At 44.2% G+C, this 56,886-nt stretch carries 57 protein-coding genes (1 of these 57 cut by a window edge); 53 read left to right on the top strand and 4 right to left on the bottom strand.

Going from position 1 to position 56,886, the window contains the following annotated elements; translation table 11 throughout:
* Window positions 1-273: 273 nt before the first annotated feature.
* The 15 genes from cas1 (at window position 274) to T525_RS16310 (ending at window position 17,206) form a co-directional block, all read left to right on the top strand.
* A complete protein-coding gene (cas1, locus tag T525_RS15615) occupies window positions 274-1,236 on the top strand; it encodes a CRISPR-associated endonuclease Cas1 (protein ID WP_027406668.1) in 963 nt (320 codons plus the stop codon).
* A complete protein-coding gene (gene cas2, locus T525_RS14590; RefSeq protein WP_037325422.1) occupies window positions 1,224-1,511 on the top strand; it encodes a CRISPR-associated endonuclease Cas2 in 288 nt (95 codons plus the stop codon). Before cas1 ends, cas2 begins: the two co-directional genes overlap by 13 nt.
* 106 nt (window positions 1,512-1,617) lie before the next feature.
* On the top strand, window positions 1,618-2,229 hold the full coding sequence (locus tag T525_RS0107250; protein WP_027406667.1) for a TM1812 family CRISPR-associated protein: 612 nt from the start codon (window positions 1,618-1,620) through the stop codon (window positions 2,227-2,229).
* A 26-nt stretch (window positions 2,230-2,255) separates the two neighbouring features.
* Window positions 2,256-3,302 carry a hypothetical protein gene (locus T525_RS0107245; RefSeq protein ID WP_027406666.1) on the top strand — a complete coding sequence of 349 codons (1,047 nt, stop codon included), beginning with the start codon at window positions 2,256-2,258 and terminating at the stop codon, window positions 3,300-3,302.
* 14 nt (window positions 3,303-3,316) lie between these two features.
* Window positions 3,317-4,129: a CRISPR-associated endoribonuclease Cas6 gene (gene cas6 / locus T525_RS0107240; RefSeq protein WP_084276956.1), complete on the top strand. Its 813-nt coding sequence runs from the start codon at window positions 3,317-3,319 to the stop codon at window positions 4,127-4,129.
* 18 nt (window positions 4,130-4,147) lie between these two features.
* The gene (locus tag T525_RS0107235) at window positions 4,148-5,956 is read left to right on the top strand and encodes a TM1812 family CRISPR-associated protein (RefSeq protein ID WP_027406664.1); all 1,809 of its coding nucleotides are present in this window, start codon (window positions 4,148-4,150) and stop codon (window positions 5,954-5,956) included.
* 30 nt (window positions 5,957-5,986) lie between these two features.
* Window positions 5,987-7,618, top strand: a complete 1,632-nt coding sequence (locus T525_RS0107230; protein WP_027406663.1) for a hypothetical protein — start codon at window positions 5,987-5,989, stop codon at window positions 7,616-7,618.
* Window positions 7,618-8,274 (top strand): RAMP superfamily CRISPR-associated protein, encoded by a 657-nt coding sequence (locus tag T525_RS0107225; protein WP_027406662.1) that lies wholly within the window; start codon window positions 7,618-7,620, stop codon window positions 8,272-8,274. The genes T525_RS0107230 and T525_RS0107225 overlap by 1 nt, the downstream gene beginning before the upstream one ends.
* Window positions 8,271-9,836: a hypothetical protein gene (locus tag T525_RS0107220; RefSeq protein WP_156945648.1), complete on the top strand. Its 1,566-nt coding sequence runs from the start codon at window positions 8,271-8,273 to the stop codon at window positions 9,834-9,836. The genes T525_RS0107225 and T525_RS0107220 overlap by 4 nt, the downstream gene beginning before the upstream one ends.
* A gap of 1 nt (window position 9,837) precedes the next feature.
* Window positions 9,838-11,250, top strand: coding sequence for an RAMP superfamily CRISPR-associated protein (locus T525_RS0107215; RefSeq protein WP_027406660.1), 1,413 nt, complete (start codon window positions 9,838-9,840; stop codon window positions 11,248-11,250).
* 1 nt (window position 11,251) lies between these two features.
* A complete protein-coding gene (csx19, locus tag T525_RS0107210) occupies window positions 11,252-11,821 on the top strand; it encodes a CRISPR-associated protein Csx19 (protein WP_027406659.1) in 570 nt (189 codons plus the stop codon).
* Between the two features lie 3 nt (window positions 11,822-11,824).
* Window positions 11,825-13,921, top strand: a complete 2,097-nt coding sequence (locus T525_RS0107205) for a TIGR03986 family CRISPR-associated RAMP protein (protein WP_027406658.1) — start codon at window positions 11,825-11,827, stop codon at window positions 13,919-13,921.
* Between the two features lie 15 nt (window positions 13,922-13,936).
* Window positions 13,937-15,751 carry a TM1812 family CRISPR-associated protein gene (locus tag T525_RS0107200; protein ID WP_027406657.1) on the top strand — a complete coding sequence of 605 codons (1,815 nt, stop codon included), beginning with the start codon at window positions 13,937-13,939 and terminating at the stop codon, window positions 15,749-15,751.
* Entirely contained in the window at window positions 15,744-16,325 is a 582-nt protein-coding gene (locus tag T525_RS0107195; RefSeq protein WP_027406656.1) for a hypothetical protein, read from the top strand. The genes T525_RS0107200 and T525_RS0107195 overlap by 8 nt, the downstream gene beginning before the upstream one ends.
* Before the next feature lie 719 nt (window positions 16,326-17,044).
* On the top strand, window positions 17,045-17,206 hold the full coding sequence (locus T525_RS16310) for a hypothetical protein (RefSeq protein WP_156945646.1): 162 nt from the start codon (window positions 17,045-17,047) through the stop codon (window positions 17,204-17,206).
* Window positions 17,207-18,094: 888 nt separating this feature from the next.
* Here T525_RS16310 and T525_RS16305 read toward each other — a convergent pair.
* The 3 genes from T525_RS16305 to T525_RS0107170 form a co-directional block, all read right to left on the bottom strand.
* Window positions 18,095-18,271, bottom strand: coding sequence for a hypothetical protein (locus T525_RS16305; protein ID WP_156945643.1), 177 nt, complete (start codon window positions 18,269-18,271; stop codon window positions 18,095-18,097).
* A gap of 65 nt (window positions 18,272-18,336) precedes the next feature.
* Window positions 18,337-18,516, bottom strand: coding sequence for a hypothetical protein (locus T525_RS0107175; protein WP_037325420.1), 180 nt, complete (start codon window positions 18,514-18,516; stop codon window positions 18,337-18,339).
* A gap of 371 nt (window positions 18,517-18,887) precedes the next feature.
* The gene (locus tag T525_RS0107170; protein ID WP_027406654.1) at window positions 18,888-19,670 is read right to left on the bottom strand and encodes a hypothetical protein; all 783 of its coding nucleotides are present in this window, start codon (window positions 19,668-19,670) and stop codon (window positions 18,888-18,890) included.
* A 316-nt stretch (window positions 19,671-19,986) separates the two neighbouring features.
* Here T525_RS0107170 and T525_RS0107165 point away from each other — a divergent pair, with 316 nt between their 5' ends.
* The 38 genes from T525_RS0107165 (at window position 19,987) to T525_RS15610 (ending at window position 56,614) form a co-directional block, all read left to right on the top strand.
* Complete coding sequence (locus T525_RS0107165; protein ID WP_027406653.1) at window positions 19,987-20,451, top strand: Fur family transcriptional regulator; 465 nt, start codon at window positions 19,987-19,989, stop codon at window positions 20,449-20,451.
* Window positions 20,441-21,934, top strand: coding sequence for a coproporphyrinogen dehydrogenase HemZ (gene hemZ / locus T525_RS0107160; RefSeq protein WP_027406652.1), 1,494 nt, complete (start codon window positions 20,441-20,443; stop codon window positions 21,932-21,934). The genes T525_RS0107165 and hemZ overlap by 11 nt, the downstream gene beginning before the upstream one ends.
* A 52-nt stretch (window positions 21,935-21,986) precedes the next feature.
* Complete coding sequence (gene hisS / locus T525_RS0107155; protein ID WP_027406651.1) at window positions 21,987-23,237, top strand: histidine--tRNA ligase; 1,251 nt, start codon at window positions 21,987-21,989, stop codon at window positions 23,235-23,237.
* A gap of 38 nt (window positions 23,238-23,275) precedes the next feature.
* On the top strand, window positions 23,276-25,075 hold the full coding sequence (gene aspS, locus T525_RS0107150; protein WP_027406650.1) for an aspartate--tRNA ligase: 1,800 nt from the start codon (window positions 23,276-23,278) through the stop codon (window positions 25,073-25,075).
* Window positions 25,076-25,361: 286 nt separating this feature from the next.
* Window positions 25,362-26,090 carry a WecB/TagA/CpsF family glycosyltransferase gene (locus tag T525_RS0107145; RefSeq protein WP_027406649.1) on the top strand — a complete coding sequence of 243 codons (729 nt, stop codon included), beginning with the start codon at window positions 25,362-25,364 and terminating at the stop codon, window positions 26,088-26,090.
* Between the two features lie 89 nt (window positions 26,091-26,179).
* The gene (locus T525_RS0107140) at window positions 26,180-26,818 is read left to right on the top strand and encodes a phosphatidylserine decarboxylase (RefSeq protein WP_027406648.1); all 639 of its coding nucleotides are present in this window, start codon (window positions 26,180-26,182) and stop codon (window positions 26,816-26,818) included.
* Window positions 26,818-27,522: a CDP-diacylglycerol--serine O-phosphatidyltransferase gene (gene pssA / locus T525_RS0107135; protein WP_027406647.1), complete on the top strand. Its 705-nt coding sequence runs from the start codon at window positions 26,818-26,820 to the stop codon at window positions 27,520-27,522. The genes T525_RS0107140 and pssA overlap by 1 nt, the downstream gene beginning before the upstream one ends.
* 39 nt (window positions 27,523-27,561) lie before the next feature.
* Window positions 27,562-28,815: a glycosyltransferase family 2 protein gene (locus T525_RS0107130; protein WP_027406646.1), complete on the top strand. Its 1,254-nt coding sequence runs from the start codon at window positions 27,562-27,564 to the stop codon at window positions 28,813-28,815.
* A 66-nt stretch (window positions 28,816-28,881) separates the two neighbouring features.
* A complete protein-coding gene (gene queD / locus T525_RS0107125) occupies window positions 28,882-29,259 on the top strand; it encodes a 6-carboxytetrahydropterin synthase QueD (RefSeq protein WP_027406645.1) in 378 nt (125 codons plus the stop codon).
* Window positions 29,260-29,272: 13 nt separating this feature from the next.
* Window positions 29,273-30,004: a 7-carboxy-7-deazaguanine synthase QueE gene (locus T525_RS0107120; protein ID WP_027406644.1), complete on the top strand. Its 732-nt coding sequence runs from the start codon at window positions 29,273-29,275 to the stop codon at window positions 30,002-30,004.
* A gap of 13 nt (window positions 30,005-30,017) precedes the next feature.
* Entirely contained in the window at window positions 30,018-31,736 is a 1,719-nt protein-coding gene (locus tag T525_RS0107115; RefSeq protein WP_037325419.1) for a phosphoethanolamine transferase, read from the top strand.
* Between the two features lie 135 nt (window positions 31,737-31,871).
* Window positions 31,872-32,204, top strand: a complete 333-nt coding sequence (locus T525_RS0107110; RefSeq protein ID WP_027406642.1) for a nitrous oxide-stimulated promoter family protein — start codon at window positions 31,872-31,874, stop codon at window positions 32,202-32,204.
* Window positions 32,205-32,353: 149 nt separating this feature from the next.
* Entirely contained in the window at window positions 32,354-32,797 is a 444-nt protein-coding gene (gene rimP / locus T525_RS0107105; RefSeq protein ID WP_027406641.1) for a ribosome maturation factor RimP, read from the top strand.
* A 65-nt stretch (window positions 32,798-32,862) separates the two neighbouring features.
* Window positions 32,863-33,966 carry a transcription termination factor NusA gene (gene nusA / locus T525_RS0107100; protein ID WP_027406640.1) on the top strand — a complete coding sequence of 368 codons (1,104 nt, stop codon included), beginning with the start codon at window positions 32,863-32,865 and terminating at the stop codon, window positions 33,964-33,966.
* Window positions 33,967-33,986: 20 nt separating this feature from the next.
* Window positions 33,987-34,253, top strand: a complete 267-nt coding sequence (gene rnpM, locus T525_RS0107095; protein ID WP_027406639.1) for an RNase P modulator RnpM — start codon at window positions 33,987-33,989, stop codon at window positions 34,251-34,253.
* On the top strand, window positions 34,234-34,566 hold the full coding sequence (locus T525_RS0107090; RefSeq protein ID WP_232219197.1) for a ribosomal L7Ae/L30e/S12e/Gadd45 family protein: 333 nt from the start codon (window positions 34,234-34,236) through the stop codon (window positions 34,564-34,566). Before rnpM ends, T525_RS0107090 begins: the two co-directional genes overlap by 20 nt.
* Before the next feature lie 18 nt (window positions 34,567-34,584).
* Window positions 34,585-37,254 (top strand): translation initiation factor IF-2, encoded by a 2,670-nt coding sequence (infB, locus tag T525_RS14585; protein WP_037325415.1) that lies wholly within the window; start codon window positions 34,585-34,587, stop codon window positions 37,252-37,254.
* 20 nt (window positions 37,255-37,274) lie between these two features.
* A complete protein-coding gene (rbfA, locus tag T525_RS0107080) occupies window positions 37,275-37,631 on the top strand; it encodes a 30S ribosome-binding factor RbfA (protein ID WP_027406637.1) in 357 nt (118 codons plus the stop codon).
* Window positions 37,632-37,635: 4 nt separating this feature from the next.
* Window positions 37,636-38,577 carry a bifunctional oligoribonuclease/PAP phosphatase NrnA gene (locus T525_RS0107075; protein ID WP_027406636.1) on the top strand — a complete coding sequence of 314 codons (942 nt, stop codon included), beginning with the start codon at window positions 37,636-37,638 and terminating at the stop codon, window positions 38,575-38,577.
* 13 nt (window positions 38,578-38,590) lie between these two features.
* The gene (gene truB, locus T525_RS0107070; protein ID WP_027406635.1) at window positions 38,591-39,487 is read left to right on the top strand and encodes a tRNA pseudouridine(55) synthase TruB; all 897 of its coding nucleotides are present in this window, start codon (window positions 38,591-38,593) and stop codon (window positions 39,485-39,487) included.
* 112 nt (window positions 39,488-39,599) lie between these two features.
* Window positions 39,600-40,316, top strand: coding sequence for a hypothetical protein (locus T525_RS0107065; protein WP_027406634.1), 717 nt, complete (start codon window positions 39,600-39,602; stop codon window positions 40,314-40,316).
* A gap of 47 nt (window positions 40,317-40,363) precedes the next feature.
* Window positions 40,364-40,999 (top strand): CheB methylesterase domain-containing protein, encoded by a 636-nt coding sequence (locus T525_RS14580; protein ID WP_051533468.1) that lies wholly within the window; start codon window positions 40,364-40,366, stop codon window positions 40,997-40,999.
* 202 nt (window positions 41,000-41,201) lie between these two features.
* Window positions 41,202-42,326 (top strand): ABC transporter ATP-binding protein, encoded by a 1,125-nt coding sequence (locus tag T525_RS0107055; RefSeq protein WP_027406633.1) that lies wholly within the window; start codon window positions 41,202-41,204, stop codon window positions 42,324-42,326.
* Window positions 42,319-43,968, top strand: coding sequence for an iron ABC transporter permease (locus tag T525_RS0107050; RefSeq protein WP_027406632.1), 1,650 nt, complete (start codon window positions 42,319-42,321; stop codon window positions 43,966-43,968). Before T525_RS0107055 ends, T525_RS0107050 begins: the two co-directional genes overlap by 8 nt.
* Window positions 43,969-44,016: 48 nt before the next feature.
* Window positions 44,017-45,060, top strand: a complete 1,044-nt coding sequence (locus T525_RS0107045; RefSeq protein ID WP_027406631.1) for an ABC transporter substrate-binding protein — start codon at window positions 44,017-44,019, stop codon at window positions 45,058-45,060.
* A 162-nt stretch (window positions 45,061-45,222) separates the two neighbouring features.
* Window positions 45,223-46,773: a sensor histidine kinase gene (locus T525_RS0107040; RefSeq protein ID WP_027406630.1), complete on the top strand. Its 1,551-nt coding sequence runs from the start codon at window positions 45,223-45,225 to the stop codon at window positions 46,771-46,773.
* A complete protein-coding gene (locus T525_RS0107035; protein ID WP_027406629.1) occupies window positions 46,766-47,530 on the top strand; it encodes a response regulator in 765 nt (254 codons plus the stop codon). The genes T525_RS0107040 and T525_RS0107035 overlap by 8 nt, the downstream gene beginning before the upstream one ends.
* Before the next feature lie 252 nt (window positions 47,531-47,782).
* Window positions 47,783-48,604 (top strand): HAD-IIB family hydrolase, encoded by an 822-nt coding sequence (locus T525_RS0107030; RefSeq protein WP_027406628.1) that lies wholly within the window; start codon window positions 47,783-47,785, stop codon window positions 48,602-48,604.
* 226 nt (window positions 48,605-48,830) lie between these two features.
* Entirely contained in the window at window positions 48,831-49,952 is a 1,122-nt protein-coding gene (locus T525_RS0107025; protein WP_027406627.1) for an alpha/beta hydrolase, read from the top strand.
* 240 nt (window positions 49,953-50,192) lie between these two features.
* On the top strand, window positions 50,193-50,870 hold the full coding sequence (locus tag T525_RS0107020) for a hypothetical protein (RefSeq protein ID WP_027406626.1): 678 nt from the start codon (window positions 50,193-50,195) through the stop codon (window positions 50,868-50,870).
* A 35-nt stretch (window positions 50,871-50,905) separates the two neighbouring features.
* Entirely contained in the window at window positions 50,906-51,580 is a 675-nt protein-coding gene (locus tag T525_RS0107015; RefSeq protein ID WP_051533467.1) for a flavodoxin family protein, read from the top strand.
* 34 nt (window positions 51,581-51,614) lie between these two features.
* Window positions 51,615-52,406, top strand: coding sequence for a carboxymuconolactone decarboxylase family protein (locus T525_RS0107010; RefSeq protein ID WP_027406624.1), 792 nt, complete (start codon window positions 51,615-51,617; stop codon window positions 52,404-52,406).
* Between the two features lie 14 nt (window positions 52,407-52,420).
* Window positions 52,421-52,963 (top strand): flavodoxin family protein, encoded by a 543-nt coding sequence (locus tag T525_RS0107005; protein WP_027406623.1) that lies wholly within the window; start codon window positions 52,421-52,423, stop codon window positions 52,961-52,963.
* The gene (locus T525_RS0107000) at window positions 52,938-53,447 is read left to right on the top strand and encodes a cyclophilin-like fold protein (protein WP_198022646.1); all 510 of its coding nucleotides are present in this window, start codon (window positions 52,938-52,940) and stop codon (window positions 53,445-53,447) included. The genes T525_RS0107005 and T525_RS0107000 overlap by 26 nt, the downstream gene beginning before the upstream one ends.
* 288 nt (window positions 53,448-53,735) lie before the next feature.
* Window positions 53,736-54,353 carry a flavodoxin family protein gene (locus tag T525_RS0106990; protein ID WP_027406620.1) on the top strand — a complete coding sequence of 206 codons (618 nt, stop codon included), beginning with the start codon at window positions 53,736-53,738 and terminating at the stop codon, window positions 54,351-54,353.
* 108 nt (window positions 54,354-54,461) lie between these two features.
* Window positions 54,462-54,743, top strand: a complete 282-nt coding sequence (locus T525_RS0106985) for a helix-turn-helix domain-containing protein (RefSeq protein WP_027406619.1) — start codon at window positions 54,462-54,464, stop codon at window positions 54,741-54,743.
* Window positions 54,727-55,860, top strand: a complete 1,134-nt coding sequence (locus tag T525_RS0106980; protein WP_027406618.1) for a type II toxin-antitoxin system HipA family toxin — start codon at window positions 54,727-54,729, stop codon at window positions 55,858-55,860. Before T525_RS0106985 ends, T525_RS0106980 begins: the two co-directional genes overlap by 17 nt.
* 229 nt (window positions 55,861-56,089) lie before the next feature.
* The gene (locus tag T525_RS15610) at window positions 56,090-56,614 is read left to right on the top strand and encodes a hypothetical protein (protein ID WP_027406617.1); all 525 of its coding nucleotides are present in this window, start codon (window positions 56,090-56,092) and stop codon (window positions 56,612-56,614) included.
* A 71-nt stretch (window positions 56,615-56,685) separates the two neighbouring features.
* On the opposite strand, the gene T525_RS0106970 is transcribed toward T525_RS15610, so the two are convergent.
* Window positions 56,686-56,886, bottom strand: partial view of a sulfite exporter TauE/SafE family protein gene (locus T525_RS0106970; protein WP_027406616.1) — the 3' end only. It continues 558 nt past the right edge of the window; only the last 201 of its 759 coding nucleotides appear in the window; its start codon lies off the right edge, out of view; its stop codon occupies window positions 56,686-56,688.

The following is a 56,886-nucleotide window of genomic DNA, read 5'->3' as shown; positions in this document are numbered from 1 at the left end:
TAAGGTGTGTTTTTGGGAGGTTGCAACGACGGGCGAAGGTCAAAATCACGACCTTCGTCGAGTGAGCATCACTAAACTCAGCCCTATATTTTTGTGGGGCTTCGTTAAGTGTTGCTGGCAACTCATGCCGCTTGCGGCGTTTAAACAGTAAAAATCCTGGTATTTAGATCAATTTCTAAATATCAGGATTTTTTAGTGTGCCTGGAAACTTTTGAGATAATCCGGCTGATATATATAGTGTAAGGATAGATTAAAATACGAGGAGGTAGAAAAATGAGTGTTATTTATTTAACGAGAAGAACATGTAAGCTATCCAAGGATATTGGAAGACTTGTGGTGCGTGACAATAACGAAATAAAGGTAAGTGTTCCGGCAATTAATGTAAGTGGTGTGGTCGTTTCTTCAGATGCCCAAATAAGTACTCAGGTTATACGTATGTTGCTGGCACAGGGAAGTTATATAGTTTATACCGATTGGCAGGGACGTTTTGCGGGTGTGACAACAGCAAAAAGAGGGGATATTAATAACATTTTTCTCCAGTCCAACGTATATTGTGACGAAGCAAAGAGACTGCACATGGTAAGATATATAGTTTCGGTCAAGCTGACAAATCAGATTGAAGTACTTAAGATTTATGCTAAATACCGCAACAGCTTAATGCTGCAGCAAGCGGCTCAGAGACTGGCATATTATTATGCTCAGATAGAAAAGGCGTCAACAATAGATGAGCTTAGAGGTATTGAAGGAATATGTGCCAAGGAATATTTTGAGGTATTTGATGAAGTAATAAATCCCGTAGGGTTTATTTGGAAGGGCAGAACCAGGAGACCAGCAAAGGATGAGATCAATGCGTTATTGAATTATGGTTATGCTTTTTTGGAAAGGGAGGTGCGTGTATTGTCTATAGGAGCTGGCCTTGATGAAAGAATGGGGTTACTGCATGTTAACAATGGCCGTAAGGACAGCCTTATTTATGACCTTATGGAATTAGTTCGTCAGTCTGTTACGGATAAATTGGTCTTATATAGCTTGTGCCGCAAGAGAATAAAAAAAGAAGATTTTGAACAGCACGATGAGGCATACATGTTGACGGGTGAAGGCCGTGAAAAATGGCTAAGTATCTATGAAATGTGGATGCAGAAGGATAGACAGGGGCGCTCGTTGATAAAAAGGGCCATAAAGGCATTTATTCAGGAGATGAAAGATTGCAATGGAGGTGAAATATGCGCTATTTAATATGTTATGATATCGCAGATGATAGGAAACGCCGCAGGATTGCCAAATATCTGGAAGCAAACAGTATTCGGATTCAGGGTAGTGTCTTTTTGGGGGTGTTTACCAAGCAGCGTTATATGGAAGTAAGAAATCAGTTAATTGATTTTGCAGACATTGATGAGGAGGACAGCAGTGATTCTGTTTACATGTGCCCATTGTGTGACCAGTGCTGGAATAAGCGGTGGCATATTGGCAACGGGAGAGAATTGGAATTTGGGGAGGTGATAGTAGTATAAATATGTTTAACCGATGTTTTTGGCAGGAAAAATAATAATTATAACGAATTAATTAAATGTGATTTTGCGTAAATGAAAATGAACAATAAAGAATGGAGGATTAATTATGAGAAAAGTGTTTATTTCAACTGTTTCATTACAAAATGTAAAAGAATACAAATATAAGAGTGATGTTTATCCGGAGAGTTCACCTACTGCATATCCGATAACTATTCCTTTTGAGAATAATTGCAGCAAGGGTGACAAGGTGCTGGTTCTGTCTATTGTTACTCATACGGAAGAAAAGAATATATCGTTAGATAATTATAATCAGTTTACCAACCAGGTGAAGAGAATGGCTGATGGGATAGGCGTTGATGTGGAGTTTATGGAGATTCCTATGACACCTGTCATAAAGAATGATTCTGCCCAGAAGCTATACAAGGGTTTAATATCTGCACTTGAGGATGATGACGAAATCTATGCGGACATAACCTATGGTTTCAAATACAATCCGATTGTAATTTTTGCAGCACTGAATTATGCATATCAGACGAAATCCGGTGTGGATATTCAGGAGATTTGCTATGGCAATTTATATGATGGAACTCCTGTTAAGCAGGAGCCTAATCCGGAATTGTTTGATGTAACCTCATTGTTTTATATGAATTCCCTCAGTAATCTGGCAGGAGCTGCACAGCTGGGGGGAGATATTGATTTGATTCCGTTAAATGATTAATTTTTGTTGACAAGGCGGGATGATATATGAGTCAGAATGAGTCAGCACAGAATGATAAAAATATAAAGAATTTTGCCATTATAAATAAGGTGGCGGCAGAATATGTTCAGGAAAGTAATGAGATAAGGAAGGATATTTTATATAGAAAATTATGGGAAAAGTGTTTGGCATATTTACTTAGGCTGGATGCAACTCAGGATGATACCGAATTGGAAGGTAATATTTATTCTGGTCTTTATAGTAATGAAGAAAAAAGGGACAATAAAGGGTATGACCTTAATAAGGCTGTGGATATGGATGTATTCATTGAAACTATAACTTATGCCATAGGAAAATATACCGAATCCCCGGGAGAAGAATTTACCAGGTTGTTTTCAAGTACCTACAAAATACGTAAAATTGCTGCAATTGGCAATGAGGGCATCAACAGGAAGCTGCATGGTTTAAGTTCATCGAATAGTGATAAACAAATGTTTCACGCATTTAATAAGCTGATAAAGGATTATTTAAAAAATGATGAACGCTTTATTGGTAAAAAACTTCATGATTTGTCACGGCAGGATATTCATGATATATGTGTTGATGCAGGTGTGGAGTTTAAGGCTGAGGAAAGATATATAGAAATCGCACAACAATTTGTTGGAGCAGAACGGGCCATCTCTTTGGATAAACCAATAAAAGGAGAAGAAAGCGAAGATGCTACCATTGGAAGCACTGTCCCGAATAACTCTTCTTCTTATGAAGAAGTGATTGGGCAAATGTATATTATTAATTTGTTCCGTCATGTTATTAATATGGCCAGTAAAATCCAAAAACCATATTTTGTCTGCTTTATTACATTGGAGCTGTTCAATAATTATCAAAAAGCATTGCCTAAGGAGATGAAGGCATTGATAAATAATGATTTTTGGGATTATGTTAACGATTATGCCAACAGTGAGATGGGGAGCACTGGGGAAGTGCCTGATGCGTTAATTGCCAAGTTTTTGAAAGTTAAAGCGCCTGCTATAAGCAAGAAAAGAGATAATTTTAAGGTCGCCTTGGATAAGGCACGTTCAATGTTGGAGAAATAGCGGAGGAGAATTGGATGCTAGGAGCAGCGTCATTGTACCTTAGAGCGGAGAAAAGCGGCACCCTGCCGGAGTTTACCGGCAGGGTAATGCATGGGGTCTTTTTTAAAACGGTGGGAGATATATATCCGGAATTGGCAGAGTTTATCCACGACGAGCTAAGTATAAAGCCCTTTTCTGCATCTGAGCTTATAAAATTAAAAAAATATAAGTGCAATATGGGCAGATTTCAGGTACAGCCCGGAGATTTGTTTAAGTGGCGGATTGCTGCAGTAAATAAGGATATTTTCGAAGTAATAGCCCACATACCGTTGGAATATGAATTTCAGGTTAATAAAATTCCAATGGTACTGAAAAAGATTGTCATAGATGGCACACAGGAGCCAGGAACAGGTGCAATGAGTGATGAGGAATTGTTGGCAGCTTGTTTTTCTGTGGAAAGGATTTCATCTATTACAGTTAAGTTTATTTCACCAACCACATTTAGGGTGAATAAAAACGATTATCCGATACCTATACCAAAGTTGTTTTTTGCATCGCTGGCCGATAAATGGGAGAAGGCCGGGATGCCAGTAAATATTGACAAGGAATATGTAAGGGATCTGTCAGAAAAGGTCTATTTATCTGATTGGAAAGGCAAAACATCCAGAACTTATTTGGCCGGTGACAGGGGAGCCAGGACATTTAAAGGGGAATTTGTGTATGAGCTTTCGGAGTTATCTATGGAGGAACGCCAGATAATGCTGCTGTTGGCACAGTTTGGGTGTTTTGTAGGCTGTGGCAGGATGACAGGGCAAGGCTTGGGGCAGATGGAAGTTAAAGTAAGATAGGCAGGAGGAAATAGCATAATGGGTAAAACATTAATGCTGGCTTTTTTAAGTGATGTAAAAATAGGAAATGATGGTAAGGTATCTGAGACAGAGTATAAGGATGTTGGGACTGTCCATACTACTAATGAGTCAGCTGTAAGGTATCTGGTCAAGGAGAAGGAACAAATAGACCATTTATTTATGTTTGTGTCCAACAAGGTTAAGGGGAATATAACTTATAAAGGTACAAACGGGGAAATAAAGGAATATGTTGATGACAGTGGTACGTCTATTTCTCATGTTGACTATTTTAAGAAACGTATTTCAGACATTATTACAGGTGACAGTTCCAAATACACGGAAATAGAATTCAATGAAAACAACACACCAGAGGAGTCCATGGAATGTATTTTGGAAATGGCAGATAGTATACAGAAATATATTGAGCCATTTTCAGAGGATACCCAGATTATATTGCATGCTGACTGCACTGGTGGACTTCGTCATGCCAATATGCTGATGATGGCTGTTTTGCGTATCATGCAATATAACGGTGTAAAAATAGGTAAGCTGCTTTATTCGAATTATCAGAGAAAAGTCGTGGAAGAGGCTGATCCAATATATGAGCTGTTTGACTTTGTCTCAGGAGCTGAGGAATTTGCCAATTTTGGCAGTGCCAATGCAATAAGTCATTATTTTGACAAGAAAGAACAGCCAAAGGTTTTGGGCGATTTGCTTAAAGCAATGAATGTTTTTTCAGAAGAAATTAGGCTATGCCATAGAAGAGGCTTGATGAAAGCATCGGAGAATCTGAAGGAATGTATAGAAAACTTTGAAAAAGCAGATGAAGAGAATATAAATATTCGTTTAGTGCGCCAGTTAAAGGCCAGAATAAAGAAGGATTACAGTTTTTTGCTGGAAGAAGATTTTTCCATTTTAAATTTGATTAAATGGTGCTTGGAGCATGATTATCTGCAGCAGGCCCTGACTCTTTATGTGGAAGGTGTGCCGGATTATTTGTATGAGAAGATTTTTTTCAGGCAGTCTGATGATATGGAAAAACGGCAGATTATAGATGATCGCAGAAAAGAGAACAAAGAATACACAGATGGTTTCTTCCAACTGATTGTGTTTGATGGCAAATATAAGATAAAAGATGAAAGTAATAAAACTAAAGAAATACCATATTCGCCAGTGGTTGAGATGGACAAACTGGTAAAGGGGACACAACGAGTTTTGTATAATAAGATAAAAGTACTTATCCCACCAAAACACGAGAAAAGTGCCGCCGTTGATTTAAATGGAGCCGAGAAAATAATCAGTGATATAAAGAAGCAGGTAAGTGGAGAAAACAAGCAGTATTCATGGTTGGTTTTTACTCCCCACCATAAAATAGAGGATTTCTTCACTACATTGGAAGAATGGCGACAAAATCCACTAAAGCTCAAAAATCCAGATGTAAATGATGTTTTTTATAGGTATTTTGCGGATAAATTGGATTTAGGAGATGGTTATGGTATAGAAAAGTACAATAAAATTGTTGACTATGCAAGGAAGATGGATATAGAGGATCAGACAGATTTTCTTGTTGAGTGTAAGATGGAATATTCATTTAGGTTTATGTCTTTTTGCAACCCGGAGCAGAATTATTTTAAACTTAATGTGCCGGATGACATTATGCGACATATACTAAATGAGTATGGCTATTTTAAGAGTGAACGCAATGCAAGCAATCACGCTAGATTGGATGAAGATGTGATCACAGCTGATGAACTGAAAGAGAAGATGGCCAAGGCTGTAGATTATATCATAGAAACAGAAGCACTATGTGAATTAACAAAAGATTAGGGGTTAATTATACGAAAAGGGGGATAAGTCGTGGAGAAAAAAGTGATTTTGCTGGATGTACGCTCAATACAGCGGTATATCTATGCGGCTAATAAGTTGAGGACAAATATAGGTGCATCCTATATTGTTGAAAACTTGTTCAGCGAAAAACTGGTAAAGGTATTGGAGGAAAATTTTAAGGGGACTACAGATCTTACAAGCTGGAAAAACCCGGATGAGAAGTCAGGGGATGACGCACAGTGTCAGATAGCCTACATTGGCGGCGGCAATGCCATGGTTCTGTTTGATCATTCAGTTGAGGATGATGAACTGAAACGGTTGGTGGCATTGTTCTCACAGAAGGTTATGGAGGAAGCACCAGGACTTCATATTGGTGCTGCCATAGGTGCTTTGGATTTAAGCGATGATGAATCCTATAAAAATTCACGGAACAAGCTTTTTGCTGCTTTGAAGCAAAATCAAAACAATATTATTCCGAATGTTTCCCTGCCATATACTGGCTTTACCCAGATATGCGATATTGACGGTGAAGCGGCCAGTTATTATGACAATGATAGTCTGTTCCCAAATGAAAAGCATAACTATTATTCCCATGAGGCGGCAGCCAAGGCCAAGGCAGTGGAACAGTCCAATAAAAATTTGGAGGGCATGTTTGAAGCTGAACTAATGTCGGAATACGTTTTCCCTACAGAGATTGACCGCTTGGGGCAGAAAGAGCAGAAGAGCTATATTGCAGTGGTACACATCGATGGCAATAATATGGGAGTTAAATTCAGTGGCTGCAATAATTTAGCCAAGCATCGGACACTGTCTGCGGCTATCAAGGAAAAGACGAAAAACTCCTTTGCAAAGTTATTGACCTCTATTGTGAAAGAGTATGCTGAATATAAGGAAAAAGGTATTTTGGATACCAAGAAGGATCACGGTAAAAATGTATTGCCTATTCGTCCTCTTATATTGGGCGGCGATGATGTGACTTTTGTCTGCCCGGCCCAGGTAGCCGTTGCGTATGCAAAGAGGTTTATAAAGTATATGAAAGAAGAATCCAAGGAGCTGGATGAAGAGGCAAGGAGTATAGATTGCTGCGGCGGTATCAGTATTTTGCCTGAAAAATACCCGTTCTTTAGAGGTTATGTATTGTCGGAGCAGCTTTGTGATGCAGCCAAAAAGCAAATGCGCAAATTGTGGAATAAGGATGTACCAGGTTCTGGTTCAAGCTGGCTGGATTTTGTGTTCCTGCACGGTGAACAGGCACCGACTCTGGAACAGATTTTAAAAAATGAATATAGTGCTGAGTTAGGCAAAAATGGTGGTATGCATTTTGGTCCATATTGTGTTATACCACCGGAAAAAGTCGGGACTGAAGAAAAATTTGACGAGGATCATCTGTTGGACAAGCTGATAGAATGTGCAACAAAATTTAATGATCATAAGCATTATATGGCAAAAAACAAGGTTAAGGAGCTTCGAGCTGTTCTTCAGAAGGATAAAGGCTCTATAGATAACTTCATGGTTCAGTTGTCCAGGATTAATCAGAAATTGCCTGATGTTGACTACAAACATTTAGGTGAAAATTGCTGGGGCACAGGTGTAAATAAAGGCTATACGCCGTTTGTTGATGCCATTGAAATGATGGAATATATTGAGGAGGCGAATAAATAATGACAGTTTTGGAATTAAAAATAAAGACATTGTCACCTATTCACCTCAGTTCTGGTGCAGCTGATGTAATTGTTGACTCCGATGTGGCCAGCGATAAATATGGTATGCCGGTTTTTTCAGGGCGGAGACTAAAGGGGCTGTTGCATGAAAGTGCCTTGGAAGTTGTCGGTATGAAGGGAATGGCTAAATACGGGAAATGGGTTGAGAAGCTTTTCCAACATGATTGCAGCAAGTCTTGCCCAGAGGCACTAACCGTTACAGATCTTCATCTTGCATCAAGGAATGAATATATGGATCTTTGCAGAGCCTTTGAATACCTTCAGAGTGAGTACGGTGCCATAGTAAGCGCCAATGATGTGCTGGGTGAGTTTACTTCTATTCGTTATCAGACAAAAATGAAGGATGGCCTTGTGGAAAAAGGTTCCTTCAGAAATATGCGTGTGGTGGATGAGGGGGTAGAATTCTTTGGTTCCCTGGAGGCGGAGTCTCTGGAACCAGAGGCAGTTGAATTATTGGCACTTTCAGCCAGAAATTTGCGCAGTGCAGGAATGAAACGCAATCGGGGATTCGGCCGCATCAGTTGTTCTATAAAGCTTGATGATAATAGGACCGAACAGGATATTATTGATGAAATATTTGGAAAGGAGGCTAAATGATGAAGCACATTAAGGTTACAATTACCGCGGTTGATTCGTTAGTTATTACAGCTTCCAGCGGCAATAGTGTTCTTACACCATCAGGAGATTATATTTCGGGAACAATGCTCCGGGGAATTTTTGCCGGTGAGTATATAAGGGAGAAAAAGCTTGGGACAGAGGCCCATAAAGATAAGGATTTTAAACGGTTGTTCTTTGAAAATGTTAATTTTGTAGATGCTATGCCGTCACATAATGGCGTGGCATCATTTCCTGTGCCTTTTTCCGTTATGAAGGACAAAGCCAGCAATAAACTGATGGATATGCTTAAAGAAGATAAGCCTCGGCCAGGTTATAAAAACGTGCGTGGCTTGGCAGTTGTGGAAGATAACAAGCTTTGCAGCATTTCAGTCAATAAGAATATTTTGTTCCACATGAGCCGTTCCTCTGAGCAGGAACGCATTAGCGGTCGCAGCTCTGATGGACAGATTTTTAATTATGAGTCCATTGATCCGGGGCAGCAGTTTGTTGGCGAAATAATTGGTGGAGAAGATGATTTAGCACAGCTTTTAAGTGGGATGCCAAGTGACGGATTTACGGCTCATGTGGGAAGATCCCGCTTTGCCCAGTATGGTACGGTGCAAGTTCAGTTGGGAAAAATAGAGGATATACATCATCTGAACACCCCAACAGGCAAAGAATTGTTTATAAGGGCCCTGACTCCGCTTATACCGTCTACGGGAATTATAACTTCTGCCGACCAGGCAATTATGGAAATGTGTGGAAATATACTTGATGGTATTAAAGTTTCCAAGGTCTTTGCTTCTGTGGTTGCCATAGATAATTTTGTTAATATATGGGGAATGAAGAGGCCACGGGTTAATGCGTTGGGGGCCGGTACGGTGTTTGTACTGGAAAAAGATGAATGGACTGCTGAAGATTTGCGCAAAGTGGAAAGCGCAATGTTTGGCGGTATTGGTCAGCGAACCCAGGAAGGCTTTGGCCAATTGAGAGGTTGGCAGGCTGATGTATATGAAAAGGGCAGTGATGTACTTTGTATTGCCGGAAATCAAGGAGACGATATATTGATCTCTGGTATGGCCAAGGATATTACAGCAAGGGTAGTGGAAAAATTTGTCCTTGAGCAGCTGAAACAGTATGCCTATGATGACGCCGTAAATCTGAAGAGCAGCATAAAAGGAAAAACACACTTGTTTGCCCGTCTGTTGCAGGAGTTGGGCAATGAACCTCATGATAATATTAGGCAGATGTTTGGGGAAACTGTGGAAAAGACACTGAACGAGAGAAAACATAGTCCGTATGCCAAGGCATTAAAGCTCATTAGTGTCAACGGCAATCATTTTGAGGATTTGTTTACCGATTTTTCCTGCAAAATGCCATATATTGATAAATGGAATGAAACCATGTCAAGAAGTGATTTAAAAATGAAAGATTTGCTGAACAAAATTGATATGCAAATTTCTGATGAGGAAATTTCCAATGGAAAGTATTTCCACGATTATTGGTACTGGCTGTTCCACTATTGCCGTAAGTTGTCCGCAAGGAAGAAGGAGGCACGCTGAAATGGAGAATAACGTAATTAGTGAAGCTGCTGTGTATTCCCACATAATTCTGGAGGGAAAACTGGTGGTTATGTCTCCTCTTTGTATTGGTGATGGTTCAGGGGAGGAGAGCCAGAATAACAGCAAGGATATAAGAGTTCAGAAAAATAAGCAGGGGCATCCATTTATTCCCGGCACATCCATGTGTGGTGTCTTGAGATGCTTTGTTAATGACACAATGGGAAGTGATATGGATAGATTGTTATTTGGTGGCTCCGCTGAAAGGGACAGCCAAAGCACAGTTCATGTTTTTGATACAGTCTTGGAAGGTGCCAAGCCAGTATTTCGCGATGGTGTTGCCATAGATTATCATACGGGAGTTGCCAAAAGTGGTGCCAAGTATGATTACGAAGTAATTGATGCAGGGGAGGGAACATTCCGTCTGGAGGCTTTAATTCGCCAGTGCCAGAGGGATAATAAAGAAAAGATCCGCAAGGCTATAATTCAAATAAAAAATAAAATGGAGAATGGTATTCAGCTTGGTGCCATGACGGCCAAAGGCCTGGGACTTGTTAAACTTCAAGACTTAAGTTTGGGCTGTTATGATTTGCTGGACAATGAAGCCGACGTGAAGGCGTGGTTTTTATCTCCGGAAATTGATGGCAGCAGTGCATCTGATCAAATGCAGGATGAGCTTGATAAGGATGTATCTGATGAAGTGGCACTTTTTGAAGGAGAATTTGAACTGCGCAGTACCATGATAATCCGTACGGACAATATGGATATTTCAGAGATGAATAATAAACATATTGACAAGGTGTTCCTGAAAAATTCCAGAGGAAAATATGTGGTCCCAGGCTCCAGCATAAAGGGTGTTCTCCGTCATCAGGCCCAGTATATACTTGGCAAGTTGTGCAAGGGAAATGAAGCCACTGCCGAGAAATTTTTGGACAAGCTTATGGGGTACAGTGTTGATGTTGAAAATCGTCAAAAAAGCCGTTTTTACGTGGCAGAGAGCATTTTAAACGATGTTGTGGAAGAAAAAGTCAATACCAGAAATCGCATAGACCGTATTACTGGCGGCGTTATGGATAATGCACTTTTCACCACAGTGCCGGTATTTCAGAAGGAAAAAGGCTGCTCGGCCATGAAAATAAAATTCTGTATTAAGCCGGAAAAAAACAAGGATGAGGTCAGGATCAATCCTGCAGAAATAGGCCTGGCATTGCTGCTCTTCAGAGATCTGTGGCAGGGACGAATTGCCATAGGCGGTGAAACAGGCGTAGGTCGTGGTACGCTGAAGGGAATTTCTGGTAATTTTACAATTGATGGCTGTAAATACACCATGAATGTCAATGGGGAAATCGCCTGTGAAAATGGCAATGTGAGCAAATTGGATGAATATGTCCAGACCTTGGCTCAGGAGGTGGGCTGATATGACAGTTAATACACATTACAACAAGTTGGAAATAAAACGTGATTTGGTTTCGGAAGTTACTGCTGTGAAATCCATCCATACTTTGGGTGAGATAGAAGAAGCTTTTTCTTCTGTGCTTGAAAAGGAGGGGACAGTTGTTATCTGGCTGATGAACCGCATAATTTGGACCAGGTTTGAAAATGGACATATTAAGCTTGATGAAGATGCATCAGAAGTTGATTTTTGGCAGGAAGTACGCGGCTTTAATGGTACCGGGGAAGTTCATCTGGTGCGTATGGGGGATGCTTTATCCGGGCGAAGCGTAATAGATAAAGATGCATCTGGTAGCTGGAAAGAGGGATATGTTGATACTATTGCACCATTATGGGGAGATAATGCTGGCTTTGTTGATGGTGTTGTACATTTGATTGATGAAGACAGAAAATTGAAACTGGATATTCCTTGTACAGATGGCAGTGCAGCTAATTATGGCCTGGTAACCCGAAGTTATATAAAGGCCGATGATACAACAGGACTTTCCGGATATGTAGATTACAGGTATTTGGCTGTAGAAGGGATGGAGGCGTAACTTATGGGAGAATCCATGGAAGAAATGTTAGCCCGCTTAAAAAGAGATGGAATAGGTTCCAAGGTAGAGCATAAATCTACAGATTATAGCCGCCATACTGGAAAAGATAAACCGGGGTACAATAAAAGCCATGGCGGCAATAATTCAGGATTTAGGCCTAATGAAGCAAAGCCTAGAGTAAATGACTTTAGTAAAGAAGCGGCAACTGCACCGTATAATTTTATCACTTTGCCTGCAAAGGCATTGGCTTCAGGACTGGATGAATGTATTCGTGAGGCAAATAACGCCGCCAGTGGTTATGAGGAGTATATCGCCAAGAATAAAGTTATCAGTGGCTATATTGATTTGGAGCTTGAAACGCTGACTCCTTTGTTTATTCAGGGGGAAGGCTCTTTGCCATATATGTTGGGCAATAAGCCTGTTTTGCCTGGCAGCAGCCTGCGGGGAATGATAAAAAATATCTTTAAGATTATAACCATGGGCAATATGCGTGCTGGTGAAGATTTCTTTGACAGGCATGTATTCTATAGACGCATTATGGCTTCAAAAGATAAAGATTATCAGTGGGCACACGAATTAAAGGATATGTATCTTGATCGTCTCAAGTCCGAGGAAAAATCAACAGTAAAGCCTGGTTTCATAATAAAGGTTGGAGCCAAATATTATGTTGTACCTGTATCAAGGGATTATAAGGATACAATAAAGCATTATGAAAGTGCAGTAGGAAAATATGGAGCAATCACCAAAACAAAAGATAGTGATGTAAAGTGGCATGGAACAAGTGCATATATCCTGACAGGCAAATTGGGTATTAATAATAAATTCGAACACGGGTTGTTTGAAACAATTGAGCAGTATGAAGCTTTTAAGGCTGACTGCAGAAAACGGGGGGATAAAAAAAGCTTACTGAAAATGGGTAAACAAATGGTTAGGTATATTAAGCTTGAGGATGCTCACTGGAATGATCGTACTGAAATTAACTTTAAAGAATATCAGCTGGATAACAATCGTGGCGGTGTTGATTTGCTCAGCAAAGCTAAGATGATGGAAACATCTAAATTTGCCGGGAAGGTGAATATACCTAAGGACATAAAATCTATTGCACCATGCTATTATGTTCCTGCACAGGGAACCGTGGATTTATTTGGACATGGTCAGTGCTTCCGTATACCATATAAACATTCCATAGGTGAAATCGTTGAGAAATCCTATAAAGAGTACAGTGAGGATATGCTTGATTATACTGATGCTGTATTTGGACGTAGCCCGGATTTTGCTTCCAGGGTATATTTTGAGGATGCTATGCCGGTTGATGATGTGAAGCCAATGCAGGAATTTCCGGCCCATCCATTGCTTCAGCCTAATCCAACCTCCTTCCAGCTATATCTGAAACAGGATATTGGAAAACAGTTGAAGAACTGGGATAGCGATGGTGCTGAAATAAGAGGCTACAAGATGTATTGGCATCAGGCAAATGGCAAAGCTGATATGGAGGCCAGTCCTGAGGAGCTGGCAGGTGATAAAACCCCTGAGGGAAATAAAAAGCCAGAGGATAAAATACAGTGCAGGCCAATGCGCCCAATTCCAGCCAACACTAAATTCTCTTCCAGATTACGTTTCAAGAACTTGTTGCCGGAAGAATTAGGGGCATTGTTGCTGACCCTGGATCTTGACCAAAGGGATAATAAGATTGCTTTTAAGCTGGGCAAGGGAAAGAGTATCGGTTTGGGCAGTGTACGATTATCGGATTTTAATCTGAAAATCGAGAATGATGATGCATACAGTGGCTTTTTGCAGGGAGATGCAATGGCAGAGGTTTGTAAAACCGTTGATGATTTGTCAGTATACAAGCAGAAGTTCAGAGATGCTATACCAACTTCCCAGCAAAGTGATTGGCAACATATAATGGATGAATTGGTTGCAATGATGAATTATGATGATAATACTGCTCTGACTGGCTGGCAGCGGGAGACATCACCTATGCGTGGTGTTTACACGACCAATAAATTCGGGAAGCAGCAGTTTGAAATCAATTATGGTTTTATTGATCGTCGTGCCTTGCCAACTGCGCTGAATGTTGTTGAAAGAGCAAGAAAATAATTTGGGGGAATAAATTTGAAGAATGCATTACTGCTATTTTTGAGTGAAATACATTTGGTGGATAATAAGCTGGTTTATACGGAGTATAATGCCGGGAAGTATGGTAAGGTTAGCTGCTATCAGACAAACGAGGCATCAGTGAAATATCTCATGCGTAAATTGGCGGATTCTTCTGAGCAAATAGACCATATTTTTGCGTTCTCCACCAATAAAACCAAGGCTAGCCTTAAGTATTTTTCCCCTGAAAATGATCAGGTAGAAAAAATACAGAGGGATATATTTTGGGAGAATATTTTAGCTGAATTTCCTCAATTGGCAGGGTGCATAAGCTATATCGATTATGATGAGGATTGTGAGTCAAAGGATATTGTTCAGTATGTGTTGAAAATGGCTGACGTCATGAGTGCAGCTATGGGAAATGATGCTGCCGGTTGGAAAGTTTTTACTGATCTGACCGGTGGCATGAGACATGCGGCTGTGCTTATGATGTCAGTTCTTCACTTGTTAAAATATAGGGGCATTGAAATTGCTGATGCAATATACGCTAACTATTACCGTGATGATGAATCCAAGAATAGGATAGAAGATGTATCAAGTATTCACCAAATGTTTGAGCTCGTATCCAGTACGGACTCATGCCTTAATTATGCAACCCTTAGAGAGATAGAAAATTATTTTGCCAAGGTCCCTGACAATGAAAAAAGCACTGAATTAAAAAGACTTTTGACAGCCTTGAGGGATTTTTCGGATGCTGTAAAGGTGTGTCGTACGGGTAAGTTTGAATCATCGTTAAGTGAGCTTGCTGATAGTTTGGAAAATTTTAAAAAATATCCAGGGAAAAGCACCCAGGAAGCTCTTTTTGCCCAAGTCCTGGAAGCATTGGAAAAGGACTATAAGGGGATTATTTCTCAAGATATATCCCGAAATGATATTATCAGGTGGTGTATTAGGAAGGGATATCTTCAGCAGGCCATGACATTATTTAATGAATGGATGCCCCGCGAAGTGGTAAGGTTGAATATATACCAACCAAATTCAAAGTATGTTTCATTAATAAAGAAAGAGTGTAGGGAACAGAATAAAGGTTACAAGAGAGTTGAAAATGTATTTGTTGATGATTATTACACTGATATAAGTAAAATAACTGCTCTGTCGGAGGAAAAAAATGAAGACAAGCCTGTGGGGTCAAAAAATTTTTTTGCAGCATTCAAGGAATTGATGCGTAAGCAGGGAAAGGGCGATTATCCTGACAATATTGACAGGGACATATTGGAACACCTTATTAATGATATTGGAAAAATAGACGATTTGAAATCTCAAATCTCTACGGGAGCACTAACCTGGGAAAGCTTCAAAGCTCAATATCCAAATATATTACAGTGCATTGAGTATAGAAAAGAACTGCCGCCAATAAGTCACACAATGCCTTCTGAAATGTATTTTTTTAGTAGTTACATCAGCAGTGAAAAGATATTTAATTGTCTTTCAACTGCAAGTGCAGATTTTCTTTATGAGCTTTTGGGCATAGAAAAAGTAATTCCACCTAAGAAGGTGAAAAAAACACCGGCCAACAGAAATTCTCCTGAAAGTATAGCTGAACGCTGGAGAAAACGCTGGTCACAAATTAGTACCATGCTTGATGAGGAAGTGGCTGTATCTGTAGTGGACAAGGATACTCTGAAAGCAATTTTGGAAGGCCTGTATTGGATAAAAACTCAACGAAACCAAATAAACCATGCTTATGATGGGGTGGAAATAGCAGATAATAACCAATTGGAAGAAAAAATGATGGAGACGATGGCTTTAATCGAGGGGAAAAAAGATGATTGATTTAGATGAAGGTATAAAATTATGGCAGCAGATGCCACGTAATAACTCTGAGGAATTGACCAAAGCGGATGATTATTTCGATTTTGAGCTTATGCCATCATCCATTGAATTGTTTTCAAAACGTTATTCCTGTAATGAAAGATATGATGGAATGATTTTTACTGTAGGAACATCATGGCAGCCTATGGCACTGTGTATTTCCGCATTGAAGCCCCAAAGAATATGCTTTATTTGTACAGAACAGACGGGAAATCAGATTGCCCGGTTGGAGAAGTTTATTGATTTGGCGGCATTTGATTATGGTGTGGAAATAATCGACAAAAGTTCGGCGGAGGATATTTATCATATTGCCAATAAAACCTTTGAATCATGGGGCGTTGACAACCATAAATTTGCAGTAGATATTACAGGCGGTACAAAGGCAATGGCATCGGCGCTGGCCATGTATGCTGCAGTAAACGGCCATGATGTGTTTTACGTGGAAAGCACGTATTTACCATTATACAGAAGGCCTCTGCCGGGAAGTGAAAAACTTGTAAAGTTATCAATGCCGAGCCTGCAAAAACTTAAATAATAGATGAAGGTGGCGTTTTACTTTACACGTTTATATTTATTGTTATATTTGTGAAAATTGACTATAATAACAATTGTGAAGGGTGGCCAGAAACCCTTGAAAATCGGTTTTCTGAATTATGAGTTTTCACATTTTCAGCCCACTGCTCGCAAGGGTTTCAGGGGACAGGATTGCGCAGGGCTAATGCCGCTTGCGGCTTCCAAACAGCAAAAAAATCCTGGTATTTAGATTAATTTCTAAATATCAGGATTTTTTAGTATGCCTGGAAACTTTTAAGATATTCCGGCTGATATATATGGTGTAAGGATAAAAACAACAGACAAAAAAAGGAGGTGAAAGAATATGTTTCCATTATTTGCATTAGCCGCACCAGTAGTAAGTGCAGCAGCAGTCGAGTCATTTGGTGCAGGCGCAACTTTGGGAATATCTTTGTTTAAGACCGCAAAGGGCAAGTAATTGGCGGCGATCAGTCAGGTGAAAATGAGGAGGTGAAAGCAGTGAACTGGGTAAGCTGGTTATTAAGCTAAAGAAAAAATTATAAAAATGGAAAGTTTTGAGCGAAGGAAGGTGATATATATACTGAAAGGATAAAAATCAGACGAAAGGCAAGGAGGTGAGAGCAATGGGGCCATTTTTAGCCGGTTTGGCCACTTCGGTGGTTATATTAAGTGTTTTGGATTCCTAAAAGATGATGTTAAGTATATGAAAGGAGAGGTTTTATGTTACCATTATTTGCATTGGCCCCGGTGGCCATGACAGCCGTAGAGGCATTTTCAGCAGGTGTAGGTATAGGGATAGCGTTACATGAGACAGCCAAGAAGGGAGGCAAGAAGCATACTGCCAAGAAGGATTTTGACAAGGAGGAAGGTGATACAGAATAATTTTTAGAAATGGAAAGTTTTGAGCGAAAGAAGGTGATATATGAGTTATAAGGTCGCAAATTTTGACGTGAGGAGGTGAGATATATGTTTGAAATAATAGCACCATTAGGTGAGTTGTTTCCGTTCCATTGGGACGATTTATTGGTATTCTGATGTCGAGTGAAATTAATGTTTGATGAAAAATTCAAGGAGATGAGATATATGATAATATTAGGATTTCCTGTTCCAAACAGGGATGATATTCCTTGGCCGCTAATCGTAGCATAACAGTGTTTGATTTTTAAGGAGGTGAGAACCATGGGCTTCGTTATGGAGGAGTTTCCTTTGCCGGGTGCAGGTCCATTTGTATGTTTTTGAGAGGTGAATATTGATGTTTGGTTATAAAAGGTAGCCGCTGGATTCCATGTATTGGATGAAGGCGGCGTTTTACTTTACACGTTTATATTTATGAAAATCGACTATAATAACAATTGTGAAGGGTGGCCAGAAACCCTTGAAAATTGGTTTTCTGAATTATGAGTTTTCGTGGACTAAAGGATAGTTGAAAATACTGGTTTTATCGTCGTATTTCCTTCAAAATCCAGACAAGTGTCCACGGGCAAATTTGCCGATTTTCTAAAAAATGGCCCTTTGTGTTATTTTCACATTTTCAGCCCACTGCTCCCAAGGGTTTCAGGGGACAGGGTTGCGCAGGGCTAATGCCGCTTGCGGCTTTCTGGGGGAACTAAAAAAACCCGGGCATTTCGCCCAGGGCATCAGTTATAATACAAAACTCTGTTATTAGCAGTTTGATTCATAGGTTATCACACCCGTCTGTAGATAGTACTGGCGGTTTTTTTATACAATAAAACCCGCCAGCATGATACTGACGGGTCCTAAAAACTTGAATTAACTTGTCTTCTTTCCTGCCCGATGAAAATTACGGGCTTTGATCATTTCTTCGGTAAGAGGCGGGCAATCTTCATCATAAACAAATGGAGTATTTTCCATTCTTTCTTCCTCTTCCCGAATTCTCTCCGGGGTCATGATAGCATCAATCTCTTCAGAAGTCATAGTAACTATCATAATAAAGTGCCTCCATTTCTTATTATTCTGAGATGGGGTAAATATGGAGTAACGTATTCATGTTTTTATTGATACTTCACGGCCAGCTTCTGAATGCGTTCCTTGGAAAGCCTGGTATATTTGGCTATTTCTTCAATAGGTTTATTGTCCCGAAGCATGTCACGAGCCATATCAATGGCCATTTCTTCGCGGCCCTCTTCACGCCCATCATCACGGGCCTCTTGCATTTTCATTTCAAAGGTCATATAGCTCACCTTCTCCTCTTTGTTGGTTTTAACTTCACTAATGTATTCGTCTACCTCATTATATCATAAATATAAATTCCATCCTTAAGCTATGTGGAGTAAAAAGAACTTTTAGATTATGCGAGCAAAAAATTCACGCATCATTTGGGATATTACTGCCCAAAATATAACGAGCTTTAAGATGTCCCCCACATCTTTAGGTGGGGGAAAACAAACTACAACAGCTGGCGAACATATCTCCCAGCTCGTTGAAACGCTAATTGGAAGATTTTTCTTCTAAAGAAGAAAAATTTGAACAATGGCGTTATAATAGAGAAAAATAAAGGGCTGCCGTATGATGAAATCTACGGCAGCCTTGTTGCGTCCTCCCGTCAAAACGGCAGTTCATTATCTGCATCAAGTGGCGTACTTGTTACAGGCTCTTCAAATTCCGGTACAAATGGATATTCAGGATTATAGTCAGGATGCTCTTCATCTATTAGTTCCTCTAAAGATACCTCTTCTTCATCAAACGGTATCCCGCTAAAGGAAACCAACTCTGCCTTGCTCCTTTTTTCCAGGCAGTTTAATATGAAGTTCATTTCCTCCAGGGTTGGCTTATGCTCGTGGAATATAAAGCCAACGCTTGCCCTGTTTGTTTCGCGCCTGTAGTAACAAGCTGACTTTATGGATTTTTCATATTTCTTACGCTTTAAGACATAAGAGCCGGTTTCATTGTCTACCAATACCTGTATAGCCCTTTTCATGGGATAGTTCTTTATGTCGCATATCTTCATTTCCCCATGTGTTGATAATAGAAGGAAAGTGCCATCATTCATTAGATGGACAGCTCTTATTTCCAGTTTATAAAACATTTCCAGTACGGCTATAATACGGAATCTGTAATCATCAAGCTGAAGGATAACGTCAAATGGGGAGCCGTAGCCTAATTTATGGGCTTTATCCAGATGGTCTTTGATTAGTTGCATATTGTTGGCTATCTCTGAATTGGACAGCTCCAAGCCTACATCAGCTTTGTTTTGCTTCCTGATTTGGGTAATAGCATTTGATTCCCTACCTTCAATTTCATCCAAGAGGATTTGATGCTCCAAATACTGTGCCTTGCTTATGGTATATTCCTCCTTCAGGTTTCTGAAATGCTCTGGTTTTAACATTGTGAAAACACTCCTTTCAAAAAAACATATAGATGGACTATAGTCAATGTAGCACAAAAAATCAGGCATGTTAAAAAAAACACGTCTATTCTTATGTATTTTGTATACTTAAATTTTCAATTTCCATATAGTTATGGAAATTCTTGACCATTTAATGTATGACGAGTAGGCTTTTGGGCTCGTCGAAACGTTTAATAGGAATAATTTCCATCTAGTTATGGAAATTATTGAACAATTACGTTATAATACAATAATTGGAGTGTAAAATAGGAGAGTAATGTTAAGAACAAAATTTTGGCATGCGGGGGATAGAGAAATGCAGGATGGATTTAGCATTGAAGAACTGAAAAAAAGACTCCAGAACAGCCGGTACAAGCTTACTCATCAGAGACAGGATGTATTGGAAGTGTTCTTAAACAGTACAGGAGAACACCTTAGTGCCGAGGAAGTACATCGTACTCTCCGGGATAAGGGATATGACATTGGCCTGGCCACTGTATATCGTACTCTCGAATTAATGTGCAGTCCTGAAATGAACATTCTCCAGAAGATGGAATTCGGTGAGAAGCGTGCCCGCTACGAGCTGAAGAAAATCGAGGAAAATGGTCATCAGCACCATCACCTTATTTGCAAAAAATGCGATAAGGTTATAGAATTCTCTGAGGATATGCTGGAGGGGTTGGAGCAGAAGATTGCCGAAACCTGCAACTTCAACATTATCGACCATCAGGTGCTGTTCTATGGATACTGTCAGGAGTGTGCCAAAAAGCTTGAAAATTAAAAACTTTACATTAAATAGTGAGGACCAGGTGGTGGTGAAGGTAGTCCGTGAAGTGCTGAATCTCTTTAAGATTGAGACGGGCTGCGAGGACGACTGCACCTGGGAGACACTTAATATAGAAAATAACCTTAAGCCGGGCAGTGTGCCCATTGTGGAGACCATCATCAATATGACCGCTGTGGACGGGAAAGAGGTTCATCTGACCCAGACCACTGAGGGCCGCAGTGATGAGCGGTTTGCCGCTGGAAAGCACCGCCTGATAAAGCTGAATCTTTATCAGCTTTTCAGGAAGGAATTTGGCTTTGAGGCTGCCCCCTGGGGAATTCTTCATGGGGTCCGTCCTACCAAGATAGTTCACCGCCTTTTGGATGGGGGACTTTCAAGGGATGAGGTGGTGGAGCGGCTGCTTCACGATTATGAGGCCAGCGAGGAAAAGGCCACTACCATTGTGGATATGGCCATACGCCAGTTGCCGTTTTTGGCAAAATCCGATGAAAAGACCATCAGCATTTATGTGGGCATTCCCTTCTGTCTGAGCCGCTGTCTCTATTGTTCCTTCCCCGCCAATATTCTTCCAAAGGAAGAGGGCCTCAATGAGTTTATGGAGGTATTCCATAAGGATCTGGGAGCAGTAAAGCAGGCTGTGGCGGATTATGGCTTCAAGGTTCAGTCTATATACGTGGGGGGCGGTACTCCAACCTCCCTGCCAGATAAATATTTCCGCGAAATGCTGACTGCTGTGCGGGATGCCTTTTTCTGCGAGCACACCATTGAGTTTACGGTGGAGGCGGGAAGGCCTGACAGTATGTCCCCTGAGAAAATCAAGACCATGGCTGATATGAAGGTCACCAGGGTCAGCGTAAATCCGCAAACCATGCAGCCCCGTACACTGAAGCGTATCGGGCGCAATCACAGTCCGGAGGCTATTGTCACCATGTTTAATGATTTGCGTGATGCGGGAATTCCGGAAATTAATATGGACCTTATTATTGGTCTTCCCGGCGAAGGGGTGGCTGATATTGAGGACACAATGAAGAAAATAGTGGCCCTTGGCCCTGATGACATTACCCTTCATTCATTGGCCCTGAAGCGGGGTTCGGTCCTGAAGATGAATCTTGAGGAATATGAGCTGCCCGATGACAGGACCTGTCGGGAAATGTTCCGCATGGCCATGAGCTATATTGATAAAGCCGGCATGAAGCCGTATTACCTCTATCGTCAGGGGTATATGAGCGGTCAGCTGGAAAATGTGGGCTGCTGCCGCAAGGGGGCAGAAAGCATTTACAATATCCAGATAATGGAGGAGCATCAGACAATACTTGGTATCGGGGGGGCGGCCACCAGCAAGGTGGTAAATTTCCGTGAAAAGCGGCTTAAATCCTCATTTAATGCCAAGGATCTGATTACATATCTGCGGGATATTGATATTTACATTGATAAACGGGCAAAGCTTATAGCTGAGGCTTATGGCCAGCCTGAATAATAAATAGATTGCAATACCTTGCTTTTTACGAAGCAAAGGAGGTTTTTATAATATGTTGACAAATGCTCCAAGGGGCACCAAGGATATACTGCCGGATACAGTGGGTGACTGGCTCTATGTGGAGAACAGCATCCGCTCTCTTTGCAGGCGGTTTGGCTATCAGGAGATCAGAACCCCAATGTTTGAGCACACAGAGCTCTTTCAGCGTGGTATCGGCGAGGGCACCGATGTGGTGGACAAGGAAATGTACACCTTCACCGACAGAGGTGAAAGAAGTATCACCCTTCGTCCTGAGAATACTGCATCTGCTGTCCGGGCCTATCTCCAGAACAAGCTTTATGCTGAAAATGCCCTGACCAAGCTGTTTTATATTGGCTCCATGTTCCGCTATGACCGCCCTCAGGCCGGCCGTATGCGTGAATTCCACCAGTTCGGTGTGGAGGCCATTGGCGAATCCAATCCTGCTGTGGATGCGGAGATTATCCTTTTGGCCATGAAGCTGCTGCAGGGCCTTGGCCTCAATGATCTGGAGCTTTACATTAATTCCGTGGGCTGTCCTACATGTCGCGCCAAGTACCGCACCATGCTGCAGGACTTCTTCCGTGACAAGCTGGATGATCTTTGTGGGGACTGCCGCAGCCGTTTTGACCGTGCGCCAATGCGTATTCTGGACTGCAAGAAGGATGCAGAAAAGCCTTATATGAAGGATGCCCCAAAGATTACCGACTGTCTCTGCGATGAGTGCTCTGACCACTTCCAGAAGCTGCAGAAGCACCTTGAGAAGGCAGGGGTCAAGTTTGAACTGGATCCACGTCTGGTTCGTGGTCTTGATTATTACACCAAGACAGCCTTTGAGATCAAGTATCCGCCACTGGGGGCACAGAGTGCTGTGGCTGGCGGCGGCCGCTATGATGGTCTTATTGAGGAAATGGGGGGAAACCCTACTCCGGCCGTTGGTTTTGCCACCGGTCTGGAAAGAGTTCTTCTGGCCCTTGAAAAGCAGGGGCTGTTGCCAGATAAGAACCGCAGCGTAGATGTGTATGTGGTAGCCTTGGGTGAAGCAGCACAGGAGGAGGCCTTTAAGCTGGTTATGGATCTCCGTGATGCGGGCTTCAGTGCAGCAGTTGACTATGCTGGCCGCAGCATGAAGGCACAGATGAAGCAGGCCAACAAGCTGGGAGCAAAATTTGCCGCCATCATGGGTGACGATGAGCTTTCAGAGGGAGTGGTAATGCTCCGTGATATGGCTGGCAGCGAGCAGGAAAAGGTTCCTGTAAATGAGCTTATTAGTAAATTAAAATAAATATACCCAAAAAATATTTGTATGAGGTGAAGAATTAAATGGATACTTTAGAAGGTTTGAAGCGTTCTCATCATTGCGGTGAGCTGCGTAAGGATAACGTTGGCAGTGAGGTCGTTCTCTGTGGTTGGGCTTCCCGTCGTCGTGACCATGGTGGTCTGATTTTTATAGACTTCCGTGATCGCTCCGGCCTGGTTCAGATTGTATTTGATGAGGCTGCTATTGGTGAGGAGGCCTTCCACAAGGCTGAGACCATCCGCAGCGAGTTCGTTTTGGCTGTAAAGGGTGATGTTCGTGCCCGCAGCCAGGAGACCATCAACCCTAACATGGCAACTGGTGAAATCGAGGTTGTAGTTAAGGAGCTGCGTATCCTCAACAAGGCAAAGACCCCTCCATTCTATATTCAGGATGGTATCGAGGTGGATGAGATGCTTCGTCTGAAGTATCGTTATCTTGATCTGCGTCGCCCTGAGATGCAGAAGTGCCTCATGCTTCGTCATCGCGTAACCAAGATTATGCGCGACTACTTTGACAGAAACGGCTTTTTGGAGATTGAGACTCCAATGCTCTGCAAGTCTACCCCTGAGGGTGCCCGCGACTTCCTTGTTCCAAGCCGTCTGAATCCTGGTGAGTTCTACGCTCTGCCACAGTCTCCACAGATTTACAAGCAGATTCTCATGCTTTCCGGCTTTGAGAAGTATTTCCAGATTGTACGCTGCTTCCGTGATGAGGATTTGCGTGCTGACCGCCAGCCAGAGTTTACCCAGCTGGATATCGAAATGTCCTTCATCGATCAGGAGACCATCCTTACCATGATGGAAGGCATGATGGGTGAAATTTTCGAGAAGGCTCTGGATGTTAAGCTGCCTGAGAAATTCCAGCGCATGACCTGGGATGAGGCTATGGAGCGTTATGGTTCCGACAAGCCTGATCTCCGTTTCGGCATGGAGCTCATGGATATTTCCGAGTACGTTAAGGGCTCTGACTTCAAGGTATTTGCCTCCGTTCTGGAGAACGGCGGACAGGTTAAGGTTATTAACGTTGAGGATTATGCAAATATTCCTCGCCGCGAGCTGGATGGCCTCGTTCAGTATGTACAGGGCTACGGCGCAAAGGGACTGGCCTGGATTCAGTATACTGAAGAGGGCGTTAAGTCTCCATTTAAGAAGTTCTATTCCGATGAAACCTTCGAGGAAATCAAGAAGGCCACTGGCGCAAAGACCGGCGATCTGCTTCTGGTAATTGCTGACAAGCCATTGGTAGTTGCCCAGGCTCTTGGCGAGCTCCGTCTTGAGATGGCCCGCCGTCGCGGCCTCATTGACCCTGACAAGCTGAGCTTCCTGTGGGTAGTTGATTTCCCTATGTTTGAGTACAGCGAAGAGGATAAGCGTTGGAAGGCAATGCATCATCCATTCACCGCACCTCGTGATGAGGACGTTCAGTATCTTACCACTGACCCTGGCAAGGTTAAGGCCATTGCTTACGATATGGTTCTTAACGGCGTGGAAATCGGTGGCGGTTCCCTCCGTATTTATCAGGGGGATCTACAGGAGAAGGTATTTGAGGCTATCGGTCTCACTCCTGAGGCTGCTCATGAGAAGTTCGGCTTCATGCTGGATGCCTTCAAGTACGGTGCTCCACCTCATGGTGGTCTGGCATTTGGTCTTGATCGTCTGGTTATGCTCATGGCCAAGAGAAAGTCCATCCGTGACGTTATCGCATTCCCTAAGACCCAGAGTGCATCCGATGTTATGTCCCAGGCTCCTTCCGAGGTTGATGAGAAGCAGCTGAAGGAGCTTTCCATCCGCACCCACGTAAAGAAAAAGGTTAAGGAAGACTAATATAACGAGCTTTAAGATGTCCCCTTCCTCTTTAGGTGGGGGAAAACAAACTACAACAGCTGGTGAGAATATCTCCCAGCTCGTTGAAACGCTAATTGGAAGATTTTTCTTCTAAAGAAGAAAAATTTGAACAATGGCGTTATAAACTAATAGTATTCACTCATATAAAAGGGGCTGACTGCAAAGCGGTCCCTTTTCTTATGGTTTTTTCGGGAGAGATATGTAGCCTTCTTTATGCTTTTGTGTTACAATGTAGGTTGTATTTTTGAAATTTAGGAGGCAAATAATGTCTTTAGATAAAGTTGAAATCCTTGGGGTAAAGGTGGATTCCCCTACGATGGCCGAGGCAGTGGAAACTGTGGAGGGCTTCATTGAAAAGGGGGAGAGTACCCTGGTGGCCACCGCCAATGCAGAAATGATAATGCGGGCTACCTATGACGAGGAGCTGAAGACCATCTTGAATGCGGCAGATCTTGTGGTGCCGGATGGAGCGGGCACTGTGTGGGCCGCTGGCTATCTGGGCCATCCAATGCCTGAACGGGTGGCTGGCTATGACCTTTCCCAGGAGCTGATGAAGCTGGCTCCCGTGAAGAATCAGCGCATCTATTTCTTTGGTTCTGCCCCTGGGGTGGCGGATTTGGCCAAGAAGAAGGCGGAGGAGTGGTATCCTGGTATTAACATAGTAGGAACCCGTAACGGATTCTTTACAGCTGATGATGAGCCACAGATTATTGCTGATATTAAGGCCGCCAAGCCGGATATTTTGTTCGTGGCTTTGGGGGTTCCAAAGCAGGAAAAATGGCTTTATGCCCACATGAAGGAGCTGGAGGTTCCGGTTTCCATTGGTGTAGGCGGATCCTTTGATGTTATGGCCGGGGTTATGCAGCGTGCACCTCTTTGGATGCAGAAGGCAAAGCTGGAGTGGCTGTTCCGCGGCCTGAAGCAGCCTAGCCGTATTGGCCGTCTTATGGCACTCCCAAAATTTGTATTTAAAGTTATGGGAAGCAAAAAATAATTCGGGAAAAAAGCGCTAATTTATAGACAAAGGCTTTAGGCTGGTAGTATAATATCACAGGTTTAAAGCCGTATCGGGAGGTGCAAATTTTGGGTAAATTCCATATTGTAAGAGAAGGATACGTTTTCATTTTCGGAGCTTTGGCTGTTGCTGCCTTCCTGGGAATTGTGCTGGGCCCATTGGGTGCAGTGGTGCCGGGAATATTGGCAGTATACTTTACATATTTTTTCAGAAATCCGGACCGTGTTATCCCCGCAGATGAGGACCTCATTGTTTCACCTGCAGACGGAACAGTGCAGGATGTGGTGGATGTTGAGTACGATGACTTTTTGAAGGGTCCCGGAACAAAGGTAATTATCTTCCTGTCCATTTTCAGCGTTCACGTGAACCGCAGTCCTATTGCGGGGGAGATCAAGACCCAGAAGTATGTCTGCGGCCGCTTTAAGCCGGCCTACAAGGACGAGGTGGGCTTTGAAAATGAGCGCCACATGATTGGTATTGAAAATGACAGATTAAAGGTTACTGTAACTCAGATTGCAGGAATTTTGGCCCGCCGTATTGTTTCATGGGTAACTTTGGACGATAAGATGGAGAAGGGCGATGTATACGGTCTTATTAAATTTGCTTCATGTACTGAGATTGTGGTGCCTAAGAACGTTGAGGTTCTTATGAAGAAGGGTGACAAGGTTCATGGAGGAGAGACCATTGTGGGGAGGATTAAGGACTAATGAGCAAATCTGTAATTCCTAATGCGTTTACTTCCGCAAATCTTGTTTTCGGAATGATTTCCATTCTGTGTACATTTAATGATAATCTGACCTTCGGCGCTGTATGTATTTTGCTGGCGCTGGTTGCTGACGGCCTGGACGGACGTACTGCCCGTGCTTTGGGGGTAAGCTCCGAGATGGGCAAGGAAATGGATTCCTTGTGCGATCTGGTTTCCTTTGGTGCTGCTCCTGCCATGCTGGCTTATAAGCTTCAGCTGGCTGATTTCGGTATTTTCGGCTGTGTTGCGGCAATTTTCTTTGCCCTTTGCGGTATGTGGCGTCTGGCCCGCTTTAACGTTAATACTACTGTGGTTCATGGCTATTTCATGGGGCTGGCTATTCCCGCCGGTGGCTGTCTTATTGCCACCTCCACTTTGCTTATTAATGCCATTGGCTACAATCTGGATGAAATATCCTACGCATATCCTGTAATTGTCATGGTGGTGGCATATCTCATGGTCAGCACCGTTCATTATCCTGATTTCAAGGGCGACGGGGAGAAGATGAATCTGGTTGCCAAGGTAGTTGCGGCAGCTGTATTTGCAGCTATCCTTTGGCTGGGCATTGATGGCATCGGTTATGCAGTGCTTTTTGGTATTTTTGCGTCCTATGCGATTTTTGGTATTGTAAATCACAGTATTAATCTTATTTCCGGCAACAAATAAGTTGGATAATGTTTGTTGTCAAAAAGGAGAAAAAATTTAATGTTTTATCCTCTTGATATAATAATGATTCCATTACAGATTTTTCTGTTTTGTTTCACTATATATTTCTTTGTAATTGGCTTCTTCGGTCTGGTGGTGTTCAGAGAGAAGAAAATTACCACCCCGGAGAAGAAGTTTGCCTGTCTTATTGCGGCCCATAACGAGCAGGCCGTGGTTGGACATCTTGTTAAAAATCTTCAGGAGCTGGATTATCCTAAAGAGCTGTATGATATTTATGTAATTGCCGATAACTGCACAGATGATACTGCCAAGGTTTCCCGCGAGGCCGGGGCCATTGTCTGCGAGCGCTTTGATCCTGAAAAGAAGACCAAGGGCTATGCCCTTGACTGGATGTTTGCCAAGCTCTTTGACATGGAAAAGGACATGGAAAAGCCTTACGATGCGGTTTGTATCTTTGATGCAGATAATCTGGTGCATCCACGTTTCCTCATTGAGATGAACCATCACCTTGTGAAGGGTGCCAAGATTATCCAGGGCTTTTTGGATGCCAAAAATCCTTATGATTCCTGGGTTTCCGCCACCTTTGCCCTTTCCTTCTGGGTTATTGACTATTTGATTCATCAGGCCAAGACAAATCTGGGTCTCTCCGCCGTTCTGGGCGGTACTGGTATGTGTATTACCACCGAGGTTTTGAAGCGTCATGGCTGGCGTGCCAACTGCCTTGTTGAGGATATGGAATTTACCATGAAGTCACTGGTGGAGGGCATTAAGACCACCTGGGCCGTGGATGCCATTATCTACGATGAGAAGCCACTTACCTTCATGCAGTCCTGGTATCAGAGAAAGCGCTGGGCCCAGGGCCAGTTTGACGTGGCACACCGCTTTATTCCAAAGCTTTTTAAAGAGGGTATCAAGCAGCGCAGTATTCCGATTTTGGACGGCTGTCTGTACCTTATCCAGCCATATTTCCTGATGTTTACTGCCTTCTTTATTCTCATGGGCTATATTCAGCAGATTTATGGCCAGCAGATTTATACCAGTATTTACGCCTTTATGCCAAACCATCTTATGACGGCCATAACCATTATTCAGTATTTGCTGCCAATGATTATCCTCATCAAGATGAAGGCTAAGTGGAAGGCATGGCTGTATATACCGCTTTACCAGGTGTTTATTTATTCCTGGCTGCCAATCGTATTCCTGGGCTTCATTCACCGCAATGAGCATGAATGGGCACACACCAAGCATACTCAGGCTGTAAGCTACGATCAGTTTATTGATGGTCGGAAATGATTTTTTACCCCTTCAGATGCGTTGGCAATGAAGGGGTTTCCCTTTATTTTTGGAGGATAGACAATTATGTTTGAAATACATGTAAGCGCCGAGTTTGAGGCGGCCCACAGAGTTGCGGGCTACAATGGAAAATGCGACAGGCTTCACGGCCACAGCTGGACCGTGGAGGCGGCTGTTACTGGCAGAAAGCTGGACAATCTCGGTATGCTGGTGGATTTTAAGGTGGTTAAGGGGAGACTCCGGGATTTGCTGGAGACCCTGGATCATCAGTATCTCAATGAGCTGCCTGCCTTCGCTGATGGCCATAATCCTACTGCTGAGCATCTGGCCCAGTACATTTATGAGGAAATGGCCAAGGCTGAGTTCTTCGATGACAACGTGAAATTAAAGCATATTCAGGTTTGGGAGTCCCCTAAATCTTCTGTAATATATTCTTTGGATTAAGGTAATTTGGAATATGAACGCGAATTTGATTGAGATATTTTCCTCAGTGCAGGGGGAGGGCCGCTATGTGGGCTGCCGTCAGCTCTTTGTGCGCTTTGAGGGGTGTAATTTAAATTGCAAATACTGTGATACGGAAAATCAGGCGGGCACCCACCCAATTTGTGGGGTGGAGACCTTCCCAGGCTCCCGTAAATTTCACGATGCCATAAATCCTTTGGAGCCTACGGAGGTGGCGGCTTATATTAACCGCTTTTTGATGGAGCTGCCACATCAGGCCATCAGCTTCACAGGGGGAGAGCCATTGCTTCACACCGCCTTCCTTAAGGAGCTTTTGCCTATGGTGAATGCAAAGGTGATGCTGGAGACAAACGGTACTCTTCCCGAAAAGCTGGAACGTATTATTGATATGGTGGATATTATCAGCATGGATATTAAGCTGCCCCAGGCTACGGGAGAGGACCATTGGGAGGACCACAGAAAATTTTTGGAGATTGCCAATTCCAAGGATGTTTATGTGAAGCTGGTGGTATCCGGTGATATTAACATGGATGATTTCCAGAAGGCCGTCGATATTGTGGCGGGGGTTGATCCTGATACTCTGCTTATTTTGCAACCCGTTACCCCACTAAATGGGGTGGAGGCAGTATTGCCTGAGCAGATGCTGGAGCTGCAGCAGCAGGCCCTGGAAAGCCTTAAGGACGTGCGTATTATACCCCAGACCCATCGCATGATGGATCAGCTGTAAGGAGGAGCAACAGGTGGAAAAGAAATCTTTTTCAAACAGAATAGCTGAGTTCTTACAGGGGGTGGCGGATCTGGTGCGCCAGGATTTTGGCTGGCTTATGCTTTTCTGGCTTTTAAGCTGCTCCACTCAGGTGATTAAGTGGGGCATGGCGGGAAAAACGGATCTGGTTATGTCCATGGCCTTTACGGGGCTGCTGGGAGCACTTTTTGTAACGTTTATTACCAAGTGGCTTTTTGTGCCCATGGCCTGTAGAGTCATTCGCGATATTTTGGTGGTCTGGCTTTTGTCTGCCTTCATCATTGAAGCCTTTGTATTGTATCAGTACGGTGCCCTCACTGGTGTAGGGACCATTAATTCCATTTTTGAGACCAATCAAGAGGAGTCGGCGGAATTTTTCAACAGCTTTGTTGGTGTGGAGGGGGGCCTTCTTGCTGTTGTACTGATTATCGCAATGTATTGTCTGGTAAGGTATAAGCCATGGCACAAGCTGGAGGCTGATGCCATGTCCCAGAAGGTTATTGCGGGCATTGTGATGGCAGTTTCCTCCTGCTATGCCATTTATATGTGCTTTGCCTATCCGGGAATTATGTTTGGGGGGGATAATCTTACCCCATTAACCAGATTTTTTGGTGCCAGCAGTACTGCATGGAGAAACCATTTGGCCTATCGGGAGCTGCAGGCCAAGCTGGATGTGGATATACACCTTACAAAGAACGAGGGTAAAATTACCAACATAGTATTTATTCTGGGTGAGTCCACCAACCGTAATCACATGCATCTTTATGGCTATGAGCTGGAAAATACCCCAAATCTTGATGATATGGCAAAACGGGGCGAGATTGTGTGCTTCAGGGATGTGGTCAGTGCCCATTCCACCACAGTGGCGTCCCTCAGCAAGATTTTTACTTACTGTGACCATGAGTCTGACAAGCCTTGGTATGAATACAATAACCTTATTGATATAATGAATGCTGCCGGCTACAAGACCCATTGGCTGTCCAATCAGGAAAGCTCCGGTATCTGGGGTAACGTGGCCCAGATTTATGCGGCTCACAGTAATGTAAGCCACTACACCCAGATTCGTGATTCAAAGGAGGATGACGGCCGGGTTGATGGGGAGCTGTTCCCACTGGTGGATAATGCCATTGGGGATATTGGAGACAGCCGGAAGAATTTCTTCGTGGTGCATCTTATGGGTGCCCATCTGGCTTATTACAACCGCTATCCTTATGAGTTCACCAAATTCACTGAGGCCAGCATCCAGTCCCCTGAGTATAACGAGGACCAGAAGCAGGTGATTTCCCAGTACGATAATGCTATTTTATATAACGACTACATCGTCAGCGGCATTATTGATAAGTTCCGTGAGACCAACTCCGATACCATTGTGATTTACCTTCCTGACCACGGTGAGGCGGTATACGATGAGGGGGGAGTCAACGGCCACATTGAGGAAAATCCAAGCCGTCACATGATAGAGGTGCCTCTTATTATGTGGGCTTCAGAAAAGTTTAAGCAGAATCACCCGGAGAAGTGGGCCCTGATTCAGGAGGCCATTAATAATCCGTACATGACTGACGATATGATTCACACCGTTTTGGATATTGCCGATATCCACACTGTTGATTTTGATCCGGCACGAAGCATAATTTCCCGCAGCTTCAACAAGCTGCGTCCAAGAATCTTTGATGACAAGGATTACGACAGGGAAATTTTGGCTATGGGAAAATAGGATAGCCAAAAATTAAGAACGGATTAAAAGATTAAACTTTAGTTAGAAATGCCCTCCATGTCTAAACAACTTGCCCTGATTAGGGTAAAATAAAGTACGGCAAGGTGTAAAAAAACAGTCATGGGAGGTGCAGTTATGGACAAGATACAACACAAGCGTGAGCAAGAACTGGCAACTGTGACTGAAATGATTGGCATATTCTGCCGTGATATTCACAAAACCGATGGGGTTCATCTCTGCCATGAGTGCCAGGATCTTCTTGATTACGTGGAAAAGAGGGTTGCGGCTTGTCCAAGAATGGAGGAGAAGACCTTCTGCAGTGCCTGCAATACCCATTGCTATGCTCCCAACCGACGGGAGCGCATCAGGATGATAATGCGCTACAGCGGTCCAAAGATGATTTTCCATTCGCCGATTCTGGCAATTAAACACAAGCTTACTGAGTGGTTTGCATTCCTTGTATTCTAGGAAAAATAGTGCAGAATATGTTTACAAACCTCCTTGGCTGTGGTAGAATATCTAAAGAATAATGAGTTGATTGTTAAAGAGTGGGTGCAAACCCGCTCTTTTGTCTTATGTTTAAGATTAAAAAATGAATATGAAAAGGGGGCACGTGTATGAGCAAACTTATAGAAGATACTGTTGAAAAAATAGTTGAAGAGCTTCTTGAGGATACCAATATTGAGCTTGTGGCGGTGGAATACGTCCGGGAAAAAGACTGGTATCTGAGAGTGTTTATTGATAAAGAAGGCGGCATCGAGCTTGATGACTGCCAGGAATTAAGCGGCCGTCTGGGTGATATCCTTGATGAAAAGGATGTTATCAAGGGGGCATATATGCTGGAGGTTTCCTCTCCGGGACTTGACCGGGAGCTGAAGAAGGAAAAGGACTTCAGACGAGAGCAGGGGAAGATGGTTGATGTTACCCTGTATGCCGCAGTGAATGGCGAAAAAGTTTTAACTGGTGTATTGAACGGCTATGATGGAGATAATGTAACCATCGACGAGCAGGTAATTCCAATGGACAATGTTGCTCAGGTTCGTTTACATATAGATTTTTAGGAGGTTTTTTAGTGGCTACCAGATTAAAGAAGAATAAGGCCGCAGCAGTTGCTGATACAGGCTTTATGGAAGCAGTTGAGGTTTTGGGAAAGGAAAAGGGAATTGCTCCTGAAATCCTGTTTGATGCAATTGACAAGGCATTGGCTTCTGCTTACAAGAAGAATTACAACAACGAGGCTAACTGCCGCGTAAGTCTTGATCGTCAGACTGGCGAATATCATGTATATGCAATTAAGGAAGTAGTGGAAGAGGTTGAAAATCCTGTTACCCAGATTTCTTTGGCCATGGCCCAGCAGAAGTCTGCTGATTATGCTGTAGGCGACACTCTGGAGGAGGAGGTTACTCCTGCCAACTTCGGACGCATTGCTGCACAGAATGCAAAGCAGGTGGTTGTACAGGCTATTCGCGAGGCTGAGAGAGGTATTATCTTCAGCGAGTATGTAAACCGCGCCAACGATATTATTACCGGTGTGGTACAGCGTGTAGAGAACAAGAATGTTTATATTGACCTTGGCAAAACTGAGGCAATCCTTGGTGCCAGCGAGCAGATTCCCCATGAGGTATATGCTCCAAATGACCGCATCAAGGCTCTTATTATAGAGGTGAAGAACACCAGCAAGGGCCCACAGGTCCTGGTGTCCCGCACTCATCCAGGACTTTTGAAGCGCCTCTTTGAGTTGGAGGTTCCGGAGATTCAGAACGGCGATGTGGAGATTAAGTCCGTTGCCCGTGAGCCGGGTATGCGTTCCAAAATCGCCGTTTACGCAGCAGATGATAACATCGATGCTGTAGGCTCCTGTGTAGGCCCTCGGGGTACCCGTGTTCAGGCCATTGTTGAGGAGCTGAGAAACGAGAAAATCGATATCGTTAAGTGGAGCGATGACCCTGTTCAGTTAATAGCCAACGCTTTGAGCCCTGCAAAGGTCGTATCCGTGGCTATCAACGAGGCGGAGAAGCTCTCCCGTGTAATTGTTCCTGATTATCAGCTGTCCCTGGCTATTGGCAAGGAGGGCCAGAATGCCCGCCTCGCAGCCAAGCTTACAGGCTGGAAGATTGATATAAAGAGTGAGTCCCAGGCTGAGGAATTCGGCTTTGATGATGAGGAGGAAACTGAGGAGCTTAACCTCGATGTTTTCGCCGATGACGAGTTCGAGGCTGAGGAAGAGTAAGAAAAGCAAGGGTGACAGATATGGCAACAGTAAAGAAGATACCAACCAGACTTTGCATAGGCTGTCAGGAGCAGCACCCCAAGAAGGAGCTGGTACGTATTGTACGCAGCCCCGAGGGGGAGTTTTCAATAGATCTTACAGGCAAGAAAGCAGGCCGTGGGGCATATATCTGCAACAACGAGGAGTGCTTCCAGAAGGCCATGAAGGAGCATCGCTTTGACCGTTCCTTCAAGTGTACAGTGGATAAAACCATTTTTGATGAGCTGAGTGAACAGCTTTTTAAATAAATTTATGGACAAGACGAAAATATTAAATCTGCTTAGTATGGCGCAGCGGGCCAATAAGGTGGTGTCCGGTGATTTCGCCGTAACCAAGGCAGTACAAGGACGAAAAGCCTTGCTGATGATTGTGGCAGAGGATGCCTCAGTGGAAACGAAGAAAAATTATCAGCACATGGCGGATGATGCAGGAATTAACGTATATTATCTATTTGACAGAGAAGAACTCGGTCATTGCATCGGAAAGGATTTCCGGGCAGTGGCTGCCATTATGGATAAGGGCTTTGCAGATGCTTTATCCAAACTCTTTGAAGACAGATAGTCATTCGGGGGTGGATTGATGAGAATACACGAATTTGCAAAAGAAATAAATACAGAAAACAAAAAGATTATAGAGATTTTAGAGCGGAATAATATCACCGGCAAGAAGCATTCCAGTTCCATCAGTGACAGCGAAAAGAAGATGGTACTTGATGCACTGAAGGGCTCCGGGGCTCCGAAAAAGAGCGAGGCACCAAAGAAGGCTGAGGCACCAAAGAAGGCCGAGGCTCCGAAGAAGCCGGAAGCTCCAAAGAAGCCACAGCAGACTGAAGCAACAAAGGCTCCAAAGCAGCCGGAGAAGAAGCATGAGGCAAAGGCTCCTGAGCAGAAGCACGAGCAGAAGACTGAACATAAGCCAGAGCATAAGGCTGAGCAGAAGCCGGAGCAGAAGAAGCCTCATGACTCCAGACATGCAGAGCAGCCAGCCAAGAAAAACAGCGGCTTCAGCGCTCCACGTCCAGTTAATAACAACGGCAGCTACAATAACCGTAATTTCGACCGCAACCGCAATAACGTGGACCGCAGAAATAACGGTGGCCAGGGCGGATTTGATCGCAACCGCAATGAAGGCGGCTTCGACCGTAACCGCAATGAGGGCGGCTTTGACAACCGTTCACAGCAGGGCAAAAAGGCTGGCGGCCATATGAGCAAGCAGATCCCTGTAATGAACGAGGGCGGCCGTAATGATCGTAATGACCGCAACAGAAATGACAGAAATAATCGTATGGAGCGTAATGACCGTATGGAGCATAATGATCATATCCGCAATGGTAAGGATCGCAACAAGAACAACAAGAATAACAACTTCAAGAATGGCGGCTTTAACAATAACAATAACCGCAATGGCAAGAATTTCCGCGGCAACAAGAACAACCGCAACAACAAGGGCCAGCAGCCGGCACCTAAGATGGAAATTGCCCGTCCTAAGAACATCAAGGTTGGCGAGACCATTGTTGTAAAGGATCTTGCCAGCAAGATCAGCTGTACTGCAGCGGATATCATCAAGAAGCTGATGCTCATGGGCGTTATGGCTACCATCAATCAGGATATTGATTTTGATACAGCTACCCTTGTAGCCGCTGAGTTTGGCGTGAATGTTGAGGAACTGCCACCGGAGGTTGATCTTACTGAGATTCCTGAGATTGAGGACGATCCAAAGAGCCTTGTGCTCCGTCCGCCAGTTGTTACTGTAATGGGTCACGTTGACCATGGTAAGACTTCCCTTTTGGATTGTATTCGCAGCTCTGCCGTTACCTCCACCGAGGCCGGCGGTATTACCCAGCACATTGGTGCATATCAGGTTATGTGCCAGGGCAAGAAGATTGTATTTCTGGATACCCCGGGCCATGAGGCATTTACTGCCATGCGTGCCCGCGGTGCACAGGTTACTGATATTGCAATTCTGGTAGTTGCAGCTGACGACGGCGTAATGCCACAGACCATTGAGGCAATCAACCACGCCAAGTCCGCTGAGGTGCCAATTATTGTTGCTATCAACAAGATTGATAAGCCAGGTGCAGACCCAATGAGGGTTAAGAACGAGCTCATGGAGCATGGCCTGGTTTCCGAGGATTACGGCGGAGATACCATTATGGTGGAGGTTTCTGCCAAGAAACGTCTGAACATTGACGAGCTGCTGGAAATGATTCTTCTGGTGGCAGAGGTTCAGGAGCTGAAGGCCAACCCTAAGCGCGATGCCCGTGGTATTATCATCGAGGCACAGCTGGACAAGGGCCGTGGTCCTGTGGCAACTGTTCTGGTTCAGAATGGTACTCTCCACATCGGTGATTCCATTATCGCCGGCACCTGCTATGGTAAGGTTCGCGCCATGGTGAATGACCGTGGTGAGAATGTGAAGAAGGCAGGTCCTTCTGTTCCTGTTGAGGTGCTTGGTTTTAATGACGTTCCATCTGCTGGTGATGAGCTGGCAGTTCTGGAGGAGAAGCTTTGTCGTACTATTGCTGAGAAGCGTATTGAGAAGCATCGTACTGAGCTTATCAGTAAGAGAAAGGTATCCCTTGATGACCTCTTCAACCAGATTCAGGAGGGTCAGCTGAAGGATCTGAACATTCTCGTTAAAGCTGACGTTCAGGGCTCCGTTGAGGCACTTAACAGCTCCCTGCTGAGCCTTAACAAGAATGATGAGGTCCGTGTAAATATTATTCATTCCGGCGTAGGTGCAGTTAATGAGTCTGATGTTATGCTGGCTTCAGCTTCCAATGCCCTCATTATTGCCTTCAATGTCCGCCCTGATGCCAATGCCCGCCGCATTGCAGAAAATGAGGATATTGATATCCGCACCTACCGCGTAATCTATGATGCACTTAACGATGTTAAGGACGCCATGTCCGGCATGCTGGCTCCTAAGTTCAAGGAAGTTGTCCAGGGCCAGGTGGAAATCCGCCAGGTAATGGTATTTAACAAGACCTTGAAGGTTGCCGGTTCTTACGTGCTTGAGGGTAAGATTACCAATAAGTCCAAGATCCGTATTGTCCGTGACAACATTGAGGTATTCGATGGTGAGCTTGAGGATTTGCGCCGCTTCAAGGATGCAGTGAAGGAAGTAGCCGCCGGCTATGAGTGCGGTATTACCATCAAGGATTACAGTGACTTCCGCGAAGGCGATATCATTGAGGCCTACACCATGGAAGAAATTGAGACCAATATCAATGATGTGAACAAGGACTAATAGGGGAGGGCAAGTTTTATATGAGCCAGCTTCGTATTGAAAAGATTCAGGAGCTCATGAAGCAGGAAATCTCCCAGATTATCCTGCAGGAGCTGAAGGATCCCCGCATCGGCTTCGTTACTGTTACCCAGGTGGAGGTGACCAGAGATCTTAGCATTGCCAAGGTCTTTGTCAGCATCATGGGCAGCGACAAGCAAATCGAGGATACATGGAATGGTTTAAACAGCTCTCTGGGCTTTATCCGCCGTGAGGTGGGTCATCGCATCAGATTGAGAGTGACTCCTGAACTGAAATTTGTTCTGGACAAATCATTGGATTACAGCGACCATATTCAGAAACTGCTCTTGCAGATTGAAAAAGAGCAGGAGCAGGGTTAATGCTATGATTATTTCTTTAAAGGAAACTGCAGACAAGCTGATGGCAGCCAACAGCCTGGTATTGACAGCCCATGTCAATCCGGATGGTGACGCCATCGGCTCCTGTCTGGGGCTTAAGTTTATGCTGGAAAAGCTGGGGAAAAAGGTAAATGTCCTCATTGATGATGATATACCGAAATTCCTCAGTGTTCTTCCGGGAATAGAGACCATAGAAAAGCCAGATAAGGAAAACTATGAAGCTGATTATCTGGTTATTTTGGATGCCAGTCTGGACAGGGTTGGCACTGTAACTGAAAAATGCAAGGCTCCAAGATTAAATATTGATCATCACCGCACCAATGACGAAAAGGCAGATTTTCTCTACCTTGACGCCAAAAGTGCAGCTGCTTGTGAGATTATTTATGAATTGGGCAAGGAAATGGGGGTGGAGTTTGATATAAACTCCGCCACACCTATTTATACGGGTTTGGCCACAGATTCCGGCTATTTCAGATATTCCAACACCACTCCCCATACCATGAGGGCGGCGGCGGAGCTTCTGGAAACTGGCATCAGGCCCGAGAAGATATCTGAGGCCATTGAGACCAAGGATTATGCCGTGGTACAGGGCATGGCAAAGGCACTTCAGACCATTGAGCTTCACGCTGATGGCAAGGTGGCAGGCCTGTTTTTGGACCATGAGCTGACAGAATCCCTTGAAACCACAGAGGGATTTATTGATCACGTAAGAGTCATTGACGGGGTTGATGTGGCAGTGCTGGTAAAGGCTGTGGAGCCGGAGGTTTGCCGTGTCAGCATGCGTTCAAAGAATACTGATGTGGCAAAAATTGCAGCAGACCTTGGGGGCGGCGGTCACATAAGGGCTGCGGGCTGTACCATTGAAAAGCCATTTGCCCAGGCCAAGGCTGTTATTTTGGACGCCATTGAGAAGTCACTGGCAGAATAAGGATTTTACATTTATGGAAGGCTTTATTAATTTCCTTAAACCACCGGGGATGACCTCCCATGATGCTGTGGGACTGGTACGTCGTGTGCTCCATGAAAAGCACGTGGGCCATGCGGGGACACTGGACCCGGGGGCAGCGGGAGTATTGCCCATAGCAGTGGGTAAGTCCGCCCGTCTAATAGAATATCTTGATAATGTAAGTAAGTCCTACAGGGCAGAAATGCTGCTGGGGGTGGAGACAGACAGCGGCGATGATACGGGGAAGGTAACGGAAAGATTGGATTCCTTTGAAATGCCGGATCTAAATCAGGTGGAGAAGGTATTTGAGGAATTTACGGGGAATATAATTCAGGTGCCCCCTGCCCATTCCGCCATAAAAATCAACGGACGCCGGGCCTGTGATCTTATCCGTCAGGGTATTCATGTGGAAATTCCATCAAGAGAGGTGGAGATTCACAGTATCCGCTTCATTGAACGGGATGAGGAAAAGAAGACCCTGCTTTTTGATGTGGACTGCTCCAAGGGTACTTATATCCGGTCTTTGTGCCAGGATATGGGCCATGCCATGGGTATTCCCTCAACAATGTCCTTTTTGGTGCGGACTGCAGTGGGAAATTTCCGCCTTTCTGATGCAGTATCTGTGGAGGAGCTGCAGGAGCTGGGGGAGAAGGCACTGCTGAATCCGGAGAAATATATTGGCCATATTCGGCGCTACAACCTTAATCCAAAGCGGCGCAAGGCCTTTTGCAACGGCCTGTCCTCCGATGACAGGGCTTTTGGGGAAACCATTGACCACCAGGATAATGTTACTTTAAGGGTCTATGCCGGGGATGAATTTTTGGGTATAGGCCATTATGATAAAAAAAATAAGACTATAGTCCCTGATAAAGTACTGGCTGAAAATGGCTGATTTTGTGGACATTTACAACTTCTGACTTTAACACCCCTATATTTTATATATTGTACTTGCATTAATACTTATGTATAATTAAAGGTAGTGTAGTATAAAGGGGTGGTGTACCATGGATAAGGACAGTAATCCAAATGCAGTGAAGCTCCGGTCAGAAATGGAGCTGAGCCAGAAGATTATTGACGCTTTATGCTACAGCTATCAAGGGGTGTATTATGTCAATCTTTCCACGGGGCAGGTGCGCAGTTATCGGATGGCCCGATTTGTTCGGGATAAGTTTGGTGACCAGTTTGCCACCGGGGATTATGAATCCCATATATATAACTTTGTTCGCAATGCGGTATATAAAGAGGATCAAAGATTTTTTGAGCCTATACTTACCATATCAAATCTAAAAAAGATTTTTACACGTCAGATGTCTTATGCCTTTGGCTATAGGACTTTTACCAATGATGAAATGCACTATGGCCAGTGCGAGGTTCTGAAGGTGCTGGATTCCAATGATGAGCTTGTTATGGCCTTTAAGAGTACTGACAAGCAGCATCAGCAGGAGGAAAAGCTCTACGAGGAAGAACAGAAAATCGTTCAGGCCATGGGAAATCAGGTAAATGAAGCGGCACGGGGGCCGTTGCTGAATATTATTCAGCAATCAAAGGATGCCCGTGAGGCAGCAAAGCGCAATGAGGACATCAGCGTATATATGGATAATATTCATCAGGATTGCGAGAGACTCCTTGGTCTCATAAATCTTATTTTCGCCAAAGAAAATACAGATAGGGAAAAGATAGAGGAAACAATTATGCAGCTTGGTTCTCTGCAGGAAAAGTGATTTTGGTTTGCCAAGTGGTTTATTGTTGAATCCAAGGACGTGATTTCTTGTTTGGAAATAAACTTAGAGAGACAAAAGAATCATACTCCCCAGCCCCATCATCAACCTGGTGCAGCCTTGTAGCCATAGGCTCTTCCACTGGCGGAACAGAGGCTTTGTCTGAAATTCTGTCCAAGCTGAAGGCTCCTTTGCCGCCGGTTATGGTGGTGCAGCATATTAGTGCGACCTTTTCCAAGCTCTTTGCCGCCCGTCTGGACAGGGAGTGCGAGCTTACTGTAAAAGAGGCTGTGGATGGGGAATATGCCAAGCCAAATACTATTTATATAGCTCCTGGTGATAAGCACATGTCCGTGACTGGTTCACCTGGTTCCATTTGTATTCATTGCAAGGCCGGAGAGCGCATTCATGGAGTACTGACCTCAGCAGATGTACTCTTTGAGTCTGTGGCCAAGGTGATTGGACCAAAAGCAGTGGGTGTTATTCTCACCGGCATGGGAGTAGATGGTGCTGCCAAGCTGTTGGAAATGCGCAAGGCTGGTGCCCGTACCCTTGGACAGGATGAGGCCTCCTGCGTTGTATATGGCATGCCAAAGGCCGCCTTTAATATGGGAGCCGTGGAAAGACAGGTCAGCCTGCAAAACATGGCCAATGAAATAACCAAATTAGTGTATTCAAACAGATAATAACGCGACTGAGAAGCTTATTAATACTTCACAGCCGCGTTTTTAATTTGTCGTTTAAATTGTCAAAAAATTTCCAATAGAGACAAGTTTAGTTCATTTTTACTGACATTTATACGATATTTTGGATTGTTTGGTATTATTATGGGCGGTAAAATAGGTATAACTTAAGAAATAATACATAATGCGAATGGAGGAGAGGGCAATGAGTGTTGCCATTACGGCGGATAAAGTGGTTAAGCGTTACGGGGATTTGACTATTATACCCCAGCTGACCCAGAATATTAAAAACGGGGAGTTCTTCACCCTGTTGGGGCCTTCTGGCTGCGGCAAGACCACGCTTTTGCGTATGATTGCAGGATTTAATAGCATTGAGGGGGGGCAGATCCGCTTCAACGAGCAGGTAATTAACGATATTCCGGCTCACAAGCGTAATATTGGTATGGTGTTCCAGAGCTATGCAATTTTCCCGCACCTCACCGTGCGTGAAAACGTTGAGTATGGCTTGAAGCTCCGTAATATGTCCAAGGAAGAGATGAAGGAAAAGGTAGACAAGATTCTCGACGTTGTACAGATTACTGAGTATCAGGACAGACTGCCGGAGCGTCTCTCAGGCGGCCAGCAGCAGCGTGTGGCACTGGCCCGTGCAATCGTTATTCATCCAAGCGTACTGCTGATGGATGAGCCGCTGTCCAATCTGGATGCCAAGCTGCGTGTGGAAATGCGCTCGGCTATCCGTGAAGTTCAGAAGCAGGTGGGTATTACCACGGTTTATGTAACCCATGACCAGGAAGAGGCCCTGGCAATTTCAGACAGAATCGCTGTTATGAAGAAGGGTGTTATTCAGCAGACCGGTACCCCACATACTATCTATACCCGTCCATACAATGTGTTTGTAGCAACCTTCATCGGTCATTCCAATCTCTTTAAGGGGCGCATTGAGGAAGCCAACGGCGGCAAAGCAGTAGTCTTTGCTGATGGCTTTGTTCTTCCAATGACTACCCTTGGGGAAGAGGCAAAAATCGGTGACGATGTGACCATTGCAGTTCGTCCGGAGGAATTCTCCATCTGCGGTGAAGGTCAGGGCGTAAAATGTACCATTAAAACCAAGGTATTCCTTGGCAAGTACATTACCTACGGCCTTGATTTCCCAGAGGATATGCTGGTTCCAAACCAGCCGGCCATTGAGTTCAGCCAGGATCTGGGACATGCAGAAAAGGTTCTGGAAATCGGAGATACGGTTTATCTGAAGCCAAATGCTGCAAAGATCAACGTATTCCGTGCAGATGGCAGCAAGAGCCTGATGGAAGGTGTGGTGGAAAATGAATAAGAAATTCCAATGGGACTTCTGGGCTTGGATAACCGTACTTTCCATTGTTGTCTTCGGACTGTTTCTGATTTATCCTTTGTTCTCCCTGTTTATCAGTGCATTTGAGGATGCAAGCACCGGGGCCTTCACAATGGAGAACTTTACCCACTTCTTTGACAGGAAGTATTACTATCAGTCCATGATCAACAGCTTCAGCGTTACCACCTGTGTAACGGTGCTGGCAGTAATCGTGGGCACAGCTTTGGCCTATTTTATGACTCTTTTCAAAGTCAAGGGGAAGGGGATTGTGGAAATCTGCATAATCATTTCACTCCTTTCACCACCATTTATCGGTGCTTACTCCTGGATTTTGATTGGCGGCCGTAGCGGTATTCTTACCCAGTGGCTGGCGGGGATGGGCATAGAGTTCCCATCTATCTACGGTTTTGCGGGGATACTGCTGGTTCTGACCCTGAAGCTTTATCCTTTCATATATCTCTATGTGGCAGGAGCCATGAAGAATATCGACTCTGCATTGATTGAGGCAGCAGAAAGCCTCGGCTGCAGCGGTATCAAAAAGGTTGTTACCATTATGTTGCCGCTGATTACACCTACTATCCTTGCAGGTGCCCTGATGGTATTTATGAATGCCATGGCAGACTTCGGTACTCCAATGCTGATTGGCGAAGGCTTCAACGTAATGCCGGTTATGATTTACTCCGAGTTCATCAATGAGGTAGGCGACCAGGCCAACTTTGCAGCAGCTATGGCGGCTATTATGGTATTGATTACCTCCACCATATTCATGCTTCAGAAATACGTGGTCAACAAGAAATCCTTCACCATGAGTTCCCTGCGGCCTCTGCCGGTAGGGGAGATGAAGGGCATCAAGAACGTAGTTATGCATGTTTGCATCTATTTGTTGGTGGCTTTGTCCATGATTCCTCAGTTGGTGGTTATTTACACTTCCTTCCTCAAGACCAATGGTTCCATTTTCGTGGATGGCTATTCTCTTGACAGCTACCGCACGATCTTTGACTCCCTGGGAACTGCTATCAGCAACACCTACTTATACAGTACCGCGGCTATGGCTATGATCGTGTTCCTTGGTATGACGGTGGCTTATCTTACCACCCGCAAAAAGAGCTGGCTCACGGATATCATTGATACCCTAACCATGTTCCCTTATATCATTCCAGGCTCAGTTCTTGGTATTACCCTGCTGCTGGCCTTTAATGATGATCCAATGGTTCTGTCCGGTACGGCGATTATAATCATCATTTCACTGGTTATCCGCCGTCTGCCATACACACTGCGTTCAAGCTCGGCTATTCTCTATCAGTTGAGCCCAAGTCTGGAGGAGGCTTCCATAAGTCTGGGTGCTTCACCGCTAAAGACCTTCTTCAAGGTTACGGCTGTTATGATGCTGCCAGGCGTAATGAGTGGAGCCATCATCTCCTGGATTACGGCCATCAACGAATTGAGTTCCTCAGTTATCCTCTTTACTGGAGCCACTAAAACCATGTCGGTTGCAATTTACACCGAGGTTATCCGCGCCAGCTACGGCACGGCAGCGGCTCTGTCCACTATTCTTACGATAACGACCATCGCGGCTATGGTTATCTTCTTCAAGGTATCCGGACGTCGGGATGTAACGTTATAAACGCTTTAGGCGTTATAGTACTATAACTTATTTTAAGGAGGTTTCATTATGAAGCTGAAAAAACTTATTGCCGGACTTTTAGGTGCGGCAATGCTCACCGTCGGTCTCGCTGGTTGCGGCGGTGGGGACAACAAGGAAGCGGCAAAGCCTGCAGGCAATGACGAGAACAAGGTAGTTATCTACTGTCCTCATCCGCTGGCCTTTATCAACCCATTGGTTGAAGAGTTTGAGAAGCAGAGCGGTGTAAAGGTAGAAGTAGTGGCCGCTGGTACGGGTGAGCTTTTGAAACGTGTGGAATCTGAAAAAGCCAACCCATTGGCCGATATCTTCTGGGGCGGTTCTTTGGGAACCATGAAGCCTAAGGCAGCTCTCTTCGAGGAATACCGTTCCGTTAATGAAGACCATATCCAGAAGGACTTCAAGAACGTGGAAGGTTCCATCACCCGTTTCACTGATATCCCTAGCGTTATCATGATCAACACTAACCTTATCGGCGATGTAAAGGTTGAAGGCTATGAGGATCTGCTGAATCCTGCTCTGAAGGGCAAGATCGCTTTTGCAGACCCATCCAAATCTTCTTCTTCCTATGAACATCTGATTAACATGCTCTATGCTATGGGCAAGGGCGACCCTGACAAGGGTTGGGATTATGTGACCAGTCTGGCCAAGAATCTGGATGGCAAGCTGCTGTCCGGTTCCTCCGCTGTATACAAAGGCGTTGCTGATGGTGAGTATGCTGTAGGTCTTACCTTCGAGGAAGGCGGCGCAAAGTACGTTGCTGACGGCGCACCTGTTAAGCTGGTTTACATGAAGGAAGGCGTAATTTCCAAGCCAGATGGTATCTATATCATCAAGAATGCTAAGCACATGGAAAATGCCAAGAAGTTCATCGACTTCATCACCAGCAAGGAAGCTCAGACCCTTATTACCCAGAAGCTCCATCGCCGCAGTGTACGCGATGATGTAGACCCACCTGTAGGTTTGATTCCTAAGTCTGAGATTAATTCCATCAATGACAATGAGGAAGTAGTAAACAAGAACAAGAAGGCATGGCTGGATAAGTTTAAGGATATCTTCACCAGCGTGCAGTAATATTTGACCCAGTGAACTAATATAGCGTGGAAAGTCATAAACTGGCTTTTCACGCTATTTCTTTTGCTCTCTTAAACTGCTCTTCCTATGGGTATTATCTTTATAAAAGATTGTTTTTCCGTTATAATGGAGAAGTAATAATTAACGAAAGGAGCTGCCCCCATGCATCGTTATTTTGAATCCCGTTTGCAGCGGGCCCTGGCTTGGTATGCCTTGGTTCCCGTGCTGATAATGGCTCTGCTGGGAGGATTTTTAATGCTGGGCAGCTGGCAGTATGCAGTTACCCGGGTGAATCATGAGGCCCTGGAGCTGGCGGCAGATGTGCTGTCCAATATAAGCCGGGAATTTATGCAGCGTACTGAGGAGGAGACAGAATTTCTGGGGAAGGTGCCAGATATTTCCCTTTGGGGCAGTGACAAAGCCCTTAGGGCGGAGGCTTTTGCCCGGCTCCATCACGATATTGGCCATCGTGGGGTGGAGTTTTATTTGCTTGATACCCGGGGGAAAGTTATTTTGGGCAGCAATGATACCCTGCCATGGGATTTACAGCCAGTGGAGCATAATTGGGGTATATGGTCAAGGTTTTATGAGCATCCTGAAATGCCCCAGCAGGAATTTTTGCCCCGGTCTGGTGGACAGGATTTAATTTGTGGCCAGGCTGTTTCCATTGATGGACAGGTAGCGGGCTTCCTTATTTATGTTTTGCCTTCTGCTTATTTGCAGCAGCTGGCGGGGGATGGCCGCACAGGGATTGTTTTGGCGGATAAGCTGGACAATGCCCGACTGATTAAGTATGCCCCAGGGGTAGTGGACTACCGCAAGGTGCGGTGGGAGTTTGCCAATGACAAAAACGGTCTGGTGTCGGCAGGCAACAGCATTTATTACGTTACCCAGCAGGATATAGATTTTGGTGGTGAAACCTATCGGCTCAGGGCCGTGTCGGAGGTTTCTGATTTACTTATGCGATATGCCATTGGTGTTGGGGCGATTATACTGGCCATACTGCTTATGGTACCTCTTATTTTGCGCAGCATTGCCCGTGAAACCAAGCTCACAACCCAGGCAGTGGATGATTTGACTGTTATTGCAGAGCTGCGGGAGCTGGAATCCCAGTTCAACCCGCATTTTCTCTTTAATACTTTGGAAAATATTAAATTTATGGTGCGTCTGGATCCCGGGGCAGCCACGGAAATGATTATGGCCCTGTCAGCTTTGCTCCGTTACAGTATTACCAGTGGCGGGCGTCAGGTGGAGCTGCGGGAGGATATAAAGTATCTGGACAGCTATATGAAAATTCAGCAGTACCGCTTTGGCAGCCGTCTGGAATTTAACGACCATATTGAGCCGTCAGCCCGCACAGCCACCATACCAAAGCTGCTCTTTCAGCCCCTGTTGGAAAATGCCATTAAGTATGGTGAAGATGAAAACGGCAAACTTAGGATAGACTATAAGGTGCAGATTAGGGACGGGCAGCTGCATGTTTTGGTGAAGGATGGGGGCCGGGGTATTGACGAGGATAAACTGGCCCAGCTGCGGAAGCTTTTGGCAAGCAGTGAAAATGATACGGGACACTGGGGCCTATATAATGTGCAGCGGCGTCTGCAGCTGCTCTATGGCACTGCATATGGCCTGACATTGAGCTGTCCACCGGAAGGCGGCACGGAAATAAGTCTGTGCTTGCCTCTGACGAAGAAGGAGCAAAAAGATGCTTAATTTGGTTATTGTGGAAGATGAAGAAATAATCCGCCGTGGGCTGGTTTGTACCATTGACTGGCTGAAAATGGGAGCCAAGGTGGTGGGAGAGGCCGCCAATGGCAAGGAGGCCCTGGAGGTCATTGAGGCTACCAGGCCAGATGTGGTACTGACGGATATAAAGATGCCGGTGATGGATGGCATTGCCATGACGGAGGCACTAAAGGAAGCGGATAATCCAGTTAAAATAATTTATCTTACCAGTTATGCGGATTTTTCCTATGCCCAGCGGGCACTGCAGCTGGACGTTTGCGATTACCTGCTTAAGCCCGTGAATGAGGAGGAATTGACCAAGGCCCTGGCCAAGATCGAAGGCCATCGGGAAGAGAAGGAGCAGGAGGAATTGTCCTGGGATGAGGGCTTGAGGACGGCTTATCACACCGGCAATCCTTATGTGCAGGCTGTGCTGAAGCGCATTGAAAGCGGCTTTAAGGAGCGGCTCAGCGGTGAGACCATTGCCGAAGAGCTGGGAGTTTCCTCCAGCTATCTATCCAGAAAACTGAAGGAGGAAACAGGGCACAGCTTTGGAGGCCTACTGACCCAGTACCGCCTTAAGCAGGCCATTGAAATGCTCCAGGACGGGACCTGGAGGGTCTATGAGGTGGCAGAGCAGACGGGCTTTGGGGACTACAAGAATTTCACCCAGGCCTTTAAGAAGTATCTTCATACCACACCAAAGGCCTTTATGCAGGAAATAACCGTGGGCATCAAATTGTAAGCATAAATTGCAAGCATTAAACTGTTTGCATTAAACTATAACGAGCTTTAAGATGTCCCCTTCCTCTTTAGGTGGGGGAAAACAAACTACAACAGCTGGTGAGAATATCTCCCAGCTCGTTGCGACACGAACGAAGTGAGTTAGTCCTTTAGGGAAACGCTAATTGGAAGATTTTTCTTCTAAAGAAGAAAAATTTGAACAATGGCGTTATAAGCATTAATTGTGGTCATTGAACTGTAAGGAGTTGTAATTATGGGAAAATATACAGGCAAAATGATTATTTCGGATTTGGACGGTACGCTTATTCCCCGGGGGGGCGCGATTTCCCCGGAAAACAGGGCAGCTATTGCTGATTTTGTGGCAGAGGGGGGACGCTTTGCCATTGCCACGGGACGTACCCCTGAAGCGGCGGCGGGTTATGTGGAAGGACTGCCAATTAATGCCCCGTCGGTGTTCTTTAATGGTGCCATGCTCTATGACTGGGTGCAGAAAAAGGTAATCAAAACACTGCCATTGACCGCTGGTGACGAAAATGATCTATGGCCGAAGTTTGCCCGTAAGGCTCTGCAGGATTTTCCCGAAGCATGTCTGGAGGTCTATACTGCTGAGAACTGTCATATCATTTCCCCGGAAGCCAATGACGATCCACGTCTGCCTAACGAGTTTTACAGCTATGGCCACACGGATTTGGGACAGCTTACAGATACCACCAAGACACCATGGCTGAAATTTTTTGCCTGCGACAAGCATGAGCATTTGGAAAAATATGTGGTGCTGGCTGAGAAAATGGGGGTAGCGGAGCTGGCCAATGGCTTTTACTCCGAGGACAATTATTATGAGTTTGTAGCCAAGGATGTATCCAAGGGCTCCATGCTGGCCTTTATCAGAGAACAGCTGCCGGGCATTGAGATAATCGCCTGTGGTGACTACCTTAACGACAATGAAATGCTGGCTGCCGCCGATATTGGCATAGCCCCGGCCAACGCCCATGAGGATACCAAAAAAATAGCAAAGCATATTGGCTGTGCTGTGGAAGATCATTTGCTGGCCTGGATTGTAAAGAATATAGCTTAATATTCCAGATGCTTTTGGCAACGTAAAAGACCTCCATTTTCTAATGGGGGCCTTTTTAATAGGTGGGTTCTAGCGCAATTGTTCAAATGTTACTTTTCGAAAAGAAAATATATATTACAAAAAAGCATAGATAACTATTTTCTATAAGTATTGGTATTGGTTTTGCTCCTTTGTTATACTCTAACCATCAAGAGGAAATGTGATAGCAAAACAGGGAGGAAAAACCATGAAAAAGACATTGAGAACAGTTTTGGCAGCAATGTTATGTGCAGGCGTGATGACTATGGGTATAAATACAGAAGCAGCTATTCAGGGGGGAAATGCAATGCAGAGTGCAGAGCAGCAGAGCGATCGTGTTATTAAGGCCGAAAAGCTGAATATGACCAGTGAGTGGGACAAGGTTTTTGCCAAGAGTGATAAGGTGGACCATAAGAAGATTACTTTCGTAAATCGCTATGGAATTACATTGGCGGCAGATATGTATGTACCAAAGAATGCTTCTGGTAAAATGCCGGCTATAGCAGTAAGCGGACCATTCGGTGCTGTAAAGGAGCAGTCCTCCGGGCTGTACGCTCAGGAAATGGCAGAGCGGGGATTTTTGACCATTGCCTTTGACCCGTCCTTTACTGGTGAAAGTGGAGGTACTCCACGTTATGTTGCTTCCCCTGATATTAACACAGAAGACTTTTCAGCGGCTGTAGATTTTCTTTCTGTTCAGGATAATGTGGATTCGGAGCGGATTGGTATTATTGGTATTTGTGGCTGGGGCGGCATGGGTATTAATGCTGCTGCCATGGATACCCGCATCAAGGCAACGGTGGCTTCCACCATGTATGATATGTCCAGAGTAACTGCCAACGGTTATTTTGATTATGAAAAGGATGCTGAGACATTGGCCAATGAGCGTTATGCCAACCGTCAGGCCCTGAATAACCAGCGTACCGAGGATTATAAAAATGGTTTCTACAAGAATGCCGGCGGTGTGCCGGATGTACTTCCAGAGGAAGCACCTTGGTTTGTAAAGGATTATTTTGCATATTACAAGACCGAGAGAGGCTATCACCCACGGTCCCTTAACTCAAATGGTGGCTGGAACATGACCTCAGGACTGTCCTTTATGACCATGCCGCTTCTTTCCTACAGTGATGAAATCCAGAGTGCAGTAATGGTACTTCACGGTGAAAAGGCCCATTCCCGCTACTTTGGGGAGGATGCCTTCAAGAAGCTGAAAGGCGACAACAAGGAATTGGTTATTGTTCCGGGGGCTTCCCATATCGACCTTTACGACAACAAGGATAAAATTCCGTTTAATAAGCTGGAAGAATTCTTTAAGAAATATTTGAAATAAGCAACATGCAATAAGCAATAAAATAGGGACGTTCCCCAAAAGATGGAACGTCCCGTTTTCCCGTTATGAAAATCTTTCCTGCAATGCATTGCAAAAGCACTGGGAAGGCTTGGAAAAGACCTGATTTGTTTCACCGTCACCGCTGATTACATGAAAATGAATATAGACGAAAAATAGAGTTGACTTGGAGTTTGCTTTAAGTGATAAAGTAGAGGCAGATAAATTAATTGGGAGGAACCTATGGATAGGGGCAAATTAACTAACTCCATGATAATAACCATACTTTTGCCAATAATGTTTTTGTTGGTGATGTGCTTTCACTATATCCCCAAGGTGCTGCACGAGGTAATAGGTGTGGCATGGCTGGTGCTGGTAGGTGTCCATCTCTATCAGAAGAGACAGTGGTTCAAGGGACTTGGCAAGGGAAATTGGAATCCTTTGCGGGTTATAGGCACTGTCATTAATATATTGCTGATAGCAGTTGTACTGGTGGCTGTATTGGCCGGCTTGGGCATTTCAAATCATCTCCTGAAGGATATAATGCCCTTGGAAATTCAGCGCAGTATCACCATACATCAATATCATGTTTCATTACCATACTTAATACTGATAGTGAGCGGTATTCATTGGGGACTTCATTGGAAGGGCTGGATAACTCAGTGGAAAAAGGCCTTAAATGTTGAACTTTCTCCATTAATTGGGCGTATCATGGGAGCTCTGTTGGGCGTGGCAGTGCTGGCTGTTGGCGTATATGGCTCCTTCCTGAATCGGGTAGGGGACCGCCTATTAATGAAGCACATTTTTGCCACCGAAGCCACCAATGAAACAGGGGTGGTATATGCACTGTTAATGTGCGGAATAATGGGGATATATGTGCTTATAGGAAAAGCAGTTGCAGCCTTCCTAAAAAGAAATTAGTCATTGATCATATCAAAGCAGCAGTGAGGTTTATTATGAACAGACGGGAATTTTTGAAAATCAGTGGAATAGGTGCCATGACCCTGTTTATGTCAGGCTGTGGCCTTTCGGCACTGAAGGATGATAAGAAAAATGTAGTTCCCGAAAAGGGCAGTGTGTCAGGAGGAAAAAATATGAAGATAGTAGTTATTACCAGTAGTCCTCATGCTAAGAATGAGTCCACATCAATATATTTGGCAGACAGGTTTACAGAGGGGGCCAAAAGTGCCGGCCATGAGGTGTTTACCTTTGATGCGGCAAATGGTGACACACATCCATGCAGGGGCTGTGATAAATGCGGTATGGATGGCCCATGTATTTTTAAGGATGATATTGAAAATATTCTCATGCCAAAGATGCTGGAGGCAGATCTTATTGTACTGACCACGCCACTGTATTATTTCGGCATGTCAGCCCAGTTAAAGATTATCGTGGACAGATTTTACTCCCGTACCGGCAAGCTACACGGGAAAAAGTCTATAATGCTTGCAACAGCCTACAACAGTGCTGATTGGACCATGGAAGCTTTGATTAATCACTACGAGACCCTGGTTCGCTATATGGAATGGAAGGACGTGGGGCAGGTAATGGCAACAGGCTGTGGTGCCCGCTCCTTGGTGGAGAAGTCCGAATTTGCAGATATGGCCTATAAAATTGGCACCAATCTGTAAATAAAAAACACAAGCATTTGGGAGGTACTTTTTTATGAGTCGGTCAAGAGAAGCTGTTAAGATAGTTCAAACTGCGGGGCGGCAGCAGTTAGGAGAATTTGCTCCGGATTTTGCCCGTTATAACGATGATATTCTGTTTGGTGAAGTTTGGTCTAAAAATGATATTCTTCCATTGAAGGAGCGGTGTATTGTTACCATTTCAGCCCTTGTGGCCAGTGGCATGGTGGACAGTTCCTTAAAGTATCATCTGCAGAATGCAAAAAATAATGGTATTACCAAGGAAGAAATGGCAGAAATCATCACCCAGTTAGGTTTTTATGGGGGCTGGCCAAAGGCTTGGGCAGCTTTCAATATGGCCAAGGAGGTTTATGCTGACGAGTCCTCCGCAACTTCTGCCACAGAAAATGAATCCTTAGAAAATATAATGGCAACAAGTCTGTTCCCTGTAGGTGGGGAAAATGTCAATTATGCCCAGTATTTCGATGGCAAGAGTTATCTGAATATGCTGTCCATGGCGCAGGTGTATGTGGGCAATGTAACTTTTGAGCCGGGTTGTCGCAACCACTGGCATATTCACCATGCGGACAAAGGCGGTGGCCAGATACTCCTTGTGACTGCTGGCAGGGGATACTATCAGGAGTGGGACAAGCCAGCCAAGGAGCTTAAGGCTGGAGATGTTGTAAATATCCCGGCCAATGTAAAGCACTGGCACGGGGCTTCACCAAATTCCGCTTTCCAGCATCTGGCCATTGAAGTACCGGGGGAAAATACCTCCAACGAGTGGTGCGAGCCAGTGGAGGCTGGTAAATATGATATGCTGTTATAGGAGGCAAATACAATATGAGCAAGGTACTCGTTATTTCTACAAGTTTGCGTGCAAAAAGTAATTCTGATATACTTACACATCGTTTAATTGGAGGGGCCAAGGAGGCTGGTCATGAGGTTGAGCATATTAGCCTAAAGGGAAAGAAGATTAATTTTTGTATTGGCTGTCTCGCCTGTCAGGAAACACAAAAATGCGTATTAAATGATGATGCCAATATTATCGCTGAAAAAGTTAAGGCGGCAGATACTTTGGTATTCGCAACACCAATCTATTATTACGAAATGTGTGGACAGATGAAAACACTTTTGGACAGGATGAATCCACTGTTTCCTTCCGATTATAGATTTCGCAACGTATACATGCTATCGGTGGCTGCCGAGGACGAAGAAAGCACACCTAAAAAAGCTGAAAATGGCCTTTTAGGCTGGGTGGATTGTTTTGATAAAGCCATTTTAAAAGGGACATTGTTCTGCGGCGGTATTAATGATCCGGGAGAAGCTGACTTAAAAACAAGAAAATTGGAGGAGGCTTATGAATTTGGTAAATCATTGCAATAGACTGAATTTAATAACCTTAGTGGTAGTTGCGCTGTTTGCTGCTATATTATTTGCGGGCTGTACCAGTAATGCCAATCAGAATCCCGAATATGTTAAAGAAGCAGTAATCAATCAGGGGGAAGTGGAACCAGTTATGATTTATGCACATGTAAATAATCATGTTTTGGAAATTGTTCCAGAAAATAATTCCTCGACAGCTGCTTTTATCGAGTTGCTAAAAAAAGGCGATATTTCCATAAATATGCATGATTATGGAAATTTTGAAAAAGTAGGGCCATTGGGAACTAATCTGCCAACAAATGATACCCAGATAACAACTCAGCCTGGTGATGTGATTCTTTATCAGGGCAATCAAATAACTATTTATTACGATACTAACAGCTGGAACTTTACCAAACTAGGTAAAATCAAGGGATTATCTCAAAAGGAATTAAAGAATATTTTGGGAGAGGGAAATGTAACAGTTAATTTTTCCTTGCAATGAATTGATTGAGATATTAGGTTGGTGAAGTCATGAACCGCAGACAATTTATTATAGGAGGTGCGGCCACTGTGGGATTGCTATCCTTGGGCGGAATTAGTTTTATTCATCGGCCGGAATTTGGGCGGCTTCCTCAGGGGGAAAGGCTGGCCCGCATACAGGCATCACCTCACTATGTAAACGGACAATTCTCTAGCAGGATAATTGTTATGTTTTGGCGAATAGCTAAAGCGGGAAATTTTGTGTATGTAGCTATTTTTTATGTAAGGTGAATCAAAGGAGAGTTTTGGCATGAAGGTTCTTATTATCAACGGAAGCCCACGGGTGGGCGGTAATACAACAGTGGCAATAAATGAACTGATGAAAACCTTTGAACAGGAAGGTGTGGAATCAGAGGTGGTTCAGATTGGCAACAAGGCCATTCGTGGGTGCATCGGATGTTATTCCTGTGCAGAGAACAAGAAGTGTGTGTTTGACGATGAGGTAAATCAGCTGGCTCCAAAATTTGAGGAGGCTGATGGCCTGGTGGTGGCAACCCCTGTGTACTATGCTTCCCCTAATGGAACGGTTCTGTCCTTCCTTGACCGTCTGTTTATGAGCTGTAAATTTGACAAGACCATGAAGGTGGGAGCCGGAATAGCTGTGGCCCGTCGGGGCGGCTGCTCGGCAACCTTTGATGCCCTGAACAAGTATTTTACTATCTGCGGTATGCCCATAGCCTCCAGCCAATATTGGAACAGTCTCCATGGAGCGGGGAAAGGTGAGGCTGAGCAGGATGGTGAGGGCTTGCAGACCATGCGGACTTTGGGCAAGAATATGGCATTTTTAATGAAGAGTATTGCCCTGGGCAAGGAGAAATATGGCTTGCCAGAAAAGGAACCATGGCAGCCAACGAACTTCATAAAATAATGTGCAAAGGGAAAGTGGTTATCTTAACTGGTAACCACTTTTACTATTTAAGAGATAATATATTATCTAAAAGTTGCAAAAAATGGCAATAATGGATAAAATATTAGTATGATAAACTTAGAACAAAGAACAGCAACAGAAATAAATAAGGATTTGGCAGGACGTGTGGCAAAATTGCGGAAAAGACGGAAACTTTCCCAGCAGGCCTTGGCACAACGTTCCGGAGTCAGCTTTGGCTCTGTGAAAAGGTTTGAACAAACGGGAGATATTTCCTTACAATCATTAGCTAAAATTGCAATTGCTCTTGAAGTGGAGGAGGAGCTGGAAAGCTTATTTAGTGGAGTACCCTATGGATCTTTAGAGGAGATAATAAATGAACAAGGTAGATAAGCTGACGGTCCTTTATCATGGGCGAAGGGTTGGACAGATGGCGTTAGCGCAAAATCGCATTGCTGCCTTTGAATATGATAAGGATTGGCTGAGTGATGGTTTTTCCATAAGTCCCTTTTCCTTGCCATTAGAAAAAAAGGTTTTTATGCCAAAATTTGACCCCTTTGAGGGGTTATTTGGCGTGTTTGCAGACAGTCTTCCAGATGGTTGGGGCAGATTGCTGGTGGATAGATTGTTGCGGAAAAAGAATATGGATCCGGCTGCCGTGGGAGTTCTTACAAGGTTGGCTATTGTTGGCAAATCCGGCATGGGGGCACTGACTTATGAGCCAGTGCTTGGTTTTGCTGATGTTCAGGAGGAATTATCCTATGATGTCATTGCCAGGGAATGTCAGAAGCTTTTACAGGAGGAACAGACGGATGAATTGGATTTCCTTTTTGCAAAGGGCGGTTCTTCTGGTGGTGCAAGGCCTAAAATATTGACAAGTATTGAGGAAACTCCGTGGATTATAAAATTCCCCTCCACTTATGACAGGAAAAATATTGGTGAGCAGGAATATAGGTATGCCCTATGTGCAAAAAAATGCGGTATAGACATGTCTGATGTGAAACTTTTCCCTTCTGGTATATGTTCCGGATATTTTGGTACGAAACGTTTTGATTATAAAGATGGGGTGAAGGGGGGGCAGCGAATACACATGGTTTCGGTTTCAGGTCTGCTGGAGACCTCTCATCGTATACCAAATCTTGATTATGATGTTTTGATGAAACTGACGCTGAAGCTTACACGGGATATGGAGGAGTGCAAAAAGCTGTTTCGTCTTATGTGCTTCAATGTATTTGCACATAATCGTGATGATCACTCCAAAAATTTTTCCTTTATATATGATGAAGCAGAAAAAAGGTGGATGTTATCACCGGCCTACGATTTAACCTATAGTGAATCCATAGGAGGGGAGCATGCCACTACAATTCATGGGGAAGGAAAAAGCCCGGGAATGAGTGATATACTGGAAGTGGCTAAAATGATAGGGCTAAATGCAAAGTGGGCAAGTGCTGAGGGAGAGAAAATCAGATATATTGTGAATCTGGACTTAAAAGAATATTTAATGAAGTAATAGCAGTGGCTGTCGCATTTGATGTTTTCCATCAGTGCGGCAGCCACTTTTTTTATGTAAAAAAAGAATTAATATTTGGGAAAAAATACCTTTTTACCAATTAAATTAATTTATTCAGTTTTCTTCCATAATTTGGTTGTAGAATATAAATCAGTTAATAGGCCTATTTAATTTTATTATTAATTATTTTGTGATTTGTTAATTCGCATTTGATTTGGAGGTATATATTATGAGAAAGACTATTGCAAGTATTACTATGATGGCAGTTATGGCAGTGAGCGGCAGTGTGTTTGCCAGCGAGGCACCTTTAGATAAGGTTGAGGCACCACAGACCAGCACCGTTGTGGAGAACGATATGGCCCGGGCACCTCAAAATGAAAAGGTTGTAATTAATAATGACAAGGAGACTGCAGAGAAGCCTGTTTTTGAGGAATTATTGCCAAATAATCCAACGGACAGGGCTGTGGCAGAGGAGATTGTAAATGAAAGTGGGGCAGAAATCCCTGTGGCTGACGGTCCTGCCATGGATAAGGCAACAGTACCAGCAGAGAATGCTGCACCAGAAAAGCCAGTTGTATCAGAAAAGCCTGCTGCATCAGAGAATCCAGCTATGTCCGAAAAGCCAGCTATGTCTGAAAAGCCTGCTGCATCAGAAAAACCAGCATCAGATAAATCTGCATCCGATAAACCAGCAGCAGAAAAGCCTGTTATGGATAAATCTGGGGTAAATCACTGGATTGCCGCAAAAAAATAAATAGTATATTGCTTTAATAATTAAAGGGAGGGCTTGCTTCGGCAGGCCCTCTTTTTGTGGATGTATGCAACTTAGTATAGTAGCAGCATTACCAGCCCACCGGAGGCGGACATGGCTACCATAAAGAATTTTAATATTGGGCGGGGAGCCAGACGGGTGAGCTTTGCACCCAGATATGCGCCAACTGCCTGCCCCACAAGAGTCTGGAGGAATATCCATAAATCCAGCTGGCCGTTCAGGAAGTATCCAAAGCCCCCTGCAATGGAAATGGG

It is taken from the genome of Anaerovibrio sp. RM50 (assembly GCF_000622005.1).
GTDB lineage: Bacteria > Bacillota > Negativicutes > Selenomonadales > Selenomonadaceae > Anaerovibrio.
The sequence above is the reverse complement of the archived record's forward strand: the minus strand, read 5'-3'. Positions and strand labels throughout refer to the sequence as shown.

Bases quoted from the DNA above. Each gene is read 5' to 3' on its own strand.
- T525_RS0106980 (WP_027406618.1), top strand. From the start codon at position 54,727: ATGAACAAGGTAGATAAGCTGACGGTCCTTTATCATGGGCGAAGGGTT.
- rbfA (WP_027406637.1), top strand. From the start codon at position 37,275: ATGAGCCAGCTTCGTATTGAAAAGATTCAGGAGCTCATGAAGCAGGAA.
- T525_RS15610 (WP_027406617.1), top strand. From the start codon at position 56,090: ATGAGAAAGACTATTGCAAGTATTACTATGATGGCAGTTATGGCAGTG.
- cas1 (WP_027406668.1), top strand. From the start codon at position 274: ATGAGTGTTATTTATTTAACGAGAAGAACATGTAAGCTATCCAAGGAT.
- T525_RS0107035 (WP_027406629.1), top strand. From the start codon at position 46,766: ATGCTTAATTTGGTTATTGTGGAAGATGAAGAAATAATCCGCCGTGGG.
- T525_RS0107000 (WP_198022646.1), top strand. From the start codon at position 52,938: ATGAATTTGGTAAATCATTGCAATAGACTGAATTTAATAACCTTAGTG.
- T525_RS0107005 (WP_027406623.1), top strand. From the start codon at position 52,421: ATGAGCAAGGTACTCGTTATTTCTACAAGTTTGCGTGCAAAAAGTAAT.
- T525_RS0107075 (WP_027406636.1), top strand. From the start codon at position 37,636: ATGATTATTTCTTTAAAGGAAACTGCAGACAAGCTGATGGCAGCCAAC.
- T525_RS0107055 (WP_027406633.1), top strand. From the start codon at position 41,202: ATGAGTGTTGCCATTACGGCGGATAAAGTGGTTAAGCGTTACGGGGAT.
- T525_RS0107045 (WP_027406631.1), top strand. From the start codon at position 44,017: ATGAAGCTGAAAAAACTTATTGCCGGACTTTTAGGTGCGGCAATGCTC.
- T525_RS0107245 (WP_027406666.1), top strand. From the start codon at position 2,256: ATGAGTCAGAATGAGTCAGCACAGAATGATAAAAATATAAAGAATTTT.
- nusA (WP_027406640.1), top strand. From the start codon at position 32,863: ATGGAAGCAGTTGAGGTTTTGGGAAAGGAAAAGGGAATTGCTCCTGAA.
- T525_RS0106990 (WP_027406620.1), top strand. From the start codon at position 53,736: ATGAAGGTTCTTATTATCAACGGAAGCCCACGGGTGGGCGGTAATACA.
- cas2 (WP_037325422.1), top strand. From the start codon at position 1,224: ATGCGCTATTTAATATGTTATGATATCGCAGATGATAGGAAACGCCGC.
- T525_RS0106985 (WP_027406619.1), top strand. From the start codon at position 54,462: ATGATAAACTTAGAACAAAGAACAGCAACAGAAATAAATAAGGATTTG.
- T525_RS0107040 (WP_027406630.1), top strand. From the start codon at position 45,223: ATGCATCGTTATTTTGAATCCCGTTTGCAGCGGGCCCTGGCTTGGTAT.
- T525_RS0107250 (WP_027406667.1), top strand. From the start codon at position 1,618: ATGAGAAAAGTGTTTATTTCAACTGTTTCATTACAAAATGTAAAAGAA.
- T525_RS0107130 (WP_027406646.1), top strand. From the start codon at position 27,562: ATGTTTTATCCTCTTGATATAATAATGATTCCATTACAGATTTTTCTG.
- rimP (WP_027406641.1), top strand. From the start codon at position 32,354: ATGAGCAAACTTATAGAAGATACTGTTGAAAAAATAGTTGAAGAGCTT.
- pssA (WP_027406647.1), top strand. From the start codon at position 26,818: ATGAGCAAATCTGTAATTCCTAATGCGTTTACTTCCGCAAATCTTGTT.
- T525_RS0107065 (WP_027406634.1), top strand. From the start codon at position 39,600: ATGGATAAGGACAGTAATCCAAATGCAGTGAAGCTCCGGTCAGAAATG.
- T525_RS0107170 (WP_027406654.1), bottom strand. From the start codon at position 19,670: ATGTTAAAACCAGAGCATTTCAGAAACCTGAAGGAGGAATATACCATA.
- T525_RS0107110 (WP_027406642.1), top strand. From the start codon at position 31,872: ATGGACAAGATACAACACAAGCGTGAGCAAGAACTGGCAACTGTGACT.
- aspS (WP_027406650.1), top strand. From the start codon at position 23,276: ATGGATACTTTAGAAGGTTTGAAGCGTTCTCATCATTGCGGTGAGCTG.
- T525_RS0107025 (WP_027406627.1), top strand. From the start codon at position 48,831: ATGAAAAAGACATTGAGAACAGTTTTGGCAGCAATGTTATGTGCAGGC.
- T525_RS16310 (WP_156945646.1), top strand. From the start codon at position 17,045: ATGTTACCATTATTTGCATTGGCCCCGGTGGCCATGACAGCCGTAGAG.
- hisS (WP_027406651.1), top strand. From the start codon at position 21,987: ATGTTGACAAATGCTCCAAGGGGCACCAAGGATATACTGCCGGATACA.
- T525_RS16305 (WP_156945643.1), bottom strand. From the start codon at position 18,271: ATGATAGTTACTATGACTTCTGAAGAGATTGATGCTATCATGACCCCG.
- T525_RS0107020 (WP_027406626.1), top strand. From the start codon at position 50,193: ATGGATAGGGGCAAATTAACTAACTCCATGATAATAACCATACTTTTG.
- T525_RS0107235 (WP_027406664.1), top strand. From the start codon at position 4,148: ATGGGTAAAACATTAATGCTGGCTTTTTTAAGTGATGTAAAAATAGGA.
- T525_RS0107120 (WP_027406644.1), top strand. From the start codon at position 29,273: ATGAACGCGAATTTGATTGAGATATTTTCCTCAGTGCAGGGGGAGGGC.
- T525_RS0107225 (WP_027406662.1), top strand. From the start codon at position 7,618: ATGACAGTTTTGGAATTAAAAATAAAGACATTGTCACCTATTCACCTC.
- T525_RS0107015 (WP_051533467.1), top strand. From the start codon at position 50,906: ATGAACAGACGGGAATTTTTGAAAATCAGTGGAATAGGTGCCATGACC.
- T525_RS0107165 (WP_027406653.1), top strand. From the start codon at position 19,987: ATGCAGGATGGATTTAGCATTGAAGAACTGAAAAAAAGACTCCAGAAC.
- T525_RS0107195 (WP_027406656.1), top strand. From the start codon at position 15,744: ATGATTGATTTAGATGAAGGTATAAAATTATGGCAGCAGATGCCACGT.
- T525_RS0107215 (WP_027406660.1), top strand. From the start codon at position 9,838: ATGGAGAATAACGTAATTAGTGAAGCTGCTGTGTATTCCCACATAATT.
- queD (WP_027406645.1), top strand. From the start codon at position 28,882: ATGTTTGAAATACATGTAAGCGCCGAGTTTGAGGCGGCCCACAGAGTT.
- T525_RS0107010 (WP_027406624.1), top strand. From the start codon at position 51,615: ATGAGTCGGTCAAGAGAAGCTGTTAAGATAGTTCAAACTGCGGGGCGG.
- T525_RS0107030 (WP_027406628.1), top strand. From the start codon at position 47,783: ATGGGAAAATATACAGGCAAAATGATTATTTCGGATTTGGACGGTACG.
- T525_RS0107175 (WP_037325420.1), bottom strand. From the start codon at position 18,516: ATGACCTTTGAAATGAAAATGCAAGAGGCCCGTGATGATGGGCGTGAA.
- rnpM (WP_027406639.1), top strand. From the start codon at position 33,987: ATGGCAACAGTAAAGAAGATACCAACCAGACTTTGCATAGGCTGTCAG.
- infB (WP_037325415.1), top strand. From the start codon at position 34,585: ATGAGAATACACGAATTTGCAAAAGAAATAAATACAGAAAACAAAAAG.
- truB (WP_027406635.1), top strand. From the start codon at position 38,591: ATGGAAGGCTTTATTAATTTCCTTAAACCACCGGGGATGACCTCCCAT.
- T525_RS0107205 (WP_027406658.1), top strand. From the start codon at position 11,825: ATGGGAGAATCCATGGAAGAAATGTTAGCCCGCTTAAAAAGAGATGGA.
- csx19 (WP_027406659.1), top strand. From the start codon at position 11,252: ATGACAGTTAATACACATTACAACAAGTTGGAAATAAAACGTGATTTG.
- T525_RS0107050 (WP_027406632.1), top strand. From the start codon at position 42,319: ATGAATAAGAAATTCCAATGGGACTTCTGGGCTTGGATAACCGTACTT.
- cas6 (WP_084276956.1), top strand. From the start codon at position 3,317: ATGCTAGGAGCAGCGTCATTGTACCTTAGAGCGGAGAAAAGCGGCACC.
- T525_RS0107145 (WP_027406649.1), top strand. From the start codon at position 25,362: ATGTCTTTAGATAAAGTTGAAATCCTTGGGGTAAAGGTGGATTCCCCT.
- T525_RS0107220 (WP_156945648.1), top strand. From the start codon at position 8,271: ATGATGAAGCACATTAAGGTTACAATTACCGCGGTTGATTCGTTAGTT.